Genomic DNA, 57,671 nt, shown 5'->3' with positions numbered 1-57,671 from the left:
ACACCACCATAGATGATGCATTTGACCCAGCAAACGAATGGGTTGGCTTTGCACAAGACACCTTTGATGGCCTTGGTTGCTCAGGGCCTGCCGCCTGTGGCGGCAATGGTAATATCCCATCTGAAATAAGTGGCTCACCTAAAAGCTTCGTGAATGCCACAGACACATACGCATTCACCCCGACAGTGACCAACCTTGATGGTGACACACTGGTGTTTGCCATAGAAAACAAGCCGAGTTGGACAAGCTTTGATACCACGACAGGCAAACTCTCAGGCACGCCAACAGCCGCTGATATGGGCATATACGACAACATTGTGATCACAGTCAACGATGGCACCGTGACCAATGCACTTAACAGCTTTACCATCTTGGTAAGAGCAGCAGGCACCAATGATGCGCCTGTCATTTCCGGTACGCCCGATACATCAGTGCAAGCGACTCGGCAGTATACCTTCACACCTGTGGCCATCGACCTCGAAAATGATGATTTGGTGTTTTCAATCACGAACAAGCCAAGCTGGGCTGCATTCGATACGCTTTCCGGTCAACTCAGTGGTACTCCAGCGGAATCTGATGTCGGTGAGCATGACAATATCATTATTTCAGTGTCAGATGGCTTGCATGCACCGGTGAGTTTGCCAGCATTTTCAATTTCGGTCACAGATAAACCGGGCAGTAACTATGATTACACTACCTACTACGCCTCGACAATTGGCAAAGTCGGTACAGAGTTAGAAAGTGCACTCTCTTTAATTGCGAGACAAGGTCAACAGAGAATGACTTACTCGCAAGTGTGGGACGCGCTAAAGTATACCGATGAAGATCCAAATAACCCTAACAATGTACTACTGTTTTACACTGGAAAAAGTCAGTCTAAAGACACCAATGGAGGCGGTACAACAGATTGGAACCGAGAGCATAGTTGGCCAAAGTCACATGGTTTCCCAAATGATAACCAATATGGCTATACCGATATTCATCACCTAAGACCCACCAATGTCAAGGTTAACTCCACGCGTAGTAGCAAAGATTATGATGATGGCGGTAACCCAGTTGATAACGCACCGGGTAACTTTACCGACAGCGACTCATTTGAGCCAAGGGATGCTGTAAAAGGCGATACGGCTCGTATGATGTTCTACATGGCTGTGCGCTATGATGGCACAGACGGCAATATGCCTGATCTTGAGCTTGTGAATAAAATCAGTGCAAGTAGCTCACCAACTCTGGGTGTACTGTGTAACCTGATGGATTGGCATCGAGAAGATAAGATAGATCAATTAGAACTAGATAGACACCAACGTATCGTTGAGCAACAAGGTAACCGTAACCCATTTGTCGATAACCCTGAGTTTGCAGAAGCACTATTTGGCGACGCCTGCCCTAAATTAGGCGAAGTGGCCCCTGTCATTGGCGGTCAACCTGAACTTATCGTGGGCACAGGCCGCGAGTATAGCTTTACACCAACGGCATCAGATCAAAATAAAGATGACTTGACGTTCTCTATCGTTAACAAGCCATCATGGGCAGCATTCGATACACAAACGGGCCGCTTATCTGGTACACCTGTGGCGGCCGATATTGCCGTTTATGAGCATATTGAAATTTCCGTAACCGACGGAAAATCAACCGTGTCTTTACCCAGCTTCAGCATTGAAGTAGTCGACTCAAGCTCAATTAAAAATCCACCAACAATCCTTGGTACACCGAGCACAAGTGCCGTTGTGGGGATTGCGTATCGCTTCAAACCAGAAGCGAGCGATGAAGACAATGACACGCTCACCTTCTCAATCACCAACAAACCCTCATGGGCAACCTTCAATACACAAAATGGTGAACTATCTGGTACGCCGTCATCTCAAGATGTGGGTGTGACAAGCAATATCGTCATCGGTGTTTCTGATGGCAATACAGATGTTGTGGCCTTGCCTGAATTTTCTATTCAGGTCAGCGAAAAAGTCGAAGCCAGTAAAGTGATTTTCACCGAGTACATTGAAGGTAGCAGCAGCAACAAAGCCGTTGAAATTACCAACTTTACCGGTGCAACTTTAGACCTTAGCCGCGTTACAATCACCTTGGCTGATAATGGTAAACCGCTGACGACAGCAGGGTTAAGAACACAAACCTTATCTGGCGAATTAAAGCACGGCGAAAGTCACGTTATTGCCAATAGCAGTGCAAATGACGACATTAAGAGTCGTCAAGACAGCACCAGTACCATCACTTACTTTAACGGAGATGATGCGCTAGTACTGACAGTTGACGGTCAAATTGCCGATGTATTTGGACAAGTCGGAACGGATCCTGGCAGTGCATGGGGCAGTGGCAACACCTCAACCAAAGATACAACTCTGCGTCGTAAAGACGGGATCACATCAGGTGATACAAGCTTAGATGATGCCTTTGACCCAAGCATTGAGTGGGAAGGGTTCGAAAAAAATACCGCCGATGGCCTTGGCTGTAGTGGCGTTTCAGCCTGTGCAGCTGATGAAGTTGTGCTTGGCGCATGTAATGCCCCTGCAACACTCATTAGCACGATTCAAGGCAATCAGGCTGCAAGCCCTCTGGTAAACCAGACTGTAGTCATTGAAGGCGTTGTTGTGGCTGCATTCCAAGGCAGCGGTCAACATGGTGGTTTCTTCATCCAAGAGGAAGACCGTCATGCAGATACAGACAGCACCACCTCGGAGGGCATTTTTGTCGCAGATACAACTACCCAAGTTTCAATCGGTGAACAAATCCGAGTGCTAGGCACCGTTGTTGAAAAGTATGACTTAACACAAATCAGTACGGTAAAAGAATCCCTTTCTTGTGCCACTGATGTGTTGTCACAGGTTACACCAACAGAGGTGAACTTACCGTTTGCAAAAGACTTTGACCAAGAGTCACTTGAAGGTATGTGGGTCTCTATGGCGCAAAAGTTACATGTCACGCTGAGCCATAACTTCACTAAATTTGGCGAGATTTACTTGTCTCAAGGCATGAGAATGCAGCCGACCAACAAGTACTCTAAAGACGACCCTCGTCGTCTAGAACTTGCCGATTTAAACACAAGAAACGTGTTATTGGTCGATGACAACTCAACGCAAAGTAACCCTGAAGCAATCAGCTACTTCCCAAGCTTCAGCGCTGAGATGCCTCTGCGCTCTGGCGACCAAGTATCGAACATGTCAGGGGTTATTCACTATGCTTACGGTAATTACAGACTCATTCCAACCAGCTTACCTAAGTTTGAAAAGTCTAATCCGCGCCGTACTAAGCCTATCGAGCGTATATCAGATCAACATATTCGTGTTGCAAGCTTCAACGTACTGAACTACTTCGTCAACTTTAGCGGTCGTGGCGCAAATAACGAAAAAGAGTTTATTCGCCAACGTAGTAAGGTGATCCGCGCAATTCTGGCATCCGATGCGGATGTTGTCGGCCTAATGGAAATCGAGAACAATGGTTATGGTGACAACAGCGCCATAAAAAACCTCATTGATGGACTGAATGAGCACGACGATACTAATGATTGGGCGTTCATTAATCCTCAATTAGACCAAGTGGGCACAGACACAATCACTGTGGGTATCATTTACCGTGTAAACCGCGTTATACCTCAAGGTAATGCACAGGTGATCACAAAGTCACCATTTGACGAAGCAACACGTGCACATAGACCTCCAATGTTGCAGTCATTCAAACCAATGAACGGCGGTAAAGAAATCCGTGTCGTTGTGAATCACTTCCGTTCAAAAATTGGGGCATGTGATGACGGAACAGATGACGCGGTAGAGGGTATGTGTAATGGTCAACGCATCCTAGCGGCTAAAACAGTTGCTACAGCAGTAACACAAGAAAACATTGACACAAGTACAGGTTCACCTGTTTATGCCATTTTAGGAGATTTTAATGCCTACGCATATGAAGCGCCAATGCTTGAGTTTTACAATGCCAACTTCAAAAATATCAGCCTTGAAAAAGGCGCTGGCGACAATTACTCATACTACTACAACGGTGTGGCAGGTAGTTTAGATCACATGCTTACAGCGAGCAGTTCAATGGATCGTATTGCACAATCCATGCACTGGCATATTAACGCCGATGAAGCAGCGGGCTTGGACTACAATGTTGAAGATAAATCTGAAGATCAACAGAATAAATGGTTCTCGGATTCCCCTTATCGCTCATCTGATCACGATCCAGTGATTACTGACTTCGATTTAACAAATGTTGTTCTACCAAATAACCAAGCACCGGTTGCGAATGACGATACCGCTGAAGCAGAGCAAGGCGAAGCCATTACAATCGATGTGTTAGTTAATGACACTGATGCAGACTCAGATCCACTCACCATCAGCGCAGCAACGCTTATATCAGGCGAAGGTGAGGTTAGCTACTCTGATGCACAAGTCAGTTTTACACCAAATGTCAACTTCGTTGGTGAAGCAACCATTAGCTATACCATCATTGATGGCAATGGTGGCACTGCTATAGCAACGATCCACGTCAATGTCATCGCCAGAAACCTAGCCCCTGTTGCAATCAATGACACCGCCAATACACTTGAAGATCAAAGTGTGACGGTGTCGGTATTAAATAATGATACCGACGAGAACATAGCAAGCGTAAAAGTCACCAGTGCAACACTGAATTCTGGCCTGGGCCAAGTCACGCATTCAGACTCAACCATTACCTATGCCCCAGCTGAGCACTTTAATGGTACAGCCCAAATCACCTATGAAATCCGTGATGATGCTGGGCTAAGCGCCACTGCACACGTTGCAATCACGATTGCACCGCAAAACGACGCACCGACAGCCGTTCAAGACTCAGCTGTGGCCTCTGCAAAGTCACTTGCTAACATCGATGTGCTTGCAAATGACACTGACATCGATGGCGATACGCTTAACATCACTTCTGCAGAAGCAGATGTAGGTAGCGTTGAAGTAAACGGTAATGTGCTTCAATACCAAGCACCTGCATTGAATACAGGTCACGCAACTATTCACTACATAATCAGTGATGGTACCGCGACGGCACAGGCGACTGTGAATGTGCAAATTAGCACAACCAACCTTGCACCTGTCGCCAAAGATGACTTTGTGCAACTGGCTGAGGGTCAATCATCAGCAACGATTGCGGTACTAGACAATGACAGCGATCCAGATGGTGATGCTTTATCACTGGTGGCTGTTAGTACCGATGTCGGTAATGCGATAATTGAAGATAATCAGATTGTATTTAGCACCAATGATACATTTAATGGCATCGCTCAGGTTCGTTATGCCATTTCTGATGGATTTGGTGGCCGCGCTGAAGCTGTGTTAGAGCTTCGCCAAAATCAGCCCTCGACACCTGTGATCACCGCACCTGCTGATCTGACGGTCAATGCAACAGGCCAACTTACTCAGGTCGATTTAGGCGTTGCAACAGCGGTTGATGGCAACGGTGAGCCTATCTCAGTTGAGCTACTTGGCAGTAACTTCCTACCGTCCGGCGCCAATAGGGTGTATTGGCAAGCATGCGGTAGCAACAATGTATGTGAACGCGTGGCACAAATCGTCAATGTGAACCCAATGGTAAGTATTCCTTCTCCAAGCCAAATGGTGGTAGAAGGTCAAACAGCAACAATTCCAGTGGTACTGAGCGGTGAGCATTTCGCCTACCCACTCGCGATCAACTTTACGGTGTCTGGCACTGCAAGTGAAGCAGACTTCACGCCAGTATCTGGCCAGATCACTATCGAGTCTGGTACCCAAGGTCAAATCGCTGTTGCAACTGTGTTGGATGATATCGAGGATGCAAATGAGACCATTGTAATCACATTAGATAGCAGTGATCTCAACTCAAGTGCTCAGATGCGCCATGAAATCACCATTGTAGAATCGAACATTGCACCCACTCTAACTCTGACTGCCCAGCAGCAAGATGAAGTGCGCTCAATTATGGTGACAGAGCACGGTCTAATTACAATTACAGCTGATGTAATGGATCAAAATAGTGCAGATACCCATACCATCGTGTGGCAGACACAAACTGGCTTGAGCAATGAAAGTAATGACCCAACGCAGTTCAGTGTCAATGCATCTACGCTGTCTGACGGGGTTTACCAAGTCAGTGCAACTGCCACTGATAACGATGGCTTATCTGATACACAAACTGTGATATTCAAGGTGGTCTCAGCACAGCCAACACTGGACGCGAATACGGATACAGATGGCGATCTCATTAGTGATGCACAAGAAGGCTACGGAGATGACGATGCTGACGGTATCCCTAATTACCTAGACCCGATTGATGCGCAATGTAATGTGCTACCTTCTTCTGGCAATAACTGGGAGTCTGGTCTAATTGAAGTAGAAGCTGGAGTGTGTATGTCTCTTGGTAGCTTGAGTCTGGGTAGCAACAAAAATGCAGCCTTGCTCAATGTCGATGAGGCAGTGCAAACAGGTTTAATCTCTGCGGACGAAGGGATGGAAAATCGCGGTGGTATTTTTGACTTTGTGGTTGATGTACCTCGTGGTGTAGACAGCGTCAGCATCGTTTTACCACAGCAAGCGGCTACCCCAGCAAACGCACAATATCGTAAGTACCTGCCAAACCAAGGTTGGGTTACTTTCTCTGCGCAAAACGGTAACGCGCTGCATTCTGCACTGGGCCAACAAGGTTACTGCCCAAGTATGAATGACAGTAGTTGGCAAGAGGGGTTAGTCGAAGGTGCGTGGTGTGTGAAGCTAACACTGGTAGATGGTGGTGAATACGATGCAGATGGCCTTAAGAATGGTAAAATTGTCGACCCAGGCGGTGTAAGTGTCACACAAACTGACAACAGAGCCCCTGTCGCGGTAGACGATACACTGGAAGCTACTTTCAATCAGTCAGTTACACTCCAAGTGCTCGCAAATGACACGGATGCCGATAACGACACACTGTATATCGTGAACGCAACTGCAAGGCATGGTGCAGTGAGTATCAATGCGGATTCAAGCTTACAATATCAAAGTGCGATAGATTTCATCGGTGTTGATACCGTTGAATATACCCTCAGTGACGGTCAAGGTGGAACAAGCACTGCAACAGTACAGATCACTGTGGTTGCACAAGCTCAGCAAAAAAATCAACCACCTGTCGCTGTGAATGACGTGGCTGAAGTATTTAATAACAATACTGTCACGGTCGATGTCATTGCCAATGATTCTGATCCTGAAGGCCATCAGTTAACACTGTTCAGTGCAACTGCCGATTCAGGTGAAGTCACCTTTACTGCAACTGCAATTACCTTTAAACCCGCACCACATAGTGAAGGTGAAGTCACTATCAATTATGTTGTGGTTGACGAGCAAGGTGCAAGCGCATCTGGCATATTGGTGATAACAGTGAAAGAAGCAAACGTGATTGAACGTGTAGAAACCAGAACAATTCGTTCCTCAAGCGGTTCTATGCCTTTATTCCTATTGTTACTTGTAGTACCTGCTTTACTGCATCGTAGACGATAACATGAAGCCATAACCATAAGCCCCTGTCGCCTTTGGCTTCAGGGGCTTTTTTATGGTGACCTTCAATTAATCCCCCCTTAGAAAAATTAACCTCGTCACCCTGAACTCATTTCAGGGCCCATACCACTCTCAAACATGGATTGCGGAACAAGCCCGCAACGACGAGGGTAAGAAAGTGCAACGTGTTTAAACCAACAACACTAAACCACCCTGAACAAAATAAGCTCCGTCACCCTGAACAAACCAAATTCCGTCACCCTGAACTCGTTTCAGGGCCCAATACCCTCTCAAACATGAACTGCGAACCAAGCCCGCAACGACGAGGGTAAGAAAGTGCAACGTGTTTAAACCAACAACACTAAACCACCCTGAACAAAATAAGCTCCGTCGCCCTGAACAAACCAAATTCCGTCACCCTGAACTCGTTTCAGGGCCCATACCACTCTCAAACATGGATTGCGGAACAAGCCCGCAACGACGAGGGTAAGAAAGTGCAACGTGTTTAAACCAACAACACTAAACCACCCTGAACAAAATAAACTTCCTCACCCTGCACTCAATCTCCAATGCTGATAGTTAAAGAAGCTAAAGTGACTCAAAAAAACAAATAAAATACAATCAAACTGCCGAAGGTGGTGAGGTAAAGATTTTTAAACTTAAACGCTAAAAAAACCGCCGCTGCAGCACCTAATAAATAGGGGTTATTCAACTGAGAGATAAACTCACCATTTGGCATAAAAACAATCGGTACCCATATGGCCGTGAGAACACAAGGCGCACTAAAACTCAGCAGCTGTTGAAATTTAGGACCAATGGTAAAAGGCAAGTTTTTTGCTAAAAACAAATACCGAGTGGCAAAAGTGACGCATGCAAGTACAACAATGGTGGTTATCATGATTTATCCTCTTTTGCCTGTAAAACATACCCTGTACTCATACCAAGCAAAGCGGCAGCGACTAAGCCAAATTCAAACTGTACAGTTTTGAAGTACAACATGCTCAGCCCTGAAACCAAACAAGCACACAAAACTGGAAGGTTTGACACGCCCGGCACTACCAGCGCTATGAATATAGCTGCTATGGCAAAATCCAAGCCTAAATTTGTCAGATCTGGTAAAAACTGCCCCGCTACGATGCCAAAGAAAGTCCATACATTCCACGCAAGGTAAAAGCTGCCGCCTGCCACCAATGCATACACAAGACGCAACCTTCCTTGATATGCACGATGATGATGGGAAAAAGCAAATAACTCATCTGTTAAAAAAAATGCGATTGGGCCACGCCACTTAAGGGGCTTATCAATCATTTTATTACGTATGGCCAAACCATAAAGCAAGTGACGTGCGCTGATGATAAACGTCGTCACAATCAGCGTTAGCAAGGAGGCCTCTTTGGCCATCAGCTCCACGGCGACCAATTGCGCAGAACCTGCAAAAACCAGTATCGACATCAACTGTGCTTCCAATGCAGTAAACCCATTTTGAATCGCTAACGAGCCACATAATAACCCCCATGGCAGTACCGCAAGGTTGAGCGGCAGCATATCTAACAACCCTTTTTTTATTGCAACTTTCATTGTACTAACACGCCTGCTTATACTGGTTTGGGGTGATCCCCATGTTTTTCTTAAAATGACGACTAAAGTGACTGTGATCATAAAACCCAACATGACTTGCCACCTCGGTAATGTTCTTACCATTACGTATCAGGCACTTCGCATGATTTAACCGATGCTGGATTTGAAACGCGTGCGGTGTCAGTCCTGTTTGTGCCTTGAAAGAACGCACAAAATGAAATGGGCTCATATGTACCAATGAAGCCAATTCAGTGAGCGCGATGTCACTGAACAGATTATCTAATAGATAAGATGCAGCCTTTGCAATACGACACTTAAGCGACTGTTTATCTTCAGAAAGCACCAGTCTACCGGTCGAAGCACACAAGTTACTTAAAAAGCCCACCAACTGCGTTTGCTTTTCTAACTGACTCGTTGGGGAGTCTAAAACGCTAAATAATCCATTGAGCTGCGAGGCTAAAGCAGCATCGTGCAATACCGCTTCATCAAAATAAGGCGCACGACGTTTTGAGTTATCCATCAAACTATTAAATAACTCAGGCGTTGGGTATAAAGAACGGTAGGAGGAGATCCCCTCACATGCTTTTCGACAATCATGGACTTGTTCGGCATTGATCAATATTAAGCTGCTTTTTCCTGCTAAGTGCTGCCCACCTGAGCGAAAAAAGCGCTGTGCACCACAATCGACTAGTGCCACGGTGTAGCCACTGTGATTATGTCGACCAAAATCAAATTTTTTATCAATATTATGAAGAACTTCCAAACCACCTAAGTCGTGATGGATACTAAATTTTGATTGCTGCATAGACTTCTCCCTTACTAAAATTCAGCTTAACGTAAGTAGTTCAAAAGTGCTTGTACAAAATTGCGCAGCTTACTCTCTAAAGCGCATTGAAATACACGCGATATTCATTAATAACCCGTCATACCTCATTTCACCCATCTGAAATAGCTCATAAAGTCAGACTTAACCCTTTGGATAACAAGCCACCTATAAAGTCAGAAAGTACATGATTCAAACTGTTCGAGAGTAGGGTATTTTTAAACAGCCAAATACTTGCAGACTTTGTTAATTGGTATACGACTTGCTTATTATAGATAACCAACCTATTAGTACCTAAATACTAGAGGGTTAGTAAACATGTCATCAATGGCACAATTTAAAAATGACAAAATGATTCTTTAAGGAAAAAAGAAATATGAAAAAATTCATCTCATCATCCTGTCTTTTACTCGCTGCACTTTCCAGTACTGCAAGTCAAGCTACTGCAGATCCAATCGATGTAGACCAAGTGCTTACCCAAACAGTTGAACTTATTCAAAACAACGAAAACAGAGCTGCTCTAGATAATCTAAATTGGCTCACCAGACACGGGGTTTCCTACGACCCAAGTTTTCATGACACTTTAGTGAGTACAGTTCAAGAGCTGTGGATCAGTTTTGCAAGCAACTATGCGCCAGCTTGGAAGTCGTACATCAGTGTTTATAACAATGCGTATAGAGCACTAAGTATTGCACCACAAAACTGTGCTGCTTTTGATATCGCGCTCAGTTATAGCCAGCACAGCCCCAATGCAACAACGCATATCAGCTTTTTAGAAAATAAGGAGCTATCCTATCCTGCAATATGGCAACGTTGCTGGAGCCTACCGTCATCTTTAAAAGCGATTGAATTTATTTCTGAGCCTCTGGTCAGACACTATGTTGGCGATCTCTCGGACCACTTCAAGTTACATATCGTTGATACATTGGATGCAACCTATCGTGATTGCGATAATTTACCAGACGATAATTTAGCCCTTGAATGTAAAGACGAACACAAGCAAAAACTCATTGATGCCTCAGTGATGTATCAAGATGCGGCAATGGCACTTCATGATGACCTTTCAGAAGCAGGTAGCATTGGCGCCCATACAATTATCGTATTACTGGCATGGCAAGCCTACGATAATCAAAACTAGCCTGGTCTTTTAAAGCGCTGTACTCGCAATGCTGCCAAATAGAGTGGCAACAACTTGCCACTCTTACCCATTTGCCAGTGTGGCACAGGGCAAAAAGCCCCACCACTAACCTGTCACCACCAAAAAATGACGATTACGATTTATTTTTACTGCATTTTCGGCACTTATCAGTACTAACCTTTTGCGTAAACAACGCCAGCACAACCGATGGAGTTACCCCTAAATGTGATAGCCAAGCGTATCAATACATTGGTTCAGGAACCAAAAAACAAAAAGCGGCATCACCGTATATGGTTTTTAAAAAACAGCCGAACTAGACCTGCTACTGGAGAGCTACTTTGACAATATCAATCACATTGTTGCTGTAATGCCTACACATGTCAGTTGGAACGCGGTGAAAACCACTTCTTCGCGCTCAGGTTGGAAATTACGCGAAAAGCCGCTTAATTATGTTGATGCCCCCCTACTAACTTGGCAGATGCAAAAAGGTAATTTTACAGGTAAATTTACACCAGCTTTCAACCAAGCTCTCGCCAACACGCACAAAGATATTATTAGCGCTGCACGCATTCCCATAGAAAAAAACAATGGCCCTATTTTACTCGTTTCGGCTAAAGAAGATGAAATCTGGCCATCATATAGCATGTCTAATGACATCATGGCGCAGTTAAACAAAGTTAACTCCCCTCACTCTTATAAGCATATTGCGCTTAAAGGTGGACACTACAGCTTTAGTCTAGATACACAAAACCAAGTCGGAAAGTTTTTAAAAGACACACTGGTTTCAACTTGTCAGTAATACGCATTACCAGCAAGGCTCATAAGCCTTGCGATGTCGACTACGGCACAGACTCTCTACCTGACATGCCCTTTGGTGACAAAGTTTAGGCTTCTAACATGAATAACAACATAAAGACGTAGCAAAATAAGTTAAAAATAACCTAAGTTAATAGCACATTACCCGAACAGATACATAAAAAAATCATAAAATGACTTAATAGAAAAATCATACGGCTCTTTATCTCAAAAACGTTGGCACCAGTGAATATATTCATAAATTATGATTACTACCAATCACAAAAACATAAAAACCGAGCAACTTGTAAAAAATATATTTCAAATTTAAATAAATGCAATATAAGTTTTTAAAAAAGGATTTAATTTTAGCTTCATATGAGTAAAAATTTCATCCTCAAAAAGCACTTTTTTTAAGCAGTAACGCTTTACTTTATAAAATATGAGCTAGCATATTAAAATACATGAACAGTTCATTAAGTAAGCAAATTTATCTTCATCGTATTTTTAATTCTTTCCAATTAAATAAGACCATATAATCGCTCAAAAAAAAGCATGACGAATGATACACTGCGTATGATATGTACAAATTACTTCATAAAACACAACAAACCTATTGAAATAATTGTACTTTAGGCATGAATAGTGCATAAAATACAATTCAATGTATCTACAGCCAAAAAGTCAACATGTCCAATGACTGTAGAAAAGAAATTTAATAGATACGATAAAGACAAGAATAACAAAGCGATTTTAAAGATCTCTTTGACCTCCTGACTAGCTGTAAATGGACAGGTTATATATGAATTACTTTGAGCTAATTGGCTTTAATGGAAATGAAAATTTAAAGTTATTGATGGGCGGCGCAGGAAGTGAACGCCTATCTTATACTGAAAAAAAAATACTGTTTAAAAAGCATGTCGAGATTATTAACCTTGAACTTTCTTATCAATGTAATAGAAAGTGCGATTATTGCCCCGTTAGCTTTTCAGATCGGCATGACGCGCAAACATATTTAGACACCTCAGTACTAGAGAAAACCTGTAAAGAATTAGCGCAAATTCGATACGACAATAAAATATCTCTAAACTTGTATAATGAACCACTTATGGATCCTTCATTAGAATCCAAAATACATACCGTTAGGCAACATTTACCTGCAAGCCACATTGGCTTTAATTCAAACGGTGATTATTTAAAACTCAGTAGATTGATCACGCTCAGTGCCAGTGGGCTCGATCAGATATGCGTTACTTTGCATCCATTACCTAATGTTGAGCAAAGTCCAGCCACCATTTTGCGTCGTGTCACCAAATTACTCAATAAGTTAGAGTACACCGCCTTTGATGACAAAATGTCACTATCCTATATTGAAAACCATGAGCTCATTGATTTCAGACAGCTTGGCGTCCGAGTAATTATTCAATGGCCAGATTGGCGTAAGCACGGTACAAACCGAGGTGGGACGTTAGAAGATCATAGTTCGTCAAGCTATAAACGCATCATGCCTTGTGCAAGGCCGTTTAGAGAGTTCACCATATTCTATGATGGCAATGTACAACCTTGCTGTGAGTCTTTTCATGACAGCGACACCAATCTAGAGCAAGTAGGCAATGTGGCAACAGCCTCCATATTTGACTTATACACGTCAAAAAAGCTGAATTTGATGCGCCGCTCCTTATACGACTTTAGCCCCAAACAAGGCATTTGTGCCTCATGTACGGTTGCTGATTTTAGCAGTATAGAAGATGACCCAATGAGAAAAGCCTTAGTAAAGACAGTGATAAATGAAGCAAAACAAAAGCAAATAGACTGTCATGTGAGTTATTGATAGGCAGCTTTACGACATGATATACGGGCGCACTCTGGCCAAAAGATGTGCCCAACTTATTGAAGAACCGATTAATAGCCAGTCAATTAACAACACTGTTGCAGACAGCAATTTTGAAACCAAAATGACTGAATTTCAAATTTACTGGGACAAAATCAGAGTCCGCCTATCCTGAGCCACATACTAGACCACCTGTCATATCAACCATGCCCAAGTCTAAAACATCGTCACTTGATGCACTCGCAAAAACACGTCCAAAAGTCTATATTTGGGTGTCTTAACAATGATAAAAGGAGCTTTTTCAATGAAAAGATTACTGTTAATACTCGCAGGGTGTGTCATATCAACCTCAGCAATGTCTGCAAATGTTGCAACTGGACAGATCACAAAAATAGGAGCTGGTAAAAATAACTTCCACATTTATCTTCAAGGCACTGCCAACTCACCATGTGGCTCAGGGTATTTTTATAGCTACATTGGTGATACAGATCCGCACACTTGGAAGACACTTCAAGATTTAGCTTTATCTGCATACAACCACCAAAAGCAAGTCACCATTTATGCAAATGACGTAAAGTGCAACGCTGGTACGCAGAGTCGTTTTGAAGCACTGAGCATAGATTAATTACCCTTATTCAGACCTGTTAAGTCGCTTTGTATACCAACCCCTTTAAATGGTGCAAATTTAAAAAGGTCTACATATTGGCTTATCCTCATGGCAAAGGGGGTAAGTCAACTATGAGCCACTCGCATATCCAATTGCCTAAAGCCTTTGTTCATCATGCTTAATTTTCCAAAAAAAATATTCGCTATTTATATCAAAAAGCAAACTAAATCATACCTTTCTCATAGCTACTTAAGATTGAAGTCTACTTGTTGAACCGCCAACCAGACGGTAATATCACAAAAGGCTAAAATAAAAACAAAAAGGAATGACCATGAATATCGCATCACTATACGCAACCAGCTCACTCATCTTGATTTGCGCTGCGTTCAAGGCACATGCCCAAGATTTTGCCACACCACAAGAAGCCATAAACTCCTATATTACGGGTGTTACACAAGGTATCGGTAAAAATGTTGAAATGGCCTTTCAAGAATCTGCAACCATTCAATTTTTTGACCAGCGCGACAACTTCAATAGTTTTAATCGCAACCAATTTATTAAACTAATTGATACTGGTAATAAGTGGCATGTCAACGTTGAAATAACCAAACTCCTAAAAACCAAAAATGTGGCTAACGCGACTGTCGAGTTTACGTGGGGCGAACATAAGCAGCATGGCTATGTAGACTATCTAAACTTGGTGTTCGACGGCAAAAAATGGCAAGTCACCAGTAAAGTTGCGCAATATGTGCCAAGAGCACAAGACAAATAACACGTATGTGTACTGTGCGCTCAGCAGGCATGCGCTTAACGGGTTTCATTGCAGAGCTTAAATCAAGCATCACTTACTTTAGAACCACTACTGTGAGTGATGTTTTAAAACGCTGGATTTAACATACCCACTCACTTCCTTACCCTGTAACTAAAGTAAAGGTGAACGATGAATATACACTTTAAAGTTGCCACAGCCCAAGACTGCACAATCATTGCTGAAATGGTTGTACAACTCACCACTGAGATTTGTCATAAAACCAACGCCAAGCATTTTAATATTGATGTGAAAAGTACCAGTGAGCGTTGTCGAGATTTACTCGAAGGTGGGCATTACTTAGCGATCATCGGCACGTTCAACCACCAGCCTGTTGCCGTCGCCACCATGACAGAAACTTATGCGTTATATGCGGGAGGAAAAATAGGCGTTATTCAAGAGTTTTACGTATCGGATGAGCTCAGATCGCAGCAGGTAGGTGCCTTATTAATAGAGCAAGTCAAAGACTTTGGTCGCAAACGTGATTGGGCATGCCTTGAACTCTGTACACCGCCTCTCCCTGAGTTCGAACGCACTTTGAGCTTTTATCAGCGTAATGGGTTGACCCCCGTGGGAGGACGAAAGATGCGGCAAACTTTGAGTTAGTGCTGAGCCCCCTTGCAAGTTGAAATACACTGACCCAGCTTCATTTCAGCGCAGGCTAGAGAAATAAGCTAACCATAAATATGAGGTAGGTAAATATAACTAAGTACGAATTTAGACCCCCGAGTGTTAGTCGTTCGATGAATATCACAGCTAAAAAGCATAAAATACTTTGCTTAGGTGGTGTCATTCTCGAATAAGCTCTCTGCTTATAAAATACAAGGCTCTGCCAAAAACAGGGCAATAACACCACAATAAAGGGGATGCACCTTATTGAACACAGTGTCTTAATCACATGACGACCCAAGTTGATATTAAAGATGACGACCACACGCCTTATCAGACCAAGCTTTCAGATTCATTTTCACTGTTTTTTCACTATCTAAAATGAGTTACTTTCAACAAAAAACTCAATTCTGCCCATTTGACATTTAGCTGATGTCGTTGTCTCAATGACACTACCGCTCACTATTTAACCTGTTATTTTTGACACTTTAATTAACTGCCAATCTCGGGTAGTTTTATTCCCAATCGCTTTTACCACCTTCAATACAACATAAGGAAATTAAGGAGAATTAAATGTTAAAAGCAGTTTTAAAGGGATCCCTAGCAGCACTTTTATTTAGCTCAATGAGCTATGCTGATGTACAAAGTGAAATCACACACTCACCATGGAAAGATAGCTTTAATGTGTATTCATATTTAAAGTCACCAACAGGCGAGTGCCTAACGCAGTGGGACGACTCATCTTGCGGCAGTAATGCTTATTCCGTTACACAGTTTTCTAAAAGAGATGGATTCAATGGCTTTAGTTTTAGGCTATCTTGGGCCGATGTAGAAATAGATATTGACCAAAATGGTACAAACGAAACCGTAAGTAAATATTCAGGTAACTTAGGGACTTACACAGCGAAACACTATCCAACAGCCGTCGAACACAACAATAATGTTTACTTTGTCCACTCAGGCCCTGTGGTGGTGGAAGGGCTGGGTAAATACGGCTCAACAAGTGGCGGAGGCAGAAGCATATCTTCTTTTAAACGCTCAGATGGTAAAACGAATGCGTTAGGCATATATGTTTCTAAAGTAGATCCAGCCAGTAATAAAGTCACCAAGCCGACGCTCGTCCATATGCTGTACAAGGATGACCCGCATCAAAATGCCGTACTAAACGTCGATGCACAGGGCTATATCTATATTTTAATTGCAGGATCAGCTGCAAATTCCGGCTCATTTATTTTTAGAAGTAAATACCCGAACAATATCGACGACTTTGTCGATGTCTCCCCCGCGACTTTTGACTACAGCCAAACGGACCCCTTTAAAAACAATAGCAGTAAACCGCTCTACAGAGGCATTACCTACCCCAAACTATTTTGGGTACCGGATGGATATTTTAGAGTGATTTACACCATGCATTGCAAAAACCGAACGTATAAAACGGATCCTTGCAATGGAAAAGCGAGAAATGCACTCATCACGGCAGAGCTACACCCCAACGGCACAAACCCAATACAAATGAAAAACGTTAAAGTCTTAGCCAATTACAGAGGTAACTATGTTGTGGGTAATGCGAAAGGTAATGATATTGTCTTGGCCTTCAATATATATCTCAATGAAGATGTACATGGCGGGAGTATCGACGATAGAACAAACTTATATTACATGCATTCATCGGATGGTGGATTGAGCTGGCAAAACGCGAAAAATCAAAATATTCAGTTTCCAATTCAATCAGAAGCAGGCTATGAGCAAATTGTCGCGAGAAAGTATTTTCGTGAAGGAGAGCCTGTCACTCGCAAAATATTTATGAAGGACATTAATTTTACTGGCAGTGGTGCACACAAAAAACCTATGATTTTATATGTCGGAGTGACGCATAATGACACCAGTATTGATGCAAGCTTAACAGCCCATCATTATTTGGCAAAGTCCTTCTATGATGGCTATAACTGGTCTCAGGAAAAAATCAGTAACGATGTTGACCACAGCTATTCATCTGGCACCCTGGTGCTATCAGATCCAAATAAAAGCGCTTACGATGTATACTTCCCACAAACCCCTGATCATACAGTGCATGGCGATTTAAAAAATTTAAATACCAGTTATAACAATGCACTCGCTGGTGGTGCCATCGCTGTGATGGCGACAAAAGGCAGTGATGTATATCAGGGTGAGGGACATGCAAGCAGACTGACCGAGAAACTAATGCACCCTCGAGTAGATAGTCCAGACACGTATTTTGATGAGTTATGTGAATTTAACTATATTCGTTCAATTCATAATGCGTCTACTTATTCTAAGTTCGTCGCAATTGCAGCGGGTGGTAATCCATATCAATATTCCGACCACAACCCATTGGTATTAGTAAACAGGAATAAAACAGTGACATCAGCATTACCGCTTAATATCACATCTGTCGACAGTAACAACATGACAAATTTAACCCGATACACGAGCTGTAAAACACTGAAATAAAATATTAAATTAGGCCACTTACATGATAAAACCCTACAAGTGGCCTAATTTGCTTACATATCTACAAGCGCATCTTCTAGATCGTTTTTATGCACCCGACTCACACTGCGCTCAATCAACCTTGCAACAAACCACACAAACACCTCAGTTTGTCCTTTTAACAAGCAACCTGCATGGCAGATATTTTCGAGCAAGGCCTGGACATTGCCAGATAATAAAGCGCTTAACGCTTCACTACTTGCCATATGCAACTCACAACCCGCTAAGCGGCTCACCTCATCACACACACTATATGCTCGACCAATTTTAACTGCCAAAGTTACTGGGGCATTGGCTGAATTAAGGAAAACAGATATCGTAAGATCAGGCTGTGGCTTTTCTTCACTTGGCAAATTTCCATTAAGGTAACGGACAAACTCTTCTCGCCAATTTTTTAGACTGAGCAATTCGGTTTCTGATTTAGCATACTGATCACTCAAGGCTTGTTGAGTAGCTTTATCAAAGCAAGTATTCACTTCCCTTTCAGATTCGATGAGCGCATTCACCGTATAATCAATGTCTTCATAGGTATGAGATGCTGAGCAAATAAAACGTAACCGTCCACGCCCCTTTTCAACAATCGGGTAAGTCACAGCTAAAGTTTGCACTCCACGTTGATACAAGCTCCGGACAATCGCATATAACTTGTCTTTGTCTCCAAAATGCGGCGTTATTATCGGCCCGTCACCAGTCCCTAAATCAAAGCCTGCTTGCAATAGTTTTTGGCGCATATAACGCGTTCTATCCCAAAGCTGGGCCCGCATTGAATCATCATTTTGTAAAATGCGTAAAGACGTCAGTGCCGCAGCGATATCAGCAGGACTAATCGAAGCTTGGAAAATATAAGCTCTCGATGCTGATTTAAGTAAATTGACGTGCTTTTCACTGGCAGCGATCACCCCACCAATGCTCCCCATCGCTTTACTTAAAGTCGTCATAATAAAATCAACTTGGTCGCTCACACCTTGTTCTGCACACACCCCCGCGCCTTTCTCACCATAAAACCCAAAAGAATGTGCTTCATCTACCAATACTAAAGCATCATATTGCTTCGCGGTTTTCACGATATCTGCAACTGGCGCAGTGCCCTCGCCCATACTATAAACACTTTCTAATACCACTAATGTTGTGCGATATGCCGATTGCTCTTGCGATAACACATTGGCTAAATCATCTTTATCATTGTGTTTAAAGGTGCGGATTGTGGCGCCACTGAGTCTTGCACCATCAACGATTGAGGCATGACAAAGTTGATCAATAACCACGATGTCATTTGCACTCAGAATGCCAGATATGGCGCCAAGGTTTGCCGTATATCCGGTAGGAAATAGACACGCACTGTCTTTGCCAACCAGCTTTGCAAACGCTTTCTCAAATTCAACATGTTGATCCGTCATGCCAGTGGCTGCAGCAGAAATCCCCATACCAGTACCGTAATTGCGCAGTGCATCAGTCGCTTGCTTAATAACCTGAGGGTCACGGTTAAGTCCAAAGTACAAATTCGTAGACCAAATGATTGATGTTCGTTGCTCATCGTTATAACTGTCTCCAATTAGGCCTTTTGACGCACTGCCCGTGCGCAAAATTTTTCCGTATGGATTTATCCCTAAACGATTCACCATGCTCAAGATTGCCTCGACCAATAGGCTTTTGTCGTCTATGCTCCAAGCTTGTACGCTTGCACAGCCAAACGTTGGATGACTAGACTGCAATAACGTTTGAAACTGACTCAAAGTCTCACTGGTATGTGGCATTTTTTCTTTGGGAGAGCTGGCTTGTTCAGCCAATAAATGGCCAGCGAGCATCGTGATTGTTGGAAACGTTAAAATCATCGCTGGCGTTAAAGATGTGTCAAATATCTTATTTAACCTGTTGGTAAGTTCAATCAAATTCAACGAGTCTACGCCAAGGCTTTCAAAGCTTGCATCATGCTCGACAAGCATGCCATCTTTAATACCTAAAAGCGTCGCGACCACCTGTTGAATACGCGCGATCATATCTGCACTTTGACCTGATACAACAGGCTCATTCTTAGCCAAAGGTTGGGTTAGATTTGCAGCCCTGACTTGCGCCAAGCTAGGTAGATTGCCGCGATCTAGCTTATCATTTGGTAAAAGTGGTAAGCAGTCTAAAGACATAAACAAATGCGGTACCATGTATTTTGGTAACCGCGCTTGTAGCTGTGACTTTAACGCCTCATGATCTGGCGCTTCAGGCTGTTCTACAATGTACGCAACAAGTAGCTTTTGCCCTGTATCAGTCTCTAGTGCACTTACCGCCGCTGCATTTATAAACGGTAACGATTCTAAGGTTGACTCAATCTCACCCAGTTCAATTCTAAATCCTCGTATCTTTACCTGTTGATCTATTCTCCCTAAAAACTCTATTTCCCCGTCGTCGGTCCATCGGCACAAATCGCCCGTTCTATATACCCTTTGTTTGAGTGCTTGGTGATCCACATTAATTTCAACAAACCGTTCTAGCGTCTGCTGAATATCATTTAAATAGCCTCGGGCTAACTTATCTCCACTCAGACAAAGCTCTCCTGCCATGCCCTCACTCACAGGATTGAGAGTTTCATCGAGGATATAGGCTGCTGAGTTTTCTACAGGCTTTCCGATAGTGATGGTTTGCTCACCCACATCGATAAATTTAAGTGTAGAAAAAACAGTATCTTCTGTCGGACCATAAGCATTAATCACACGAGGCCTGGGAATAAGTGCATGTACTTTATTTACTAATGATAGCTTGAGCGCTTCACCTCCAAAAACAATACATTCGATATTCTCAGGCAAGGATCCTGAATTGAGTATGGCCTGCATTGATGAGGGCACCATTACACAAGCTTTGACCCGATTTGCATATGGTAAGGTCGTCAACTCAAGCGCATTTTCAGCCAATAAAACGGTCCCACCCAATGATAATGTGCCCAACGTTTCCATCACTGACGTATCAAAACAGACTGACGCAGCCGCGAGCACACCTTGAAGCTCAGTTGGACCAAATACACAACTAAGCGCTTTACTCATCGCGATTAAGCTGTGATGCTCAACGGCAACGCCTTTTGGCTTGCCCGTCGAACCAGAGGTATAAATCACATAAGCCAAATCTTCGCTGTTTATATCTGTTTTTGGTTCAATACACTGTTGGGATAAATCGAGCGTATCTAAACAAATATGCGTTTTGACTTTTGCACACAACGCAGCAGTATCAACACTATCGACAATCGCAGCCTGAGCCCTAGAATGAGAGAGCATGTATTCCACACGGCTGCTTGGGTAGTTCGGATCAAGCGGAATATACGCACAACCCGCCTTATGTATGCCAATCATCGCAGCGATCAATTGCCACTTTCTTGCCATACACACCGCTATCAACGAGCCTCTTGGGATATTTTGAGCGTCAATTTCAACCGCAATTGCCCAAGCTGCAAGCATCATCTTTTCATAGCTGATCTCCTCTGTCCCATCTATTATTGCCGTGCGTTCAGGCGTCTGTTGTGATTGCCAATTTATCAGTTCATAGACTGTCTTATGCTCAAAGTGAGCAACATCACTCACCGAATTATTTTTTGCCTTATGCATTTTCGTTTCCTTCTATTGTTTTTTTGTGGGATTAATTATTCTTATACACGGTATAAAAGGTATCAGAGTGCTATGTCAATTACGCACATATGAATTGGGGTTTAGAATAAGAAGACATAAGCAAATGGCTGTTTTTACGCCCAAAAGTTATAGTGGTATGGTCAATCTAGACTGGCAGTGTAGGTAACTTGGAAAAAAGCAGCACCAGCTCAACTGACGCTTTATCTGTGTACCGTTAGAAAAATAAAAAGCCAGACAAAGCTGGCTTTTCATATGATTTAAACAGATTAACTATTGAGGCGGTGTACCTACTGGAGCCACGCTGGTTTTAACGGGTAGCGGTGTCTTTATTTGATACACCTGACAACACGTTCAATGATATTTATGCACTCATGCTGCGGATTTCAGCACGGCTTGGCGCTTGCTGTGAACTAAAGGTTTCCAGTTGTACATCATCACCAAACACATCATTGAGCATCGCTTTAAAGTCCTCTGGAGACCTATCAAAGTCCAATGTAAACAGAGATTTAAGTTGTTCTCGATCAACACCACGCTGATCAGCCATGGTAGTCAAAGCTTGACCTACATCAGCAAACCCCTGATCGTCCATACTGCCAACCACTTGACCACCTACACGAAATACTGCTGTTTGAGGCGTCTGATCGAACATCAGCTTTCTTCGATATGCTTGATCTTGCGCCAACATCTCATTGAACTCAGTTTCTTTTTGAATAGCGATTTGCTCTTGGGAGTAAGCTTGGTAAGAGCTGCCATTAAACATTTCAAAGACCTCAGCATTTGTTGGTCCTTCACCTTGTTCAAAAAATTCGACTTCACCACTCCCTGGGTAATGCTGCTCAACTAACGACTTCAACTTCTCCACATCACCGCCAGCCTGACGGAACAAATCCTGTACCCCACTTCGACCAGCGTAAGACCCATCTCCACGTAAATAGGCCATGACTTGACCATCAACCTTGATCATACCAACAACATCTTGCTGTTCACCATTTTGTTTATAATAGTCAGCCAAGTCTGCTTGCCTGTACGACAACGGACGCATGTCTTGATTAAGAATGGCCAACTGATCTTGATCGGCTACTTTGACATTTGCCGGCGAGATTTGGTAAGTCAAATTGGTTTTGCCCTCAAGGCGAGTAGAAAAAGGCGCCTCGCGTGATGACGTACTCGACTCTTTGACTGGTTGGTCGTGTTTTACAGACTGAGTGCGATTGTAATAGGACTCTCCCGCACCTAGATAATGGGAAATTTGCATAATTCAGCTCCTTTTGAGATTCTGTCTAGAGTGTCTTGGCTGCGTAGTTGCTCCTCTCAACTAAAAGCAGATAAAACGTACAGAATAATATAAGCAAATTCTGGACCATCCGTGCCTTATCGCCCCAACGGCAAAGTTGTGCAATAAGTTCAGACTTGAGGGGGAACACCGTGCATAAACACTTTAGGTAATAGGCAAACTTTTGCCAGTCCGGCCGCAGCGTGCTCATTGTATTGCCGCGACCAATTAACACATCAACAATTATTGCTCTGTTAAAGAACGAGCAAACATATCTCGTACCGGTTGCATCATGTAAGCCATTAACGTCTGTTCACCAGTTTTAATGTGGACTTCCGCAGGCATCCCAGGTAATAGCGAAACGCCTGCATTTAATAAACGCTCCTGACTACTTGGTAGCACAGATATTCGAGCAAGGTAATAAGGATAGTCCTGCTGCTGGTCTGTTAATTTATCTGCGGACACGCTCAAAACCTCCCCATATAAAACCATCGTTTTTGCCTGCTTTAAGGTACTAAACCTCAGATCAACATGTTGCCCTGGGGTCAAACGGCTGACTTCTGCAGGCGATACCCTCGCATCGACAATCAACGCATCTTCTTCTGGCACGAGCTCCAGGATCGTCTCTGCTGGCATGATCACACCGCCGATTGTATGTACAGATGTACCCAATACCCTTCCAGCCACAGGGGCAACAATATCACTTCGAGTCAACTTTTCTAAAAGCGCTTTTCTGCGCTCTGTCTTATCCAAAATAAGACTCTGCACTTCATCTAACTGCGAGGTAGTATCGAGTAAAAACTGCCTAGACAACTGCAATATTTGTAGTTCTGTCTCACCACTTTGGATTTCCAAACTGGCAATTTGAGAACGATGCTCCGCGACTTCTCCTTCAATCTCAGCTTTGAGCCTTTCAATATGCCTCACTTGTTGTTTACTGCTGTACCCTCTATCCGCCAGCTTGCCGAAATCCTCAAGCTCAAGTTGATAAGACTGTATTCTCGCTTGTTTACTCGTGATTAAGGCTTTCAGGCCTAGCTTTGACGCCTGCAATTGTTCAATCTTGTTCTGTAATATCTGTTGCTCTCCCAAACGGGAGTCTCGAGAGGCATGAAACACAGCCAATTGACTAGCATAGATCTCTGTGCCAACAGACCCATTAGCATTGAGCTTTGAGAAATCAGGCTCACTGTCATTATTTCGCTCAGCCACTAATCGACTTTGTAACGCCATCGCAGATAAGATTTCAGTGTCTAATATTTGTATCTGCGCTTCTAGCTGTGTTTTGTCTAGAGTCAAAAGCAATTGATTCTGAGCTACAAACTGACCCTCTTTAGCATGTATCTCACTCACTATTCCTCCTTCTAGGTGCTGAACTTTCTTCCTGAAGCCTTCGACGGTAACCGTCGCGGGTGCCACAACGGCACTGTTTAATGGCGCGAACCCAGCCCATCCCCCAAAGGTGAGTAACATGGCCATCGCTAATGTATACCCAAACCTTCGAAGTGATTTATCACAATAATTACTTTGCGTCACAGGCGTACTTTTATGCATATTTGTTTGCTCCATTACGCTTCCTGCGGACTAACTGCTTTTGGCGGTGTCGCCGAGCTATTTCTAGTCCCATTTAATCGAGCCAAAACTTGATCTCTTGGTCCCCCTAAAGTAATTGCACCTGAATTCATCACCAATACAGAGTCAACGGCTTTTAAAATCAAATTTTTATGTGAAATAATCAACACAGTGACAGACGCGTCTTTGAGTTTTTGCAAAGCGCCAATAAGCGTTTTTTCACCACTGTCATCTAAGCTAGCATCAGGTTCATCAAGCACGATAAACTTGGGTTCTCCAAATACCGCTCTTGCCAACCCAATCAATTGCCTCTGACCACCGGATAACATGCATCCACCATGGCCTATTTGCGTGTTATAGCCATCAGGTAAGTTCAATATAAATCGATGTAAACCCACAAGTTGAGCCGCCCGATAGATAGACTCTTCATTTACATCTTGAAAGCGAGAAATATTTTGTGCGACCGTCCCATCAAACAACTCAACGTCTTGTGGTAAGTACCCCAAATACTGCCTATCATGTTCATGTAACTGAGAAATAGATGCCCCATCTAACCTCACTTCACCGCTGCTCAAAGGGATCAAGCCTAACATCGCTTTAACTAAAGTAGATTTACCAGCTCCACTGGGCCCTATCAATGCAGCGGACTCACCTGGTTTAAGCGTAAAACTGACCGCCTTAATAATTGGATTACCACTGCTGTGTGCATGCACGATCACACGCTGCGCCTCTACTGCGCCTGCCAGTGTGGGTAGTGTCATTCTCTTATCGTCGATTGGAAAATCATGCAAAGCATTTGACAGCCTTGTAAACTGCTCTCTCGCATTAAAGAACAAGCGCCACGCACCAATAAGTTGATCTACGGGAGCCAAAGCGCGACCCAATAACAAAGATCCTCCAATCATTAACGCTGGTGTTAAATCTTGCTGGATCACCAAATAAGCGCCTAGCCCCAAGATACCCGATTGCAACGCAAACCTAAGAGACTTGGTTAGTGCAGCAAAAACATTACCACGACGGCCGCTCACATACTGGCTATATGCAGCACGATCCACATGGGCTTGCCATCGACTGGTAATGGTATCTGTCATGCCCATTGCAACGATTGCTTCTGCATTTCTCAGACATGCTTGATTATAACCTGCTGCCCGCATGCCATTCACATTCGCCTCTTTTTGAACCCGACGACTACTCCATTCATTAAGCATTGAGAGTATGACTAACAATATCAATGCACACAGTGCAAACCACCCTAATGCGGGATGCATTAGAAACATCACCAAAAGATATAATGGCACCCAAGGAGCATCAAAAAGTGCACCAACAGCGGGGTTCGCCAAAAACTGACGCAGTCCACTGAGATCCTGTAACGGTTGCCCAGCCTCTGCAACTGAATTACTTGAAAGGTACTTTCTAAATGTAATTGCAAATACTCGACTGCCCAAACGCTGAGATATTCGATGACTCGCACGTAATAACAGCGTATTTCTGATCCAATCAAACCCACCCATAAATACAAATAAAATTGCGGCTATTGCAGACAAGGCAATCAAAGTCGAGATGCTATGACTCATTACAACTCGATCGTATACTTGGAGCATATAAAATGCAGGCACGAGCATTAATAGATTCAGAAAACCACTGAATACCGCAACGGCCAAAAAGCTCCTACCCATACCTACTATTTCATTTTTTAATTCAGAAGACCGCAAAACTTCCCCACTTAGATAATCTTTATTCTCTTAGATTTCAAAATCAAAACATAAGCACTATTTATATTACAATTACACTTGACCAAGCAAATTTATTATATAAAAATCAAAAAACGCAAGGAAATAAAAATATTTTAATTGCGTTTTTTAAAACAACTATTAAATTATACTTAAAGGAGTTAATTATGGCCGGTGAAACTTTGACACAAGGTAATGATATTTATATTTCTAACCTAGTTCCAACTGGTGGTGAAACTGCCAACTCAATTATGGCACTAGGTGGTGACGACCAAGTTCAAGGTAATCAATATGTTGACTATATTCACGGTGGTAACGGCAACGACCAACTGTGGGGTATGGGCGGTGACGATGTTCTGTTAGGCGAAGCAGGCAACGACAGTCTTAATGGCGGCAGTGGTAACGATTTACTACTCGGTGGTGAAGGCAACGATATACTATACGGTGACACAGGCAGTGACCGCCTTTGGGGCGGCACAGGTGACGATAGCTACATTGTCAAAACACACTTTTCTGGCGGTGTTGATATGATTAATGATGATAAGTCACCAACAGGCCAAACTGGTTTTGGTGGAGGCAACGACCTATTATTTATGAAAGACGTTGCTTTGGCTGATTTATTTGTCACACGTAACGGCAATAACCTGATGGTGACTACCAAAGCAGATGCGGAAGATGGTCAACAAAATACAGGCGTTATTATTGAAGACTTCTTCTTAGGTGGTAACAATGTCGTCGAGAAGATCTTAACATCTGATGGCTATGAAATAGACACGACTGTGTGGCTATAATAGTTACTTAAGGGTACTTCACATGTACCCTTTCCAAGGTTTTAATTAAAACTTGACCTCAAAACTCGTTTAAAAAACACAACTATTTTAGATGTTAAGTTGTAAAAATCCGAACAAAAATTTTACGAGAAATGTACCTTAATAAATTTAAATCACAAATAAAATAATAACCCACACCAACAAACCATCATTTATAAATAAACTCCCCCTAAAAAATAGAAAAATATTTTTAAGAAAAAATAAAATCAACTTAAGTATGATTTCATAATTAACACTGTGCTTAGCGCACGATTACTGAATTATTTAACTATAAAGTACATAATTATTTTAAAATCAAACCACCTACATCACTTTTCCAGTGCCTTTAAAAACATTTATAACTCATAAAATAACACCTGAATTTTTGCGTTCAAAGACGAGCACCTTCAAATCTGATGAAGATAACTAAGGATGATTGGCCTACTACTTTGTATAGTTTAGTCAATCCGATATGCCCGCCATGAGATCATCAAGTGAATAAGTGACAAAAATCCTATTTGTTCGAGTTGTATAGCTTGATATCATTACCTTGAATTGGAAGACCCCCTAAAAAATGGAGCTATAATGAAAAAATCTCTTCTCGCACTTGTTACCGGTACTGCCATTGCGTCAGGCGGCTACTTTATTGCGCAACAAGACAATAATCCCGAGCAATTAGCGCAATTGGACTATATACCTGCTGATTCCTTGTTTCTTTGGTCTCAACTGAAAGGTCTTCCCTACCTGCAGTATTTAGACGTACTGCCCAGCAGCTATAAAAATACGCATCAGTTTGAGGAAATTATTGCATCAATGGAAAGCGAAGAAGTAGACGCAAATGGGCGCTTTCTACTCAACGTACTCAAGCAATACTCCAACAGCATGGTATCCTCTGAAAGCTTTAAAGATACATGGGGTGTCAACAATGATTTCAAGGCATTAGCATACACTGTAGGCTTACTACCCGTATTGCGTGCAGAACTTGGTGATCCTGAGGTGTTCAAAGCCACCATAAAACAAGCCGCTGATAATGCAGGCCTGAGATACGAAGAGACACAGATAGACAACCACCCAGTTACCAAATATGTAATTGAAACCGAAAGTGAGCGGGTATTTGACTTGCTGGTAACAAGCAGTGGGAATTGGGTAACATTAACAATAGATACACCGTTTAACCAACCAAACGATGTAAAAATAGCATTAGGGTTAATTCAACCATTACACCCGCTCAGCAATAGTGGAAAAGTCGAAGGTTATATACAAGATCATCAACTAGATGGACATAGCCTCGCTTATCTTGATACTCAGCTTATTGTCGACATGCTGACAGCCAAAAACCCAGACAATCAAGCCACACAAATGCTGGATAAACTGACTAGTTTGGCAGAAGCGGAAGGTATTTTTGACAGCATCAGAACGCCTGAGTGCCAACAAGACTTCTCTGACATCACGCAAAAATGGCCTGCCATTATTTCTGGAACACAAAAGCTTGAAATCACCAATCAGTTTGCTGATATTCACGTTTCGACAGTGATTGCATCTACCGATACCAAAATACTGACTGCACTACAAAACATGCGTGGATTTTTGCCTCAACATACGCAAAGTGATAACAATGCAGTCATGACCGCCGGTTTTGGCCTTAATGCCAGCCAACTTTCCCCTTCCGTTAATACGTTATGGGCGGCATTTAGCGGTGCCGAATTTAAATGTGAACAACTTTCGTCACTACAAGGGAAAACAAAAGATGCTAACCCTGCGCCGCTAGCTATGGTGACTGGCATGCTGGGCTCATTTAAAGGTGTGAGTGCCACTATATTCGATATGGACGCAGCGGTGTTCAATCAAACACACTCCATTGATGCGACCTCTTTTGATACTTTAATAACCGTATCCGCAGACGACGCACTGGCGTTGTTTAATATGGCAAAAAGTTTTACACCTGAATTTGCCTCATTGACTTTACCCAGTGATGGCACTGCTATCGAAATGAATGATTATCTTCCACCTGGGGTCACCATATCAAAACCTGTCTACTTAGCGCTAAAAGGGCAACACTTGGCTCTATACACAGGCGATATGGCAAAACAAGCTGCAGATAGTTTAAGTAATCAAGCTGTTATCGCCAATGGTATAGCCAATTTTGGTATCGATAGCGGTAAAATACTACCAATGATACTTAAAGCTGCTGAGCAGACCGGTGAACCTATTCCTGATGACCTTAAAAATATGTTTGATCAAGATGGCAAAATGCACATGCACTACGATATTAATGACAAAGGCATCATTTTTGATTTCGCGCTTAAAGTGGGACAGTAGTAACAAAAGAGGCTAAGGTACTGTCACCTTAGCCTCTAAATCATAGCCTTATGAAATTTGGTTTATGATCACTTTAGACCTTTAACAAGCGGCATACCGTTAGTACCAACGGGTATATAAACCGTTGTATGGTTTGGTGATTCAGCCATTTTAAGCTGGGCATTAATTGCCTCATGCTGTAAGTAATTTTCGGTCAACGTTGAATTGATAATTTTTTGTGCTTGAGCAATACCTTTGGCTTCCTCAATACGTATTTCAGCATCCTTTTTAGCTATTTGCTTTTGCGTTTCTTTTTCAGAGAGTAGTTGCTGGGCTGCAAGCTTTTTCTCAACTGCTTTCGCAACAATATCAGGGTAATTAATGTTACCCACGACAATGTTTTTAACTTCAAAAGGAGTGGCATTTAAATACGTTTGTAATTTAATGGTGACTTCCTTTGCAATATCATCTCGACGAGCCTTTAACTCTCCACTGTCAAACTTTTGCACCGCATTACGCACATATGTTCTGAATGTTTCTCTAACAAAGCGCTCATACCAATGTTCTCCACCGTAGTTTTCTACCACGGCTTTAACGGTGCCCGCTCTAATTGAAACGACGGCATGAAAGTCAAAAACGATATTTAAATCATCATTGGCCAAAATTCTAAATTTTTCAGTATAGGTATTCGGGCGCATGTCTATATTGATCACTTCATTGCGTAAGACAGACATACCATAGTTACTCGGCCCCTGAAGTGAACCTTGATAACCGCCAGATCCAAACATTCTTGGTTTTTCGTAAACGTACCCTTCATGGCCAGCTGGCGTACTTGGGTTGCTACACGAGCCTAATCCAAAAAGGAAAAATACAATAACGGCAACAATACTAAAAATAGTACCAATTGGTGCAGATTTTTTTGCAAACATAATGAACTTTTGTTGAACTCAAAGCATCTATTTTACGTGTTACGCTAATAAATACAATTCAAGTAAACCATGCTGTGATATTAATAAAGACACTTTGATATAAAATAAGCAAAAAATATTAAATATATTAATACATTAATATCTCGTGTTAAACATGAAATAAAAGCCTATATTTTAAACTAGGATCCCACTATGACCTTAGAGTCAAAATCAATTCAATTTAGAAAAGCCACACTGAGCGATAAAGCCGCTTTGTTATCTTTAGAACAAGCTGTTGTCAATGCAGAGCGACCATATAACAGCCAAATTAAGACCGATGCACATTACTATGATTTAGATAACCTGCTTCAAAGTGAGCAAGCCTGTGTACAAGTCGCTGAGTGTAATGGTGACATCATCGCCACAGGTTATGTACAAATTCGTCCCTCTAAACAATCTCTAGAACATACGCACCATGGGTATTTAGGGTTTATGTTCGTCAACCCAGAGTTTCGAGGGCAAGGTATAAACAAAGATATTATGCAATTATTGATCGATTGGGCAGAGTCTAAAGGGATTTATGACTTTTATTTAGATGTGTACAACGACAATCAAGCTGCTATTAATGCCTACCAAAAGCTTGGGTTTAAACCGTCACTGTTAGAAATGAAAGTGAATACTCAAAATTAAACTGATATTAGGGGTACTCCTATTCGATTTTGGAGTACCAACCAAAGTGTACATTTAACCCCCTATGTACCGAGTAATTCTCATTCCATGCCTACCCTCAAAATAATTTTTTCGTCTACACTGAAATTAATCTGCAGCTCATAAGGTCTTTTGTAGCAAGTCGTCCGGAGCGCAATAAGTTTGCTTTTTTTGTATCGCGCGAATTTGCAAAAAAAGTCAATAAATCGAGCGCTGGGGTGGTGCTTTTCCTAAATAAAATACAGCCCACTCTGGTTAGCTCTACATTTTGGCAAAACCAAAACACGAGGAAACGACAATGAAAGCATTAACAGGCGCCGCAATGGCAGTAATGGTAGCAGGTCTGGTTGGTTGTAACGCAACAGACTCAAGCCAATCGAGCACCGCCAGCGCAACAGCAAGCTCAGGCGGTGCTAAAACTGACTTAGTGCATTGCTATGATGTGAATATTTGTGGTGGTCACAACGACTGTAAAACAGCAAGTAACGCGTGCGCAGGTCAGGCATCTTGCAAAGGAAGCGGGTTTGTTGGTATGCCAGCAAAAGCCTGCGCAGATGTAGGTGGTAAACAAAAAGATAGTTGGGTAGGTAGCGTGGCTAAAGCCGATTTAGTCCACTGCCATGATGTAAACATATGCGGTGGTCACAACGACTGTAAAACTGCAAACAACGCCTGTGCTGCACAAGCATCTTGCAAAGGCACTGGTTTTGTAAATATGCCTGCAAAGGCATGTAAAGATATCGGCGGCAAAGTCGGTAGTTAATCAGTATCATTGGAGTCCACAAAATAGTGGGCTCTAAATTTTAATAAAGCTGTGAGAATAGATTGAAATATTCCCCCCCTTCTTTTGCTGGCTTTGGCCTAGGTTTAAGAACTTGTTATTTTGAAGAGATTTTAACCACAGAGCCCAATGTAGACTGGTTTGAAATTATCTCTGAGAATTATTTTGTCTCAGGTGGCAAACCATGGCATTACTTATCGCAAATTAAAGAACGTTACCCCATCGTAATGCATGGCGTTTCTATGTCGATAGGGAGTACAACAGAGGTCAATTTTGACTACCTCAGAAAATTAAAACAGACCATTGAGCGTGTGCAACCATTATGGATATCTGATCACCTCTGCTTTTCTTCACTCGGTGACTTCAATAGCCATGATCTACTACCGATGCCGTATACAGAGGAATCTCTTGATCATTTATGTAAAAGACTATTAATCGTGCAAGACTTCCTAGAACGGCCTTTAATTCTAGAGAATGTATCGAGCTACCTGACTTACCAAGCATCAGAAATGAGTGAATGGGAGTTTCTGACTGAGCTACATCAACGTACACAATGTCAGTTTTTGCTAGACATCAATAATGTCTACGTCAGTGCTCGAAATCATCAGTTTGACCCGAGTGAATTTTTAAACGCAATGCCCACCTCTTCGATCGCGCAAATTCACTTGGCAGGACACAGTGATTTTGGCACACATATCATCGATACGCATGATCAACCTATTTGTGACGAGGTTTGGCAATTGTTTGCAGATTTTGCGCAGACACATCCCCCCGTCAACACCATGATAGAACGGGACGATAACTTTCCAGCCTTTAAAGAGTTAATGAGTGAGCTTGAGCAGGCCAGATCCCTCGCCCCCACATCCTGGAGGATGAATGAGTACGCTTGAACGACTACAACATGACTTTGTCGCTATGTTACAAGGAAAAAACGCGGATTTTGCGCAACACATAGCACAACAAAAAGGCTTATCTTGCGAGCAGCGCAGTGAAATTTACCAAAACGCCTACCAAATAAGATTAAAAAAAGTACTCGAACAAGATCATGAAATGCTGGGGCTTTATTTAGGGGATGAGTTATTTGACTCTATGGTAGAGACCTATTTATCCACCTACCCTTCAAAATCTGCCTCATTAAGGGAATTTGGTGAACGGCTACCACAACTTCTTCGCGAGCAATCTCCTTTTAAAGAACATGGGATTTTATCCGAGATGGCCCAATTTGAGCGATTATTACTACACGCGTTTGATGCTGCGGATGGCCCTGTCTTAGAGTTGACTGACTTGCAATCTATTGAGCAAGCTTCATGGCCCAACATTATTCTTAAACTACATGACAGCGTGCACTTACTTACTTGCCAATTTTCCGCAGTTGAAAGTTGGCAGGCTTTAAAAAATGACTCTTCCCCACCAGCTCCTGAATTACACACCCATCGCCATTGGCTCATTGCTCGGGCACCTGATAAGCGTACGGGCTTCTACCCTATTTCTGAGTGTCATTTTCAATGCTTAACTAGCATCAAACAGGGTTTACCATTTGGCTTTGTGTGCGAAGCAGCGGCGGGTGTCGCAGGGGACCAACAACAAGGCACAATTGAAGTCATGCAATTACTTCAACAAGGTATTGAACTAGGCTGGTTTTTAAAAACTTCTGTGACGTAAAACATAGGTGAGCTGATGAAAGTGAGACAGCGGTTACAGCTATATCAAATAAGTGTCATATTTAGCATGTTGTTTGCTTTGGTCGGATTCAGCTATAACATATGGCGACTTGAAGCATCTGAGCACAATAATAACGTCAGACTGGCCTGTTTTGAAGTACTCAAAGAACTCGCTGCATTAGAACAATTGATATATATCGCCCATTATGACAACGATATGCAAACAGCAAGCCCTCGCAAAGGGTGGGTCAAAGTAGGGCTTATCAAAGATTTTAGCTACTTAACTAATCACAGCGTACAGTCCAGTGCAACCACACTTCATGATACTTGGGCTCAAAAGTGGGAAAGCATTTCAAACGATAGTGGATCTATTGAGTTAATAGTGAAAGACATAGACAGGGTGAGAAGCGACATAAAGCAGCTTCTCAACTCCCTAAAATAACAGTTTGCGCTTTAGCATATGGTTTAAAATAACGCCAAACGTCTATCTTGCCTAGTCGTGCATTATTTTATCGCTTTGCACTTGGCATACATTTGTATGTTATACGCTTTCGCATACTCATACCTTTCAAGGCGTTGTTGCTTATCTTGCTCCGACTTAAGTACATCTCCTGCATCGGATAGATACTTCACGCCACATTTTGCCTTGAGCGTCGAAAACGCCATTTTTTCAAGGCCAGGCAAAATAGGCCTTCTACCCGTAGTTGCAAAGAGCCTATAGTCTTTATCTTTCAATGCTAATGCTACAGCTTCAGAGACCTCTGTGGTATTGTCATTCACAGAAGAATCCGTTTGACGCTGAGCATAATCATTAGCACACCCTGTAGTTAAGCAACATAATAAGCCCATGCCCATTAATACTTTCAAATAACCCTCCTTATGTGCACTCTTAATAAACTCAATGCTAACATCATCCAGATCAAATACGACATGATGCCTGATGAACCACTGTCAGTACTAGCAGGTACTGACACCGTGATAGTGACCTGTGCACTAGACTCCGCCCCCCCTGTATCTCTTACCACATAAGTGAGTTGCTCACTGCCAGAAAAATTTGCTGCTGGCGTGTAAGCTAGTTGGTTATTAGACACAATAACACTGCCCGTTCCCTGATAGCTCACCGTACCAATCACCAAACTATCGTCATCAATATCTGTATCGTTTGCCAATACGTTGAGCAAATTTGACTGGCTGTTGGTATTGACGTTAAAAGAGTCATTTTGTCCGACTGGTGCGTCATTTACAGCAGTCACAGTAATAGATGCGTTAAATGGGTCGCTCGTCAGTGTGGCTCTAGTTGCCGTAACAGGCACAGCCAGGGTGCCATTGAAGTTTTCCGAAGGTGTCACCGTCAAACCATTAACCGTGTAGTTTTCGCCACCAGCAATCGTGAGTGACTCTGCATTAAACCCACCTTGATACTTAAAGTTAGAAATGGTTAAAGTGATGCTGCCATCTTCTGTAACAACTAAAGCTTCTTGCTCTGTTATATTGGGTGCGACAGGCTCAGTGCTGCCTTGAATTTGCAAATTACCTGCATTGACCGCAAAAAATACATTGTTACTACACATCACTTTCAGCTTGCCATTTGCTGAGCTGGCCAGATTAGCGAGCGTAATATCATGCTGCCCATCGTTTGGCACATCATCCGCAACTAATGTCGGGAAGGACTCTCCCCCATCGAGTGACAATAAAATATCGACGAACGAGCATGAAATTGGCGCATTTTCAGTATCTGCGGTTTGCCAGCGCACAGTATGCGTTCCTAAAGTCCACAGCGTCCCACTGGTTGGCTCAGTCACAGCGAATCCCTGCTGGTTACCCACCACGGTGATCGTCACAGAGTCGTCCGCGATATTGCCATTGCCATCTCTTACTAGTAATTTAAAGGTCAAGTCTCTACTGGTCGTCGGCAACGCTTCACCATAACTGACTTGACCAGACATGACATCTGACATTTGCGGAAAAGTTCGCGTACCATCAGATGACGGATTGAATACTCTGAATAATGGGCCGTCACCACTATCTGTGGCATCTTCTTGTGGGCTATTGGTGGCACTCCCCAAATCGCTTTGCTGCCAACTGTAGGTCAATGTATCCCCATCGGCATCTGTTGCACTCCCAGTCAGCTTGAACGGTGTTCTAGCGGGGATTGTAAAATCATTTCCAGCATCTACAACTGGTGCTTGATTAGTCTTAGCTGTTCTCACCCCACAAGCACTGCCACCAGCTTGTCTCGTGAATGCAGCCATTTGCTCTAAAGAATGAACGTGAAAGTAAGGGTCTGAGTTGGCTTGTAAATTTTGCGTTTCACAAATCCCCGTATACCCCATAATCGTAGAGCCGCTACCCGGTTCAAATGCAGCTGTGCTCACTCTGTTTCCATCACATGCTCCCACTAACCCATTGAATGTATGATCTGCCCCAAGTTGATGACCGATTTCATGTGCAACATAATCGATCGAAAAAGCGTCATTGATAGGCTGTGGGTTACCTGTCACCCCTTCCGCTTTGGCAGTCGTACATGCAACACCAAATCCGGCAAGCCCACCTGCGCCCGTTCCAACCAAATGCCCGATATCATAACCTGAACTCCCGATCACAGGATCAATCACATCCGCAATTTTATCAATGTCAGTATCATCATTTGAAAAAGGGTCTGTCGACGCGTCTAGAAAAATGAGATCATCATTATCTGCCACCAGTTCAAACGTAGTCGATAAGTCCCTCATATAAACTTGGTTTACTCGATTAACTAACGTAACTAAGGCCGCCATCACACTGTCTTTGGTGCCACCATGAAACTCTGAATATTCCCCAGTTGTGGCAATCGCAAGGCGATATTTGACGTCATTCGTGAGTGGCGTGTTAAAGCTTGGAGAATCAGTATTTCGAGCCTGATGATCTAATAAATCGTGCTTAATCGGCTGTCGTAAAATGTAATCAGACTTTGCATAAGTATCAGCAATGGCATGCTTGTAGTAAACTCGGTACAACGCTTTTTTCTCATCGGCATAGCCTGTCTCTGGCTCTACAAATACCCGTTGTCCAAATAAGTCATAAACCCCATAAAAACCTTTTGGTGAGATATCAAATGTACCTGAAATAGACGGATCACTCACATGCTTTCCAAGATACGTTTTAATTTTTGGATACCTCTCAGCTAACGGCTTTGGCATCACCGAATAGGGCGTTAATTCAAACATGATTAACTCACCGCTGGGTGTTGGCAGCGCCAAGCGCAAGTCTCCATCACCGGTGAACACCTCTGCCATTTTTTCAGTATCTAAATACGTTTTATTGAGCCCTTCTTGCGACTTGCTCTGACCTTTTAATGGATAGTCAGACCACAAATTTGTTGCGCTTTTCACACTAAATGAAAGTAACAATGCAGAGCAAAAAATCAGAAGATATTTCACCATAAGTCATTCCAAGTTCTGTATGTTATTAACTACAGCATAGTCTTTGATATTCTGATTGCGTGATAATTAAACAACTTTTTATCCTTTGTTATTCACTAACGCACTTAACAACCAGACCTAAATGTAAGAGATTACCCATGCAGGCTGTAGGCGATGTGTGCCAATGGGTGTAATTACGCTCAATTACTCATCAGACCTCTTGAAAGGATAGAATAAAGACTTTAAAGTGACGTAGTTAAATTTGCAAAGGGAAAGGCAATGATATTTTTAGTTCGTTTTATTACCTGCATAGCGATGACAACGCTATCATTTATTTATCTAATAGAGATGGATTTTGTTAAAACAATTTTATTGGCTTTGCTCGCCATCATTGCCAACCCAGGTGTCAAACGAACACCAACAGAGTACGATAACGGAAAGCGTCTTTTTGACAAATATTTGGTAGACAAGCCCAAGAAGCCACGCAATACGCTTAAACCATGGTGAATAATAAAATGAATACTTGATTCATCGCGACTCAAGGGCCTACATATCGGCTGTTATGCTCCGCTAAAGCCCTTCGTACGCGTTCAATCAGTTCTTTATCTGTATTTAGATTAAACGCCATACACGCACGTCTATCCGAGTTGTTACGTACTTCTAAAACAGGCACTACGGTTTCATAAGCAACGCCTATTGACTTAAGGGTTGCATGCATGGTGTATTCTGTCGTCAATAGGAAATCTATTCTTCCAGCCAACAGCTTTCTTTGCGAAGCACTTGGGTCTGCGGTAATATCTAAATTCACACCAGCTTCAAACCCTTGCTTTGTTAAAAACTCATGTACAACGCTACCTCGGACAATCGATATCACATACTTTTTTGCGTCTTCGAGGGTCGCAACTTTTATGTCATTCCGATTTTTTAATCTAAACAGATATTGTCGAACCGGTCGCATTAGCGGACATGCCCATTCGAATAAGTGCTCGCGATCACCGCTTCGGTAGATCGAATAGATCATGGTATTGGCTTGAGTTTGCGTTAACTTCATTGAACGCGCCCACGGGTAGAGCTTTATGTCATACTCAATACCTGCAAGCTCAAGTACTTCTCGAACTTTTTCGGTCGCCCTACCAACAATTACCCCTTGCTTATCGGCATAATTATACGGAACCCATTCTTCAGTCACGACCTGAAGTTTAGGCACATCCGCAATAGCTTTACCACTGCTAATGCAGCATAACAGCACTAGCAAAAGTGCCCCATTGTTTACCACACCACCCCTCCAACTCATTTTGTCAGAATAAATGATAATGCTTATATCGCACAATTATAGTTGAGTGTTGCTTAAAGGATAGACGCTAAAAAGTAATGATAAAAATAAAATAAGCAAATACTTGCAAGACTTTTTCAACTCCGAGAGCCATCCATCTCAGAGCGCCAAAGCTATGGAGAATTATCTGAAAAACACCACTTTTTTGATCTTACCATCTTCAACTTGATAACTCGTAACAAACTCAGAACGTTTATCAACAACACCGTCTTCTTTTGTACAAATTTCAGATGTCTCATGATCAATGACAATGTTACCATTTGTGATTCTTTTGATGGATGTTGATTTCATACAATGCATTTTTTCAAACATCAAACCATAACGCTTAATCAGCTTCTTCTTGCCTTTAAACATCAACGTCTGTGGATACATATAAAATTCAACATCTTCAGCGTATAAAGCTAAAAACTGGCGTATATTCTGCTTGTTATACGCTAATATTAACTTATCAATGACCGCTTCCGCTGCTTTTTCTTGTTCTGATTTTTGTAAATTATATTCACGCGCTTTGTCTTCAAATGCAGGGTTCGCAAATACACCTAAAGAACCAACACAAAGCACCAACAAAAAAATATACCTCATACTTCCCCCTATTTGGTACGGGCAAGTAAAGTATATCAAGTTTAGTTTGCGTAATACAGCCTAGGTTCAGGTTACCAGTATTGCTCAACGGTGATATGTCCGGGCTCCACTCTACGATGTTTCTTGAACCCCAGTTGCTGTAACAATAAGGTTGTATCCTTCACCATGTCTGGGTTGCCGCATAGCATAAAGTGACTGTCTGCTGGCAATGCGTCTAACTGGCAATAATTCAATAGCTGACCACTTTTCAAGATGTCTGTCACCCTGCCACCCAAGCCGACTTCTGGTTTTTCTCTACTTACAAGAGGGACGTATGTGAATTGCTCAAATAGTTTTTCTGTGGCACGGATTTGCTCCTGATAACACAGATCAGTGTTCAACCTCACTCCATGTACTAATACAACGCGACTAAACTGTTTCCACAGTTTACCATCGCTCAAAATAGACAAATAAGGTCCGATAGCCGTCCCCGTAGACAACATCCAGAGCGTATCAGCTTTAGGCAATTCATCTAACGTAAAATAACCGGAAGGCTTGCTGTATACCCAGACATTATCCCCTTCTTTAAGTTGTGCTAGAGGGTGTGAAAGCGCGCCATTATGGACCTCTATCACATAAAACTCTAATAACGGATCCGAAGGTGCATTGACAAATGAATAGGCTCTTGCAATGCGCTTTCCATCCACATCCAATGCTAATTTAGTAAATTGCCCTGCGGTAAAGTTCTTTATATCTGCCGCAATTTTCAAACTAAACAAGCTTGGCGTCCACCAGTTTACTTCAACTACTTTTCCAATTACCCAGTTTGTCATGGCTGCACCATAATAAATGCATATACTAAAACAATGGCATAGAATAAAAACTTGTCAAAGATCTTGGCACCACGGCTTGGCCAAATTTGAAGATAAAGCAGTATTCACCAAGCTATTTTTTTGCTTTTCTGGCATCAAAAATTCAACGTTGAGAGAGTGAAGTAACTTGCTTACAGGCTCGGTGTAGCCCTCTTTAAGTAAACGCGTAACGTGGGTTTTCGTATAATTTACAGTACCGTCTGCAACAATATTGGACTTAACACTGTCATGCATCAAGTCTAACCAGTGTAAATATAGCTTATCGCTTTGTGGCAGATAGGCTTCATATGCAGGAGTCAACTTTCTCCTATATTTTTCATATACTTCAGCGCGTCTCGCGATTAATGCAGCACCTAAGAGATTAACAGTGACCCTAGCCGCATTGCGATGATGTTGGCCTTTGAGGTAGTGCTGCCTTGCTGCGATAAAATAACTGATGGCCTCTTTGGGTTTATCTAAAACAATCGCAGTATTGCCTTTTACAACCAATAAGCCCGCTTTTCTTCTTCCACTCAAAATGGCTTCATCAATGCTTTGAAGTATTTGAAAACTAATAGCGGGTTGATTATTCATGCGATATGCAATGGACAGATTCACTTTGGAAGTCATTTTTTCGACATTATTTCGAGCAAGCTTCAGTGCACATTTATAAGTAACTACAGCATCATCAAACTGACCATTGACCCTATACGACACTCCGATGACATTGACGATGGTAAAGAGAAAGTGCTGGCTATATGGGGTCAGTCTTGTGTCTGACAGCAAACGCACAATGGCTTCAACTAATTTAATGTCACCAATGTTACTCGCAGCCGCTAAAACACTACTGTAAATGGAAACGGTTTGCTCGGAGCTTTGCTCAAGCAACTTACCTTGATTTTCCTTAAAGAAGGCCACAGCTTGGTCTGGGTAGTTTAAAGCAAGATATTTGACCCGCTCAGGCTCTGACGAAAACGTTTTCTCGTTTTTCTCCACAGCAGAAACACTGCCGCAACTTAGCAAAAGCAGTCCACACAGGTAAATTAAATACTTCATCAAAGTCGTCAAATCACTTTATTGAGTTAACCATAGTACATCAATGTATTTATAGAAACAGTAGCAACACGGTAAAAAATTTGTATCACCGCCAATTACGGTGACCCACACCAATGATCGACTAACCTTGCTTTCAGTCTGGCTTTGTTAGTTTTAGTCTGCGCTTCCAACGAAATAAGATGTGTTGCATCAAAGCGGTCCAAAATCATTTTTACTGGTGTGATATAACCACCGGCTAGTAATTTAGGCGCCAAATTTAATGTGATGCGCTCCACCTCTGGTGAGATTTTTTTATATTTCACGCTACCATATAGCGTATCCAACCAAAGTAGATAGGCAGACTCATTATCTGTCAAATGACTTTCGGATTTGGCATCCAATGTTTTTCGAAACTTTTCGAATAGTGTCCTTTGCTGATCGGCCAAAGCTGCCCCTAGCAAGTTCACCGTTACTCTAGTTGCATTTCGACGATACTTGGCTTTGATATAGTGTTTTCTGGCCATTATGTAATGCGCAATTGCAGCCTCCACATCATGTAATGCCATCGCGGTATTCCCCTTAACAACCAAAACGCCAGCCAACCTTCGCTCACTCAAGATAGACTCATCAATACTTTGCAATATTTGGTAACTCAATGCGGGTTGTTCTGCCATCCGATACGCGATTGCCAAGTTGACTTTGGCTATCATCTTCTCAAGTTTATTGTCTGTGAGCACTAAAGCACACTTATATGCGGCAATGGCCTCAACATATTGTAAATTTGTGCCATAAGAGACACCAAGGACATTTACAATTGCAAAAAGGTAAGGCTTCCGAAATGGATCGAGTCGACGATGTGCAAGCAAACCGACGAGTTCTTCTATTAAAGCAGTGTCATGCACGCTACTGGCAGCAACAAGCACATGATTATAAAAAAATACCGTCTTTGCGTTGTCTGTTATCAATAACTTATTTGCATTGCGTTTGTATAGCTCAATGGCTTTGGCTGGATAATTTAATGCGAGGTATTCAATGCGCTCAGACTCTGTTTCAAAAGTGCTGGCATGCTTTTCATTGGCAAAAGCGCCACCATAGCTCAGTAACAGTAGGCCAAACAAATATATAAAGTACTTCATCAACACCATCAACTCACTTGCCCTAGTTGATACTAGTACATCAATGCATTTTTACAAACAGTCCATAGCCATCACGCATGTTGTAAAATTATTTATCCCCATCACACCAGCCATGTGCAAGCTTATCGTTTATTTTCATTACCACATTGGCTGCCGATGGGTCATCTGAGACAATATGCTGCGCTTTCATTTTTTTTAGCAAACTTTCAACTGGTGCTTGAAACCCTGCTTCAACAAACAAAGCAAAGTTATCTGACGTATAAGTAACTACCATTTCAGATATTTGATTATCTTGGATACTCGGATAAATTAAGTCTAACCATTTTAAATAAATAAGTTCATTTTCTGTTAGATAATTACTCGACTGCGGATCAAGCTTTTTTCGGCTTGCAGTGAATAATTCATAGCGTTCATCTAATAATGCAGCCCCCAGCAGATGGACAACCACTCTCATCGCATTTCTATGATGACCTCCGTTTATGTACTGTACCCGAGCAGCTTTATATGCTCGAATCGCCGCATCAAACTCGCCTAGCACCATCGCTGTGTTTCCTTTCTCAACAAGTACTCCAGCAGCTCTCCTGCCATTGAGGATCGCCTCATCGACGGTCTGTAAAATTTGGTAGCTCAGGGCTGGTTGATTATACATACGATACGTAATCGCTAAATTCACCTTGGATATCATTTTCTCCATGTGGCTATTTGTGTAATTCAACGCGCATTTATGGGTTTTTATTGCTTGTTCATATTGCATATTCATAGTGTAAGAGACACCAATCACGTTGATCACAGTAAAAAGATAAGACTCTCTGAAAGGGGCAAGCCTATCGTCAGCTATCAAGCCAATGATCTCTTCGATAAGATCGATGTTCTGCGCATTACTAGCTGCAATCAGTGCACTCGTATATGCTGACATCGTATCTTCATTACTTCTTAACAGGTACTGAGTCGCATTTTGTTTATAAAGCTCAATGGCCTTAGCAGGATAATTTAAGGAGAGATCTTTGATTTTTTCCGAGTCAGACTCGTATTCATAGTTTACAGAGTCAATCGCCACGACGTTATGTATTGCCAAACACAAAATAACAGCGACTACTACGCCAATGTATTTCATTTAAATTTATCAAAGTTATGAGGCTAAACAAAATATAGTGCATAACTCAATATTTATACATCAAATTGACCACAGCCACTTTCTATCAGCATGTGAGAAATGATGAAATTACCCACCGCAACTTTGCATCATAAACTGTGGAGTCTTGCTCCTATCTCATAGCACTGAAAAAAACGAGCTCGCCGTATCCACTCACATAGCCATTGTTAAATTGCTCATTATAAGAAATTTAAAGTGACTTAATATTGGTAAGTTAAGATTTATAAAAATAAAAAAAAGCCGCACTAGGTGCGGCTTTTTGGGTGTGATTCGCTTTGTTTTAGGCGTGTCTCCAAAACTCTGCGATTACGTTACCAAGGAACTGTTCAAATAGCGCACCGTGTGCGCTACTTTAAATTAAATTGATTCTAGAGCAATCTTAACCATTTCGTTAAACGTGCTTTGACGCTCTTCTGGCGGCGTTGCTTCACCTGTAATAACATGGTCACTGACTGTGAATAAAGCCATTGCTTTTGCACCGTATTCAGCAGCAACACCGTAAAGGCCAGCTGTTTCCATATCTACAGCCAAAACACCTAACTTATCTAGTTCAGGGTAGAAGCTGCTGTCAGCCTGATAAAAAGTATCTGTGGTATAGACATTACCTACTTTCGCCTCAATACCTAGACGACGTGCTGCGTTAACACCATTCTCAAGCAGGCCGAAGTCGGCGATAGCAGCAAAATCAAAGCCACGTACACGAGCACGGTTTACATTAGAGTCTGTGCTTGCACCTTGTGCAAAGATCACATCACGGATTTTTGTATCCTGATTGATACCGCCACAAGTACCGATACGAATTAAGTTTTTAACACCAAAGCTGACAATCAGCTCACGTGCGTAAATTGACATCGATGGGATACCCATACCAGAGCCCATGATGCTCACTGGCTTACCATTATATGTACCAGTGAATCCAAACATGTTGCGAACGTCTGTCACTTGGCGAGCATCTTCTAGGAAGTTCTCAGCAATATACTTAGCACGTAGTGGATCACCTGGCATTAATACCGTTTCAGCAAAATCACCTGGGTTTGCATTAATATGCGGAGTACTCATAACATGTTTCCTTTAACTTAAGCTGTAACCAACTTGTCGGCAAAGCCGTCACCATATTCTAATTCTTCTAGGTTAAACCACTGGGCAAGTGTTTGACCTATATCTGCGAAGCTGTTTCTTTCACCTAATGGAGTATTATTCATTCCATTTCGGTATGCCAATACAGGCACGTATTCTCTTGTGTGGTCGGTACCCGGAGCAGTCGGGTCGCAACCGTGATCCGCCGTGATAAATAGCACATCGTCATCTTTTAGCTTACCCAAAATTGTCGGTAAGTAGGCGTCAAACTCAGCCAACGCTTCGGCGTATCCGACTGCGTTGCGACGATGACCAAACTTTTCATCAAAATCCACTAAGTTAGTGAAAATCAGACTATTATCCGGTGCGGAATCAATCACTTCACTGGTTTTATTTAATAAATTCATCAAACCAGGTGCTTTGTGTTTTTGGGTGATCCCTTGGTGCGCATAAATGTCTGCAATTTTACCAATACTGATCACCTCACCACCGTTATTAGCCAACTTGTCTAAAACAGTTGGTGCCGGTGGTAAAACAGAATAATCTCTCCGATTACCTGTACGAATAAAGTCGGCACTCGAAGTGCCTATAAACGGCCGCGCAATCACTCGCCCTATGTTCATTTCATCAAGCAGTGCCCGTGCGATTTCACATACTTGATAAAGCTTTTCAAGGCCAAATGACTGCTCATGAGCGGCTATTTGAAATACGCTATCAACTGAGGTGTAACAAATAGGCATGCCAGTTTTGACATGCTCTTCACCTAGTTGCTCTAGAATCACTGTGCCTGAGCCATAACAATTCCCTAAAATGCCAGGGATGTCCGCTCTTTTACACAACTCATCAATAAACTCTTGCGGGAAACAAGGTTGGGTATTTGGAAAGTAGCCCCAGTCAAATAAAACTGGCACACCTGCCATTTCCCAGTGTCCAGACGGAGTGTCTTTACCACTAGAAAGCTCTTTGGCATAACCCCACGCTGCTACTGGCTCAATGCGCTCAGCAACTTCACATGTTTTCCCACCAGCGGCCTCACATGCATCTACTAAGCCTAATTTCGTTAAATTAGGGATAGATAATGCGTTACCTTTTTCCTCTTTATATGCTTGCAAAAGATGAGCGAGCGTGTTGGCACCTACATCACCAAACTTTTCAGCATCTGGTGCTGCACCAACGCCAAGGCTATCCGCCATTAATATAATTGCTCTTGCCATATATCACCTCTCATCTTTTGTCTGGGCCATATTTTGTTTTTATAAAGCATCTTTGCTCCCAGAGGTCGTTACTTTATTGATAGCTAAATATATCGTACAGGACATTAGTCCGCTGTCACAAAACCATAATATATCTTCTTAGTTCCCATTTTAAATAAATAAAAAATCTGGTTATACCAGCGGACATAAGTCCTGTTTTGAATGGGGCAAAACATTTAAATTTGATCCTTAAGCGAGGCAAAAGAGATTAATCGTGTCTTTTTTGCTATTGTGATCTTCCAACGTCAACAATAGCTGGGTGTGAACTTTAGTGACACGAACAATTATAGCCATAGCTGGCGCTTCTGCGTCCGGTAAGTCTCTTTTTAGTCAAACAATATATAACGAATTAGTAAATGAACTTGAATCAGGTGCTATCGCAGTTATAGAAGAAGACGCTTACTATAAAGATCAATCGCATTTGCCATTTGAGCATAGAACTCAAACAAATTATGACCATCCGGATGCGTTTGAGCATGCGTTGATGAAAGAGCATCTTGAACAATTACGTCAAGGTAAATCTGTACAAGTCCCGACTTATGATTATGCTCAACACACGCGCAGTAGTGAGACACGCACAGTAAATCCGGCAAAAATTTTAATTGTCGAAGGGATTTTACTGTTAAGCGACCCAGCATTAATAGAAGAATTTGATATAAAGGTATTTATTGATACCCCGCTTGATATTTGTTTATTACGTCGTATGCAGCGTGATATCGAGCACCGAGGCAGAAGTATTTCGTCTGTTGTGGAGCAGTATCAAGCAACGGTGAGACCGATGTTTTATCAATTTATCGAACCATCGAAGCATAATGCCGACTTGGTCGTGACCCGTGGCGGTATGAATCGCGTTGCGATTGATATTATTAAAAGTAAAATAAAATATTTGCTGCAAGAATAAAACGGGAACATTTTGGCATGACAACAATAATGAGCCTAGTAGGCATGATGATGCTATTAGGTATTGCTTTCGCGGCTTCAACGAACCGCAGCGCAATAAACAAACGAACTGTAGGTATCGCATTTTTAATGCAAGTCGTCATTGGCGGCTTTGTACTCTTTATAGAAGCGGGTAAAAACGCACTGGCAGCAATGTCGTCTGCGGTTTCTTCGGTGATTGGCTATGCCAATGACGGGATCAGCTTCTTATTTGGCCCTCTGGCCGCGCAAGAATCCATCGGATTCGTGTTCGCAATTCAGGTTTTACCTGTAATTGTCTTTTTCTCAGCGTTGGTTGGCGTTTTATACCATCTGGGAATTATGGAATGGATAATTAAAATTTTGGGTGGCGGTTTACAAAAGCTACTTAAAACATCACGACCTGAGTCACTTTCTGCAACTGCGAACATTTTCGTCGGTCAGACAGAAGCGCCACTTATCGTGAAACCGTTTATTCCTAAAATGACGCAATCAGAATTATTTGCCGTTATGGTTGGTGGCCTAGCGACTGTCGCAGGCTCAGTAATGGCGGGTTATGTTGCTATTGGTGTTGATTTAAAATATTTAATCGCGGCAAGTTTCATGGCAGCACCTGGTGGTTTCTTAATGGCCAAAATGATCGTGCCAGAGACAGAAAAAACCAAAGAAAATTTAGCTGAAGTAGACAGTGGCGAAGACAAACCTGTTAACGTCATCGACGCAGCGGCAGCAGGCGCTTCAAGCGGTATGCATTTAGCATTGAATGTCGGTGCTATGTTACTTGCTTTCGTCGCTTTAATTGCACTGATGAATGGTTTACTTGGCGGTATTGGCAGCTGGTTTAATCACCCAGAGCTGACATTACAAGAAATTTTAGGCTATGTCTTTGCACCAGTGGCGTGGATGATTGGTGTACCTTGGGCAGAAGCTGTAACGGCAGGTAGTTTTATCGGCCAAAAATTAGTAGTTAACGAATTCGTTGCTTACTTAGACTTTATGAATTATCGCGATGGGTTATCTGAACATACCCAAGCAATTGTCACATTTGCGTTATGTGGATTTGCTAACCTGTCGTCGATTGCAATTTTACTAGGCGGACTAGGTGGTATGGCCCCCAGTCGCAGAAAGGATATCGCACGCTTAGGGCTCAGGGCGGTTTTAGCAGGGTCAATGGCTAACCTAATGAGCGCAGCAATAGCAGGTTTTTTCCTCTCGCTAGCTTAGAAACTTAACGAGATATGCCGCTTTTGCAAAACAATTGGTTGGTTACCTTAAGGGGTTAGGGTAATCATACTAACTTGAACGATACTTCCCAAAGGGCCTTTATGGCCCTTTTATCGTTTCTATGACCATATAAATATGAGTTACTCTTCCACCTTACTTTTCAATTAAAATCACCTCATTTATTTACAGCATGTAGCAGTCACTTTCTCCCAGCACTTTAAATTCACATTTAATATACATATAATTATAATTTAATAAACAATAGCTATACTACAAAACGTATCCAGAAAACGTGGAAAGAAGCACCTCGATAAAGGCGCTTTCCTACACGAACAATTTTTTACTGCCTATTAGTGGATTTAAGGAAGTTTGGTGTCATTAAGTAAAAAACCTAACAGCGCTTTTTCGATAATTGTATTTGGTACTGGCTTTCTATGTGTAATAAACAATGGACATGCAGCGCCCGAAACGTTACTTGCAGATAAGCAACAAGACCAAAATATCGAGCGGATCGCTGTGACAGGGTCGCGTATTACACAAAACAATAACACGCATATACTAACAAATATATCTGACGACATTATCGCTCACTCTGCATTTGCTTCCTTATCAGATGTACTGATTGATGAAGTGGTACAGATTAATGAAGGGATCAGTCATTTTAATTCTCAAAATAGCACCCATAATTCCGGCCTCTCTACCATCGATTTGCGTGGCTTGGGGCTAAACCGAACACTGACTTTGATTGATGGTCGGCGTGTCGTATCAAACAGTTATTCTGGCGATCTTGTCAGCCTTTCCACGATACCAAAGGGCATAATAAAAAATATTGAAATAATAACAGGGGGAGCTTCAGCAGCTTACGGCTCTGGCGCACTCTCCGGTGTCGTCAATATCATTACTCGACAAAACAAAAACAACACAACGATTAACCTTGCCACTGGAGAAAGCACAGCTGGCGGCGCAAGGGAAATCTCAATCGATGCAGATACCGGTATTCAATACGCTCGCCAACAAGGGCAGCTATTATTTAGTGCCTCTTATATCGAACACCTTGGCTTAGACTACTGGGACAGGCCGCGTGCTCAACAGCAAGATGACTGGCGGTATGACCCAAAAAGAATGTGCAACACAATGCTCACAGCGATATATGACGCTGAACAGCGAAGTGCATATCATTGTATGCGTAATATTGAGCAAAGCGACTGGACCTCGTTAAGCGATGCGTTACCCGGTGGCGTGTTCAATGAATCGAGTAGTTTTAAACCTAACTCTGGCTTTTGGTATGATGGCCAAGCATTGCGAGATGATTGGCAGGAAGAAGTACATGGCATACATTTTAATCAGTATAGTATGCTACAACTGCCCAGCCAGCAGCTCAGTTTAGCAATAAAAAATGAATTTGATTTTAAATCAGGCAACCAAGCCTATTTGCAATTACACTACAGCAAAAATGATAGCCTCAATGTAAAATCCCCAGAAAACGAAGATGAATGTGACCTCGTCATCACCTATAACTCAAACACAGAGCTGTTCAATTCCGATTGTATTGGCGCAATTCCCCACACTAACCCTTATGTGCCGGAAGAAATACACACCAGTGCCAATCATCAAGACATAAAATGGGATCGTTTATTTTACGAAGTTGGCGCCGTCACCAACAAAAACTCACGTGCAACTTTTCGTTCATGGGTGGGCCTAAATGGGATCGTTGGGGGCCGTTGGCAATGGGATGTCTCAGCAGGGTTTGGACAGTTCAAACAAAAACAGATCCGCTATAACGAGCTAAAAGTGGATCATGTCAAACATGCGCTCAACGCTGAGCAGTTAAGCGATGGTTCCATTCGGTGTGCAGATCTAGATGCAAGGGAACATGGCTGTGTACCAATCAACTTATTTGGCGAAGGCGCCATCAGTTCGGCAGCGGCCAATTACATTCGCGCCAACCCTCAGTTAACGACTGAACTCTCGCAAACTAACTTAACAGCCACGATAACTGGGGAGCTTGCTACTTTAGCGTCAGGTACGATATTTTCAGTATTCGGGGCTGAATACAGAAAGGATAGTCAAGACGTATCCACCAATGTACCTCAAGGTGGTGTGACATTTAACTATATCCCTACTTTTTCGGGTGATGTTACCAGCTATGAAGTATTTACAGAAGTGTCTGTCCCTCTACTCAAAAACAAACCGCTTGCGCACCAGTTAGATCTTTCCTTAGCTGCACGTGCTGCGGATTACAGCTGGTCAGATATGGGGTTAATTCAAAGCTATAACCTTGGCTTACATTACGCCCCATCCGCACACTATGCGTTCAATTTTAACTGGGCAAAGTCCATGCGTGCCCCTACCATCACCGAGCTTATGTCACCAATACGAGGCGATTACAATGCCTTTCAAGATATATGTGATGGCGTAACTTCAATATCAACGCAACGTGGCCATGAAAATTGTCGAAAAGAGCCGAGCATTCATGCTGTAATAACACAAGAAGGAACCTTTCATGATCAAAACAATAGCTACTCTCCCAATTTAGGTAACCCCGAACTCACTGAAGAAACAGCCAATAGTTACGCCTTTGAGGTGCAGTTTTCACCTATATTCATCACTAATTTAGCGCTAAATGCAAGCTACTATAAAATTACTATCAACGATGTCATCACCTCGCTCTCTCATCAAGATATTATGACAAGGTGCTATCAAACTGACACAGTATTTGACCCAAACAATCCATTTTGCCAAGCCATTAAAAGAGACAATGAAGGACAAATCATTGAGCTACAACAGCGCTTAGTCAACGCAAATCGGCTTACTACCCAAGGCTATGATTTGGCGATTAACTATGCATACACTCTCAAAAACAGTGGTAAACTCGCCTTTAAGCTCAATTGGAATCATGTTATCGAGCATGCCTTGCTATCTGACTCCATCAACTTTCGCGCACCTGAGATACACGAGGGGTATTTAAACCACCACATTTTTGAGGATACAGGGAAAGCGTCTATTTCATGGCAACATGATCAATGGCAGGTGATATGGCATACACAATTTAAAAGTGCCATAAAACGCAGTAAGCAAACATATGAAAACTGGCTTAATTTTATCAATGCCAATCGAGAACGCTGTACGCTTCAGTCAAGTGATTGTATTTCAAACCCTGAACCGCTTTGGGGTAATGATCTGCCTTCTTACACGACCCACTCTGTTCAATTGACTTACCAACAAAAAATACAAGAGACGAAACTTAAGCTCTCTGCCAGCATAAAAAATATTTTTGATAATCAAGGGGCCTTTATAATCGGTGGCAACGGCAACTTTCACAGTGCATATGGTGGCGGGCGTGGACGCTTTATTAAGTTGGGCACTCAAGTAACATTTTAATACGCATAAAAAAGGCTTCACAGTGAAGCCTTTTTTAACTGAAGTCATCGACAATCACTTATTAAGCTGTGCTTTTGCCGCTTCCACTTTCGAATAATCTAAACCGAGTTCCGCGACCGCTTCTTTTATTAGGCCAGGGTTTTGCATCACCAGACCCATCAATTGCTGTAATTTTTCCGGTGGAATAGGTAACTGCTGTACAGTCGCCATGGCCATTAGAGGGTTTTCAGTCAGCGCCTGAAATACCGCTTTAATTTGTTCGTCAGAAATATTGTGCTCTTTTAGTAGCGCGATGATTGGATTCATAGTCAAACCTTAAACGATTAATGTGTTCGCTAGGCGCAGCCGAATACTCCGCCTAGTAATATATACTTTTTTTGTTGGGTCGAAAGTGCATAACTTCAACCCCGTCAATTATGAAATATCTTTTTTTACTAATACTGCGCCGTAAAACCCATCATACTCACAGGTTACACCCGGGACTAAGCTGAGCTCTTCTTCTAGGGCCCAGTTTGAATTGTTAGCTAAAAATGCGTGCACCTGCTGCTCGTTTTCAGAGGGAAGAATAGAACAAGTGGCATAGACCAGCTTGCCGCCAACTCGACACATCTGACTGTATCGCTGCAAAATATCTTTTTGCAAAGCAATCAGATCATCCACATTTTTCTCATTTAAATGCCACTTTGCATCTGGGTTACGTCGAAATATACCTGTGCCAGAGCAAGGCACATCTAACAACACGCGATCAAACTTTTCTTTTTGTCTTTTAATTGTTTTACTATTTTGGATTAAGCGCGTCTCTATCACATGAGAGCCTGCGCGCTTGGCACGCTTTTTTAACGTATCCAGCTTATGTTGATGGATGTCTAATGATAATAAACGCCCTTTATTCTCGAGCAAGGCAGCAATGTGCAGGCTTTTTCCACCGGCCCCAGCACATGCATCCACTACTTTCATGCCAGGCTTTATATCCAATAAACTGGCTATTTGCTGAGAGCCCGCATCTTGCATTTCAAAATGACCCTTTTGAAATGCATCGGTTCTAAACAAATACCCCATTTTCTCAACTTTAAGCGTATTTGGTAAACCATCAACAGCGACAGTGGTTATATGCTCTTTAGCCAAACTCTCTTGAACACTCACCACATCACTTTTAAGTGAATTCACTCGAATAAAATGTTCAGCTGATTGGTTGAGTGCATTGGCAATTCGCTCCCATACTCTGCCCAACTCCTTTCTCGCTCGCTCGTCCAGCCAAGCTGGCATGCTAAGCAGCACATCTTCAGGCGCACTGGCGAGTTCTTTTTCGATATCTTCTATATTCAATGATGAGACTTCAGGTATCTCCGGAAGCGTTTGACCGCTTAACACAGTGTATGCACCCCATATGTGCCATGCATCATCAGAATTTAACCCAGTAATAGAGTCCACTAAATCTCTGCGTCCTAGTCCCCAGCACAGCTTTCGACTATAGCGGATCAAATCGTAGAGAGTTGTAACAAAATATGCGCGCTGTTCGACAGTCCAAATTGGATTTGCTTGCAAGTGCTGCTGCACTATTTTGTCGGCATATTGTTCTAATGTTGAAGCCTGTAATAAGGCGCTATTCAAGCTCTCTAGCAATTGACGGGGTGCTATCACGGTGGTTTCTCATTTGTGAAGTACAAGGCGCGAATTGTAGCGCTTTTATGCGTCATGCACCACTCAATTAACGTCTCCTTTCGCACAGGTCGTCACAAATAATTACAACCTCTACATTGCGTAATCAAGACTGCTCACATAGCATCTAAATCGAACTATTTTTGACCGACAAAGACTAATACCAAGCTAAGAATGTTAATCCTGTCATTCAGGACGGTAATAAAAAGAGAAAAATAACCCAATAAAACCTTTTCACTCAAAAGGTCAATTTTCGATTTGGAGAAAATGATGAAGTTTAACGCTTTTTTGGCTGCTTGTATCATCGTATCAAGCCATGGATATAGTGCTCAAATGCCACTAAAAATAGACACTAATAGCCCATTACTCTTAACAGACTCACCGATCGTTTTCGCAGTTAATACAGAACAAAAAGCCTTAGAACGGATCAACTTAAACCAAACCACCTCGCACAAACTCCCCATAAGTACCACTTCAAAAGGGTTTCATTATGGGTATATAGCTCACTCTAAAGAGGTACAAGCATTTGTGCTAGATAAAGGCGGTGTGTATTTGGTGACCCCCAATAAAACAACACGTCTGGTCGCTTCCACGAGCTTACTTACTCGTCTGCAAGTGGATGACTTTGAAAAAGTGGAATTTATTTTAGATGTCAATAAAGATGGCTTGAGTGATATCTATTTACCTGGGTTTACTCGCAATGAGCTGTTTGTTCAGCAGTCCGATGGACAATTTGTGAAACATGACTTTGAATATAGCTTACCTTTAAGAAGTCATACTTATAATGAATCACTGGAAATCAGCACAAACTTTACCTCTTTACCCATTGTTCATGATTTTAATGCTGATGGTTTCATGGATTTGGTGTTTCGTACACGCCAAGAAGTCGCAGTGCTGTATGGTAATAAATCAGGTTATGCGAAAGAGGTAGAGTATGTTCACCTCCCTACTACATTTGGCAAAATTGAGGGGAATCGGACTCGTACTACACAAAATTTATTAGACATTAACCAAGATGGGCACTTAGATTTAGTCACTCGGATCCGACCCGTTACAGAGGGTATTTCGGGCCTTGAGGCCAAAGTAGAATATGATTTATACCTTGGACAGGCTAAAGGTTTTAACTCCGGCGCAATAAAACTACCTCACACTATCGGAGCTGGAGGCATGCGCATCGAATATGATTTTGATGGTGATGGCTTACTTGACTTGCAAACACTCAATGTCGACATTGGCTTAACAACCATCGCAGCGATGGCACTGGGTGGGGGAAAAGCGGACATTGACGTCGACATGCACTTTTTTAGACAGCACCCGCATACGCTGTTTAAAAGCACTCCGAGCACCGAAAAAGAAGTTGAACTTGAAATTGATATGAAACGCTCGATGCAAGGTATGCCTTATTATACTGGGGATATAAATGGAGATAAAAAACATGACCTTGTTTTTAAGTCTGGCGGTGAAACCTTAAGCATATATTTTGGAACCTCTAATCATTTATTAGGTAAAGAACGCACGAAAATAAACCGCCCTCTCCCTAAAAACCCAAACGATATTGTACTAGTAGATATAGATCAGAATGGCAAAGAAGACTTTGTTTTTAAATACGCAGATAAACAAGGAAAGGTTAAAATTGAAACATTATTAAACTAGAAATCCTTTATACTGAGCTAAGGGCAATATTCTATGCCTTTAGTTCCTTTTTAAGTAATAAAGAAATAAATATATTAATATTTTATTGATTTTATTTCAAAAAAATAATAAATCACGGTATGGTTCCATTTTAGGAAAAATAACCATCTTAAAGGAACTATTGTGAAACTAAAATACAATGCACTCGTGCTGACCATGATCTCTGCACTTCAATTAACTGGATGTGGTGGCGGAGGAAGCGATGAAGGAACACCTCGTACAGAAACAAGGCCTGTACAGACACCAACAGCATCATCCACATCGACATCTACACCGACACCGGCACCCGTACAACTTGCCCCTTTAGCTGTAAGAACTATCCAAAATAATCAATGTAGCTCCACAGCCATATCTGTTGATGTCATATTTCACGACCAAAATGGCGCATTTATTTCGAGTCGAAAAACCAATTCAAATGGACAAATAGATACTGGGTTACCAGAAAATACAAAGCATGTTTCATTTATACTAAAAACAACAGACAGTCAAAATACACTGCATACTCAAGTACAAACTATACTGAATGTTCAAGATGGCTTTGAAGTTGATGCACTCGTATTTAACAACCCTAATACATGTGGCTGTAGCGATATTACATATAACCTTGAGACATTGATTGCACAGGCCCCCGATGCTGACTTGCACAACGCTACAAACAGTACTATTGACTTGTCAAACACAGAAAATGAGGTTTACGCATGTGTGCCAGAGCAACAAAAATTGCTATTCACTCATTCAGCGGCAGGTTATAAAGGAGGTCTATTTGACACCTCTGAGTCAACCACTATAGCATTATCTGATGACCAGTTAATGGCTTCGGGCACACCATTAGATTTAAGTAACTATAACTTTGAGCCTAATGAAAGTATTAACTTAACATCTTATGTTGGAAATGAAGCTGTATACAATGTGAATTTACCAAGGGCAGCGATTAATAATCTATTTAGTGAGCCTCACAATAAGTTAGTGATCTTTAGTGACCTTGATACCGTCAGCTATTTATCTACTTCAAAACTTAGCGAAGAGTTTACAGGTAGTGGCTTTATCAGAACACATTCATATGCATTAACTCCAATTGATAACGAAGGTAATACCAACCGGCCACAGCACTTTGATAACACTGATGCGTATAGCAGTGTGTATAATTTCTTTATGCAAATGAACGCAAATGAATCTAATGACGTGGCAATTAACATAAAATCTACGGTAAGTAATCTCGATGCGGTTATGATTAAGATGAATTGGTCTGACTTTGACCACGGAAATGTCAGCTGGAATGTCTTTACTGATGGCCAAGATGTTATTCCTGATATTGATTTTGGAAGCATTTTACCTAGTGACTCAATGTCATTTAATAATGTATCTATGGAAGTCCTTTTGCTAGATTTAAATACTGAACAAAACTTTGATGATATGCGAGAGCTGTATTTTGAGAGCGCTGAAAGTTTTGAAAAGCGCGTAGACTCTAAATTATTTGATGGCATGGCAAGTTATTCATTTACATCTTCAGAGCAATAATCAACACATAATTAGGAGAAGCTACGCTTCTCCTAAACCCTCCACTTTAAACTCCCTTACAAAGAATCTTATTATAAATAATTTTTTATTATTTATATTTTATAAACCACTATATTTTATTTATAAACCACCACCCTGATGTATGATTGTTTTTCAGCAAATTTCTACTTATCAAAGGATATATAATGAACGTAAAAAAATGGACTTTTGATTGCCATACTAGGTGCAATGCAACTCACAGGGTGTGGAGGGAATGATAATGATACTCCGGCTACCCCTCCAGTCGCGGAAAAGCCAAGTACAGAGACCCCACCAAGCACTGTAGAGCCAAATTTTTCATTAACTACATTTAAAAGCAATGCATGTGTTAGTGAAGCAATTGTTGCCGACATTATTTATCACAGTGCTGATGGAAGCTTTATCTCTTCAGAGAAAAGATCTACGTCTGGTGAAGTAGCATCAACGCTTCCTGAGAATACGCAACATGTTTCTCTCGTTTATAATGCCACAACTGAAAATGGTGAGAAGCACCTCCAGATCCAAACATTATTAAATGTCGCTGAAGGTTTCAAAATCGATTCGCTCAGCTTTAACGATAAAGAACCTTGTAGATGCACTGCAATCACATATGACTTGACGACACTTAAAGCCGAATCGCCTGACTCAATAGTGTTTAATGTCGGCACAACACCTGTTTTATTATCAGAGGCACAAGCGCAGTTCAACACATGCACAGCTGAAGCCCAAACACTTGTATTTACTCAATCGGAAGCTGGTCACAAAGGTGGATTGTTTGATACATCGAAAGCGGCAACTATCACATTATCAGATCAGCAAATCACAGCTTCTGGGACACTGGTCGATTTAAATAATATGCAGTTTGATGACCAAGAGACAATTAACTTCTCATCCTATTCGGGTAATAACGAAGTACACTCAGTGGTGGTTAATCAAGCCACATACACACATCCATCTTATAAAGACAAGAACCAACTGGTGATTTTCAATGACCTAGAAACGGTCAATTATTTATCTTTAAATCGCCCACGTCATATGCAGCTTACTGATGTTCTGTCATTTACTTCATATTTCACTGCGATGAATCGTGTCAGTGATAAAGGAAAAATATCAGATCTTACCCATATCCAACTAGATGATGTGCTCACCTCAACCTATGAGTCATTCGTTAATTCGATTAAAGAGAGTCCCACATGGCTGTGTTAGATTTTAGTGCGGTAGATTACAGAGTAAACCTCGTCACTGTTAACTACGCATGGGAGAATGACATACAAGGCAAAACTCACTGGCAAATTATCAATGATGGAGAAGAAACGATTCCACAGCTAAAATTTGATGATGTCGTGCAGGTAGTTGAACATGGTAATTTATCAGTCACATTAACCCTTAGCGCGCTCAATACAGAGCACACATTTAATGACTTAAGAGAGGCCTACCTCAACAGTATGATAAGCTTCGAGAAACGCGTAGGGTCTAAGCTGTTTGATAAAATGGCCAGTAACAGCCTCACTTACAAGACATAATGTTAGGGGAAACCTCGGTTTCCCCTCCTCTTGTTACTTAATTAACTTCCAAGGTCCACTCGTATTTGTAGGGCTAGGTGTGTCACCTCGGGTCCACCACTTAGCTTCGTAGATTTTATCTTGGTAGCTCGCTTGATCACCTTTAAGGTACACTTTATTGCTCTCCCAAGCTTTCACTCCACCTACTGGAGGCTTGTCGTCGACAGGCGGTAACGTATCAACGACAGATACACTTGGCCAGCCAGTGTGCGACTGATAAAAGTTCGTCACACACTTCTCATAATCACCAGGAACAAGTGCTGAATAAGCAGTTTGATAACCCACTAATTTACACTCAAAAGAGTGACCCCCAGGTCTATCTGAATAATGGGCCCAACTGGCTTCCCAGTTTGTATACAACACGCCATTGGCA

43 protein-coding genes and 1 pseudogene (2 of these 44 only partly in view) are annotated in these 57,671 nt (G+C 42.1%); 23 read left to right on the top strand and 21 right to left on the bottom strand.

Annotated features, from left to right (window positions below; translation table 11 throughout):
* Positions 1–7,484, top strand: the 3' portion of a protein-coding gene (locus JF50_RS17885) for an ExeM/NucH family extracellular endonuclease (RefSeq protein ID WP_039610729.1). The gene continues 505 nt to the left of window position 1, outside the view; 7,484 of the gene's 7,989 nt are visible here — the last part of the coding sequence; its start codon lies beyond the left edge, outside the window; the stop codon is at positions 7,482–7,484.
* A gap of 595 nt (positions 7,485–8,079) precedes the next feature.
* On the opposite strand, the gene JF50_RS17880 is transcribed toward JF50_RS17885, so the two are convergent.
* Genes JF50_RS17880 through JF50_RS17870 form a run of 3 tightly spaced genes read right to left on the bottom strand, consistent with a single transcriptional unit; the run spans position 8,080 to position 9,864 of the window.
* Entirely contained in the window at positions 8,080–8,379 is a 300-nt protein-coding gene (locus JF50_RS17880) for an AzlD domain-containing protein (RefSeq protein WP_039610728.1), read from the bottom strand.
* Positions 8,376–9,059 (bottom strand): AzlC family ABC transporter permease, encoded by a 684-nt coding sequence (locus JF50_RS17875; protein ID WP_039610727.1) that lies wholly within the window; start codon positions 9,057–9,059, stop codon positions 8,376–8,378. The genes JF50_RS17880 and JF50_RS17875 overlap by 4 nt, the downstream gene beginning before the upstream one ends.
* A 4-nt stretch (positions 9,060–9,063) precedes the next feature.
* Positions 9,064–9,864 carry an AraC family transcriptional regulator gene (locus JF50_RS17870; protein WP_039610726.1) on the bottom strand — a complete coding sequence of 267 codons (801 nt, stop codon included), beginning with the start codon at positions 9,862–9,864 and terminating at the stop codon, positions 9,064–9,066.
* 394 nt (positions 9,865–10,258) lie between these two features.
* Between JF50_RS17870 and JF50_RS17865 the strand changes: the two genes are divergently transcribed.
* The 7 genes and pseudogenes from JF50_RS17865 to JF50_RS17835 all read left to right on the top strand — a co-directional run bounded on the left by JF50_RS17865 (position 10,259) and on the right by JF50_RS17835 (position 18,142).
* Positions 10,259–11,020, top strand: coding sequence for a hypothetical protein (locus JF50_RS17865; RefSeq protein WP_039610725.1), 762 nt, complete (start codon positions 10,259–10,261; stop codon positions 11,018–11,020).
* A gap of 316 nt (positions 11,021–11,336) precedes the next feature.
* Positions 11,337–11,819, top strand: a pseudogene (locus tag JF50_RS17860) (acyl-CoA thioester hydrolase/BAAT C-terminal domain-containing protein); the annotation flags it as partial.
* 798 nt (positions 11,820–12,617) lie between these two features.
* A complete protein-coding gene (locus JF50_RS17855) occupies positions 12,618–13,646 on the top strand; it encodes a radical SAM/SPASM domain-containing protein (protein ID WP_039610724.1) in 1,029 nt (342 codons plus the stop codon).
* Positions 13,647–13,950: 304 nt separating this feature from the next.
* On the top strand, positions 13,951–14,271 hold the full coding sequence (locus JF50_RS17850) for a hypothetical protein (RefSeq protein WP_039610723.1): 321 nt from the start codon (positions 13,951–13,953) through the stop codon (positions 14,269–14,271).
* A 313-nt stretch (positions 14,272–14,584) separates the two neighbouring features.
* Positions 14,585–15,025, top strand: a complete 441-nt coding sequence (locus JF50_RS17845; protein ID WP_039610722.1) for a nuclear transport factor 2 family protein — start codon at positions 14,585–14,587, stop codon at positions 15,023–15,025.
* A gap of 168 nt (positions 15,026–15,193) precedes the next feature.
* On the top strand, positions 15,194–15,667 hold the full coding sequence (locus tag JF50_RS17840; protein ID WP_039610721.1) for a GNAT family N-acetyltransferase: 474 nt from the start codon (positions 15,194–15,196) through the stop codon (positions 15,665–15,667).
* Positions 15,668–16,243: 576 nt separating this feature from the next.
* Positions 16,244–18,142 carry a BNR-4 repeat-containing protein gene (locus JF50_RS17835; RefSeq protein ID WP_039610720.1) on the top strand — a complete coding sequence of 633 codons (1,899 nt, stop codon included), beginning with the start codon at positions 16,244–16,246 and terminating at the stop codon, positions 18,140–18,142.
* A gap of 53 nt (positions 18,143–18,195) precedes the next feature.
* Here the strand turns inward: JF50_RS17835 and JF50_RS17830 are convergent, their stop codons facing one another.
* From JF50_RS17830 to JF50_RS17815, 4 genes are all read right to left on the bottom strand, one after another.
* A complete protein-coding gene (locus JF50_RS17830; protein WP_080760277.1) occupies positions 18,196–21,765 on the bottom strand; it encodes an amino acid adenylation domain-containing protein in 3,570 nt (1,189 codons plus the stop codon).
* A 382-nt stretch (positions 21,766–22,147) separates the two neighbouring features.
* Positions 22,148–23,041: a hypothetical protein gene (locus tag JF50_RS17825; protein WP_039610719.1), complete on the bottom strand. Its 894-nt coding sequence runs from the start codon at positions 23,039–23,041 to the stop codon at positions 22,148–22,150.
* A 261-nt stretch (positions 23,042–23,302) separates the two neighbouring features.
* Positions 23,303–24,628: an HlyD family type I secretion periplasmic adaptor subunit gene (locus JF50_RS17820; RefSeq protein ID WP_039610718.1), complete on the bottom strand. Its 1,326-nt coding sequence runs from the start codon at positions 24,626–24,628 to the stop codon at positions 23,303–23,305.
* Entirely contained in the window at positions 24,628–26,307 is a 1,680-nt protein-coding gene (locus JF50_RS17815; protein WP_052262416.1) for a type I secretion system permease/ATPase, read from the bottom strand. The genes JF50_RS17820 and JF50_RS17815 overlap by 1 nt, the downstream gene beginning before the upstream one ends.
* Positions 26,308–26,528: 221 nt before the next feature.
* Here JF50_RS17815 and JF50_RS27855 point away from each other — a divergent pair, with 221 nt between their 5' ends.
* On the top strand, positions 26,529–27,152 hold the full coding sequence (locus tag JF50_RS27855) for a calcium-binding protein (RefSeq protein WP_052262413.1): 624 nt from the start codon (positions 26,529–26,531) through the stop codon (positions 27,150–27,152).
* A 603-nt stretch (positions 27,153–27,755) separates the two neighbouring features.
* Positions 27,756–29,489, top strand: coding sequence for a hypothetical protein (locus JF50_RS17805; RefSeq protein WP_039610716.1), 1,734 nt, complete (start codon positions 27,756–27,758; stop codon positions 29,487–29,489).
* Between the two features lie 68 nt (positions 29,490–29,557).
* Here the strand turns inward: JF50_RS17805 and JF50_RS17800 are convergent, their stop codons facing one another.
* Positions 29,558–30,397, bottom strand: coding sequence for an SPFH domain-containing protein (locus JF50_RS17800; RefSeq protein WP_039610715.1), 840 nt, complete (start codon positions 30,395–30,397; stop codon positions 29,558–29,560).
* Between the two features lie 192 nt (positions 30,398–30,589).
* On the opposite strand from JF50_RS17800, the gene JF50_RS17795 reads away from it, so the two are divergent.
* The 5 genes from JF50_RS17795 (at position 30,590) to JF50_RS17775 (ending at position 33,968) form a co-directional block, all read left to right on the top strand.
* Complete coding sequence (locus JF50_RS17795) at positions 30,590–31,066, top strand: GNAT family N-acetyltransferase (RefSeq protein WP_235423466.1); 477 nt, start codon at positions 30,590–30,592, stop codon at positions 31,064–31,066.
* Between the two features lie 316 nt (positions 31,067–31,382).
* Positions 31,383–31,847, top strand: a complete 465-nt coding sequence (locus tag JF50_RS17790) for a hypothetical protein (protein ID WP_039610714.1) — start codon at positions 31,383–31,385, stop codon at positions 31,845–31,847.
* Positions 31,848–31,909: 62 nt separating this feature from the next.
* Entirely contained in the window at positions 31,910–32,755 is an 846-nt protein-coding gene (locus tag JF50_RS17785) for a DUF692 domain-containing protein (protein ID WP_039610713.1), read from the top strand.
* Positions 32,742–33,527 (top strand): DNA-binding domain-containing protein, encoded by a 786-nt coding sequence (locus JF50_RS17780; RefSeq protein ID WP_039610712.1) that lies wholly within the window; start codon positions 32,742–32,744, stop codon positions 33,525–33,527. Before JF50_RS17785 ends, JF50_RS17780 begins: the two co-directional genes overlap by 14 nt.
* 15 nt (positions 33,528–33,542) lie before the next feature.
* Positions 33,543–33,968: a hypothetical protein gene (locus tag JF50_RS17775; RefSeq protein ID WP_052262411.1), complete on the top strand. Its 426-nt coding sequence runs from the start codon at positions 33,543–33,545 to the stop codon at positions 33,966–33,968.
* A gap of 62 nt (positions 33,969–34,030) precedes the next feature.
* On the opposite strand, the gene JF50_RS17770 is transcribed toward JF50_RS17775, so the two are convergent.
* Positions 34,031–34,393, bottom strand: a complete 363-nt coding sequence (locus JF50_RS17770; protein WP_039610711.1) for a hypothetical protein — start codon at positions 34,391–34,393, stop codon at positions 34,031–34,033.
* Positions 34,390–36,948 (bottom strand): reprolysin-like metallopeptidase, encoded by a 2,559-nt coding sequence (locus tag JF50_RS17765; protein ID WP_052262410.1) that lies wholly within the window; start codon positions 36,946–36,948, stop codon positions 34,390–34,392. The genes JF50_RS17770 and JF50_RS17765 overlap by 4 nt, the downstream gene beginning before the upstream one ends.
* A gap of 258 nt (positions 36,949–37,206) precedes the next feature.
* Between JF50_RS17765 and JF50_RS17760 the strand changes: the two genes are divergently transcribed.
* On the top strand, positions 37,207–37,434 hold the full coding sequence (locus JF50_RS17760) for a hypothetical protein (RefSeq protein ID WP_039610710.1): 228 nt from the start codon (positions 37,207–37,209) through the stop codon (positions 37,432–37,434).
* A 31-nt stretch (positions 37,435–37,465) separates the two neighbouring features.
* Here JF50_RS17760 and JF50_RS17755 read toward each other — a convergent pair whose 3' ends face one another.
* From JF50_RS17755 to JF50_RS17720, 8 genes are all read right to left on the bottom strand, one after another.
* Positions 37,466–38,203: a substrate-binding periplasmic protein gene (locus JF50_RS17755; RefSeq protein ID WP_235423465.1), complete on the bottom strand. Its 738-nt coding sequence runs from the start codon at positions 38,201–38,203 to the stop codon at positions 37,466–37,468.
* Positions 38,204–38,383: 180 nt separating this feature from the next.
* Positions 38,384–38,842 carry a nuclear transport factor 2 family protein gene (locus JF50_RS17750; RefSeq protein WP_039610709.1) on the bottom strand — a complete coding sequence of 153 codons (459 nt, stop codon included), beginning with the start codon at positions 38,840–38,842 and terminating at the stop codon, positions 38,384–38,386.
* A 71-nt stretch (positions 38,843–38,913) separates the two neighbouring features.
* On the bottom strand, positions 38,914–39,654 hold the full coding sequence (locus tag JF50_RS17745) for a ferredoxin--NADP reductase (protein ID WP_039610708.1): 741 nt from the start codon (positions 39,652–39,654) through the stop codon (positions 38,914–38,916).
* Between the two features lie 54 nt (positions 39,655–39,708).
* Positions 39,709–40,728: a tetratricopeptide repeat protein gene (locus tag JF50_RS17740; protein ID WP_039610707.1), complete on the bottom strand. Its 1,020-nt coding sequence runs from the start codon at positions 40,726–40,728 to the stop codon at positions 39,709–39,711.
* A gap of 95 nt (positions 40,729–40,823) precedes the next feature.
* Positions 40,824–41,843 carry a hypothetical protein gene (locus JF50_RS17735; protein WP_152614584.1) on the bottom strand — a complete coding sequence of 340 codons (1,020 nt, stop codon included), beginning with the start codon at positions 41,841–41,843 and terminating at the stop codon, positions 40,824–40,826.
* A gap of 88 nt (positions 41,844–41,931) precedes the next feature.
* Positions 41,932–42,957, bottom strand: a complete 1,026-nt coding sequence (locus JF50_RS17730) for a hypothetical protein (protein ID WP_039610705.1) — start codon at positions 42,955–42,957, stop codon at positions 41,932–41,934.
* Between the two features lie 396 nt (positions 42,958–43,353).
* Positions 43,354–44,055: a purine-nucleoside phosphorylase gene (gene deoD / locus JF50_RS17725; RefSeq protein WP_039610704.1), complete on the bottom strand. Its 702-nt coding sequence runs from the start codon at positions 44,053–44,055 to the stop codon at positions 43,354–43,356.
* A 17-nt stretch (positions 44,056–44,072) separates the two neighbouring features.
* Positions 44,073–45,287 carry a phosphopentomutase gene (locus tag JF50_RS17720; RefSeq protein WP_039610703.1) on the bottom strand — a complete coding sequence of 405 codons (1,215 nt, stop codon included), beginning with the start codon at positions 45,285–45,287 and terminating at the stop codon, positions 44,073–44,075.
* Between the two features lie 310 nt (positions 45,288–45,597).
* Between JF50_RS17720 and udk the strand changes: the two genes are divergently transcribed.
* The 3 genes from udk to JF50_RS17705 all read left to right on the top strand — a co-directional run bounded on the left by udk (position 45,598) and on the right by JF50_RS17705 (position 50,849).
* Complete coding sequence (gene udk / locus JF50_RS17715) at positions 45,598–46,227, top strand: uridine kinase (protein WP_039610702.1); 630 nt, start codon at positions 45,598–45,600, stop codon at positions 46,225–46,227.
* A 17-nt stretch (positions 46,228–46,244) separates the two neighbouring features.
* The gene (locus JF50_RS17710; RefSeq protein ID WP_039610701.1) at positions 46,245–47,468 is read left to right on the top strand and encodes a NupC/NupG family nucleoside CNT transporter; all 1,224 of its coding nucleotides are present in this window, start codon (positions 46,245–46,247) and stop codon (positions 47,466–47,468) included.
* A 372-nt stretch (positions 47,469–47,840) separates the two neighbouring features.
* Positions 47,841–50,849, top strand: coding sequence for a TonB-dependent receptor domain-containing protein (locus JF50_RS17705; RefSeq protein ID WP_052262405.1), 3,009 nt, complete (start codon positions 47,841–47,843; stop codon positions 50,847–50,849).
* A gap of 54 nt (positions 50,850–50,903) precedes the next feature.
* On the opposite strand, the gene JF50_RS17700 is transcribed toward JF50_RS17705, so the two are convergent.
* Both JF50_RS17700 and JF50_RS17695 read right to left on the bottom strand, forming a co-directional pair.
* Positions 50,904–51,155 (bottom strand): DUF2999 family protein, encoded by a 252-nt coding sequence (locus tag JF50_RS17700; RefSeq protein ID WP_039610700.1) that lies wholly within the window; start codon positions 51,153–51,155, stop codon positions 50,904–50,906.
* Between the two features lie 108 nt (positions 51,156–51,263).
* Positions 51,264–52,490 carry an RsmB/NOP family class I SAM-dependent RNA methyltransferase gene (locus JF50_RS17695; protein ID WP_152614583.1) on the bottom strand — a complete coding sequence of 409 codons (1,227 nt, stop codon included), beginning with the start codon at positions 52,488–52,490 and terminating at the stop codon, positions 51,264–51,266.
* Between the two features lie 285 nt (positions 52,491–52,775).
* Here JF50_RS17695 and JF50_RS17690 point away from each other — a divergent pair, with 285 nt between their 5' ends.
* From JF50_RS17690 to JF50_RS17675, 4 genes are all read left to right on the top strand, one after another.
* On the top strand, positions 52,776–54,161 hold the full coding sequence (locus JF50_RS17690; RefSeq protein WP_080760275.1) for an FG-GAP repeat domain-containing protein: 1,386 nt from the start codon (positions 52,776–52,778) through the stop codon (positions 54,159–54,161).
* Between the two features lie 162 nt (positions 54,162–54,323).
* Positions 54,324–55,718 (top strand): hypothetical protein, encoded by a 1,395-nt coding sequence (locus JF50_RS17685; protein ID WP_039610698.1) that lies wholly within the window; start codon positions 54,324–54,326, stop codon positions 55,716–55,718.
* Positions 55,719–55,925: 207 nt separating this feature from the next.
* Positions 55,926–56,942, top strand: a complete 1,017-nt coding sequence (locus tag JF50_RS17680; protein ID WP_152614582.1) for a hypothetical protein — start codon at positions 55,926–55,928, stop codon at positions 56,940–56,942.
* Positions 56,930–57,259, top strand: a complete 330-nt coding sequence (locus JF50_RS17675; RefSeq protein WP_039610696.1) for a hypothetical protein — start codon at positions 56,930–56,932, stop codon at positions 57,257–57,259. The genes JF50_RS17680 and JF50_RS17675 overlap by 13 nt, the downstream gene beginning before the upstream one ends.
* Positions 57,260–57,292: 33 nt before the next feature.
* On the opposite strand, the gene JF50_RS17670 is transcribed toward JF50_RS17675, so the two are convergent.
* Positions 57,293–57,671, bottom strand: the end of a protein-coding gene (locus tag JF50_RS17670; RefSeq protein WP_080760274.1) for a chitinase. It continues 1,091 nt past the right edge of the window; 379 of the gene's 1,470 nt are visible here — the last part of the coding sequence; its start codon lies beyond the right edge, outside the window — the gene reads right to left on this strand; the stop codon is at positions 57,293–57,295.

Source organism: Pseudoalteromonas luteoviolacea, from assembly GCF_000814765.1.
Classification (GTDB): Bacteria; Pseudomonadota; Gammaproteobacteria; order Enterobacterales; family Alteromonadaceae; genus Pseudoalteromonas; species Pseudoalteromonas luteoviolacea_H.
The sequence above is the reverse complement of the archived record's forward strand: the minus strand, read 5'-3'. Positions and strand labels throughout refer to the sequence as shown.

Excerpts from the sequence above, each read along its gene's own strand:
- JF50_RS17880 (WP_039610728.1), bottom strand. The coding sequence starts at position 8,379 with ATGATAACCACCATTGTTGTACTTGCATGCGTCACTTTTGCCACTCGG.
- JF50_RS17875 (WP_039610727.1), bottom strand. The coding sequence starts at position 9,059 with ATGAAAGTTGCAATAAAAAAAGGGTTGTTAGATATGCTGCCGCTCAAC.
- JF50_RS17870 (WP_039610726.1), bottom strand. The coding sequence starts at position 9,864 with ATGCAGCAATCAAAATTTAGTATCCATCACGACTTAGGTGGTTTGGAA.
- JF50_RS17865 (WP_039610725.1), top strand. The coding sequence starts at position 10,259 with ATGAAAAAATTCATCTCATCATCCTGTCTTTTACTCGCTGCACTTTCC.
- JF50_RS17855 (WP_039610724.1), top strand. The coding sequence starts at position 12,618 with ATGAATTACTTTGAGCTAATTGGCTTTAATGGAAATGAAAATTTAAAG.
- JF50_RS17850 (WP_039610723.1), top strand. The coding sequence starts at position 13,951 with ATGAAAAGATTACTGTTAATACTCGCAGGGTGTGTCATATCAACCTCA.
- JF50_RS17845 (WP_039610722.1), top strand. The coding sequence starts at position 14,585 with ATGAATATCGCATCACTATACGCAACCAGCTCACTCATCTTGATTTGC.
- JF50_RS17840 (WP_039610721.1), top strand. The coding sequence starts at position 15,194 with ATGAATATACACTTTAAAGTTGCCACAGCCCAAGACTGCACAATCATT.
- JF50_RS17835 (WP_039610720.1), top strand. The coding sequence starts at position 16,244 with ATGTTAAAAGCAGTTTTAAAGGGATCCCTAGCAGCACTTTTATTTAGC.
- JF50_RS17830 (WP_080760277.1), bottom strand. The coding sequence starts at position 21,765 with ATGCATAAGGCAAAAAATAATTCGGTGAGTGATGTTGCTCACTTTGAG.
- JF50_RS17825 (WP_039610719.1), bottom strand. The coding sequence starts at position 23,041 with ATGCAAATTTCCCATTATCTAGGTGCGGGAGAGTCCTATTACAATCGC.
- JF50_RS17820 (WP_039610718.1), bottom strand. The coding sequence starts at position 24,628 with ATGGAGCAAACAAATATGCATAAAAGTACGCCTGTGACGCAAAGTAAT.
- JF50_RS17815 (WP_052262416.1), bottom strand. The coding sequence starts at position 26,307 with ATGGGTAGGAGCTTTTTGGCCGTTGCGGTATTCAGTGGTTTTCTGAAT.
- JF50_RS27855 (WP_052262413.1), top strand. The coding sequence starts at position 26,529 with ATGGCCGGTGAAACTTTGACACAAGGTAATGATATTTATATTTCTAAC.
- JF50_RS17805 (WP_039610716.1), top strand. The coding sequence starts at position 27,756 with ATGAAAAAATCTCTTCTCGCACTTGTTACCGGTACTGCCATTGCGTCA.
- JF50_RS17800 (WP_039610715.1), bottom strand. The coding sequence starts at position 30,397 with ATGTTTGCAAAAAAATCTGCACCAATTGGTACTATTTTTAGTATTGTT.
- JF50_RS17795 (WP_235423466.1), top strand. The coding sequence starts at position 30,590 with ATGACCTTAGAGTCAAAATCAATTCAATTTAGAAAAGCCACACTGAGC.
- JF50_RS17790 (WP_039610714.1), top strand. The coding sequence starts at position 31,383 with ATGAAAGCATTAACAGGCGCCGCAATGGCAGTAATGGTAGCAGGTCTG.
- JF50_RS17780 (WP_039610712.1), top strand. The coding sequence starts at position 32,742 with ATGAGTACGCTTGAACGACTACAACATGACTTTGTCGCTATGTTACAA.
- JF50_RS17775 (WP_052262411.1), top strand. The coding sequence starts at position 33,543 with ATGAAAGTGAGACAGCGGTTACAGCTATATCAAATAAGTGTCATATTT.
- JF50_RS17765 (WP_052262410.1), bottom strand. The coding sequence starts at position 36,948 with ATGGTGAAATATCTTCTGATTTTTTGCTCTGCATTGTTACTTTCATTT.
- JF50_RS17760 (WP_039610710.1), top strand. The coding sequence starts at position 37,207 with ATGATATTTTTAGTTCGTTTTATTACCTGCATAGCGATGACAACGCTA.
- JF50_RS17750 (WP_039610709.1), bottom strand. The coding sequence starts at position 38,842 with ATGAGGTATATTTTTTTGTTGGTGCTTTGTGTTGGTTCTTTAGGTGTA.
- JF50_RS17745 (WP_039610708.1), bottom strand. The coding sequence starts at position 39,654 with ATGACAAACTGGGTAATTGGAAAAGTAGTTGAAGTAAACTGGTGGACG.
- JF50_RS17740 (WP_039610707.1), bottom strand. The coding sequence starts at position 40,728 with ATGAAGTATTTAATTTACCTGTGTGGACTGCTTTTGCTAAGTTGCGGC.
- JF50_RS17735 (WP_152614584.1), bottom strand. The coding sequence starts at position 41,843 with ATGAAGTACTTTATATATTTGTTTGGCCTACTGTTACTGAGCTATGGT.
- JF50_RS17730 (WP_039610705.1), bottom strand. The coding sequence starts at position 42,957 with ATGAAATACATTGGCGTAGTAGTCGCTGTTATTTTGTGTTTGGCAATA.
- deoD (WP_039610704.1), bottom strand. The coding sequence starts at position 44,055 with ATGAGTACTCCGCATATTAATGCAAACCCAGGTGATTTTGCTGAAACG.
- JF50_RS17720 (WP_039610703.1), bottom strand. The coding sequence starts at position 45,287 with ATGGCAAGAGCAATTATATTAATGGCGGATAGCCTTGGCGTTGGTGCA.
- JF50_RS17710 (WP_039610701.1), top strand. The coding sequence starts at position 46,245 with ATGACAACAATAATGAGCCTAGTAGGCATGATGATGCTATTAGGTATT.
- JF50_RS17700 (WP_039610700.1), bottom strand. The coding sequence starts at position 51,155 with ATGAATCCAATCATCGCGCTACTAAAAGAGCACAATATTTCTGACGAA.
- JF50_RS17690 (WP_080760275.1), top strand. The coding sequence starts at position 52,776 with ATGATGAAGTTTAACGCTTTTTTGGCTGCTTGTATCATCGTATCAAGC.
- JF50_RS17675 (WP_039610696.1), top strand. The coding sequence starts at position 56,930 with ATGGCTGTGTTAGATTTTAGTGCGGTAGATTACAGAGTAAACCTCGTC.